Origin of the sequence: Shinella zoogloeoides, assembly GCF_003574625.1 — a bacterium.
Lineage (GTDB): Bacteria > Pseudomonadota > Alphaproteobacteria > Rhizobiales > Rhizobiaceae > Shinella > Shinella zoogloeoides_A.
This window is the reverse complement of record NZ_QNUJ01000003.1, coordinates 452,026-508,224: the sequence shown is the minus strand read 5'-3', so window position 1 is coordinate 508,224 and position 56,199 is coordinate 452,026. Positions and strand designations below refer to the sequence as shown.

The window sequence follows — 56,199 nt, the reverse complement described above, 5'->3', positions numbered from 1 at the left end:
TGAGGGTCCTCGACCTCGGTGGCGGATGCTTGCGATGCCGTGTTCTTCGGATCAACCATGGATGCATCTCCTCTTTTCGAGGTAAATGCGCGCGCGGCTCCCGAGGTTCCGGGAAGGGGTATTTAGGCGAAACAGCCGCTCGCATTTCGCGGCGGCGCAGGGATGCGCCGGAGTGGAGCCTTCACGCCCAATGCCGGATCCGGCCATTGTCCGTTGGCTTCGGTCCGGACCTATCGAATGTCGGGACGTTCACTTCTGTCCGGTGCATCGAGCGCATCGATCTTGCGCAACTGCGGGAACATCCATGCCCATAGCATCGAGACGGCCAGAGTGCCGACGCCGCCGATGACGACGGCCGGTACGACGCCGATGAAATGCGTCATGACGCCTGCGCGGAATTCGCCGAGTTCGTTCGATGCCCCGATGAAGACGGAGTTGACGGCGTTGACGCGACCGCGCACCTCGTCGGGCGTCCAGAGCGCCATCAAGGTCTCGCGCACATAGACCGAGATCATGTCGCCGGCGCCCATGAAGGCGAGCGCCACGATCGAGAGCCAGGGCGTTTGCGACAGGCCGAAAACCATCGTGGCGAGGCCGAACACGGCGACGCCGACGAACATCTTGATCCCGGAACCGTGCCGGATGGGAAACGTTGCCAGGAAGATCGCCATGGCGATTGCGCCGACGCCGGGAGCGGCGCGCAGGAGGCCAAGGCCCAGAGGCCCGAGAACCAGGATGTCGGATGCGAAGATCGGCATCAGCGCGACGGCGCCGCCGAGCAGCACCGCGAAGAGATCGAGCGAGATCGCGCCGAGCACGACCTTCTCGAAGCGGATGAACTTGAAGCCGGCAAGGATATAGGTCCAGCTTGTCGGCTCGCCCACCTTGCGCTGGGCGGGCTTGGGAATGAGGAAGACCAGCACGGTGGCCGCGGCCATGAAGGCGAGGGCGACCGAATAGGCGACCGTGGGATCGAGCCCATAGAGCAGGCCGCCCGTCATGGGGCCGACGATCGAGGCCGTCTGCCAGGATGAGGCATTCCACGCGAAGGAGTTGGCGAGGTCCTTTTCCGGCACGAGATTGGGCGAAAGCGACTGCACTGCCGGTCCCATGAAGGCGCGCTCAATGCCGAAGATCACGAGAATGACGAAGACCGGGACGGGCGCGAAAGTGCCGGTAACGGTGAGCAGCAGCAGCGCGGCGGCGCAGAAGGCGCTGATGGCAAGGCAGATCGAGACGATGGAGCGCCTGCTGTAGCGATCGGTCACGGAACCGGTGACAAGGATGAGCAGCAGCGAAGGCAGGAACTGCACCAGCCCGATCATGCCGAGCAGGAAGGCGCTTCTGGTGACTTCATACATCTGCCAGCCTACGGCGACCGAGATGATCTGGATCGCAAAGGCGGCGAGAAAGCGGGCGAAGAAGAACTGGGCGTAGGAACGATGCCGGAAGGCGGCAAAGCGGTCGCCCGCCGATGTGATTTGCATGAAAGGCTCTTGTGGGAAAAAGTAGCGGCCCGCTGATCATAGAGCACGCGCCCGACTGTCGGTCGTGGATAAGAAGCCGGGAAACGAATATTTGTCAACGGGAAACAGCCGCGCCGGGGAGGCCGGGCTTGATCGGCGCGCCGCTGCCGATCACAGGTCTCGTGCTGTCCGAGCCACCGTCGGCGCGGTATGCCGGATCACGCCTCCGGCGCCGGCGGCGTGCCGGTGCCGTGGACGAAGATGCGGATGCAGCGGCGCATGTAGTCCTTGCGCGCGTTAAGGCCGGGCCATTCGGCGCCCGTGCCGGTTTTCGTCACGACGGCGCCGAAGATCATGTCCATGAGGATGGTCGCAGCGCTTGCCGTGTCGTCCGTGAAAAGCCGCCCGGCCTGCTTCTCGCCCTCCATCCATTCGGCCAGCAGCGCATGCGCCCGCCGGCCGCCGAGCCGCATCATCATCTCGCCGACTTCCGGATAGCGCGCCGCCTCCACGACGGTGAGGTTGAGGAATGCTTCCCGCGCCCTATCCTCCTCCTCGCCGATATCGACCTGGAAGATCCGTTCGAGCGCGTCGGAAAGGCCGAGGTGCCGGTAGTCGCCGGGAAGCGCCAGCATGCTGGTGCGGTGCTGCTCGATGATCGCGCCCAGAAGGTCGGTCTTGGAGGGGAAGAGTTCGTAGAGCGTGCGCTTGGAGACATGGCAATGGGCGGCGACCTCGCTCATCGTCGTCTTGCCGTAGCCCTGCGCCAGGAAGAGCCGGCGCGTCGCCTCGATGATCCGCGCGCGCTGCTCGGCGGGCGTTGCGAGCCGCGGACGGCCGCGCGTCCTGCGCTTGGCGGGAAGGGAAGGGGCAGGCGTTTCGGGCATGGGGTTTCCGTGGAGCATTGACAATGTCGATATCGGGATATTAAGGGTACCAATGAGTTTTGTAAATATGGCAAGCGGGCAGGATGATCTGCCGCTACCGGAAAAGGGTGCATGATGCGCGAGAGACTCCTGCGGATCGGCCTTGTGGCCGCCGGCCTCCTTCTGGCTGCCTGCTCGGACCAGAGCAGCGGGAACGCCCCGCCCGGCGGCGGCGCCATGCCCGCCGCGGAGGTAGGCTTCGTGGTGCTGAAGGCGCAGTCCGTGCCGCGCCATGCCCAGCTCTCCGGCCGCGTCGTCGCGCATGCCACGGCGGAAATCCGCCCGCAGATCGACGGCATCATCCAGAGCATCGATTTCCGCGAGGGCCGCAAGGTCGATGCCGGCGACGTGCTCTTCAAGGTGCGCGACGCGAAATTCAGCGCGGCCTATGCGGCGGCCGCCGCGTCCCTGTCGCGCGCCGAGGCGAGCCAGCAATCCGCGCAGGCCGCCTTCGACCGGAACGCGCGGCTGCAATCGCAGAGCGCGGTGAGCCAGCAGGCGCTGGACGAGGCGACCGCGGCGCTGCTGCAGGCGAAGGCCGACGTGGAGGCGGCGAAGGCCAGCCTGGAGACCGCGCGCATCGACCTCGACAACACGACGATCAAGGCGCCGATCGCCGGCATCATCGGCATGGCGGGCGTCAGCGTCGGCTCGCTCGTCACCCAGAACCAGACGGATGCGCTGGCGACGATCCGCCAGATCGATCCCGTCAATGTCGACCTCGTCGACACCAGCGCCAATCTCCTGAAAATCCGCCAGGATGTCGAGGCCGGACGCCTCGGCCGCGACGGCGAGGGCGCGCCGAGCGTGCGGCTGACGCTGGAGAATGGCGCGGACTACGATGAGACCGGCACGATCTCGCTGGCGACGGTGAATGTCAGCGAAAGCACCGGCACCTTCACCCTGCGCGCCAGCTTCCCCAATACCCGGCGCGTGCTGCTGCCGGGCATGTTCGTGCGCGCCTCCGTCGATCTCGGCAGCATGCCGAACGCCTTCCTGGTGCCCCAGCGCGCCGTGCAGCGCAGCGGCACGGGCGAGCCCGTCGCCTATGTCGTCTCCGCCGACGGCAAGGCGGAGCAGCGCACGCTGACCACCCTCGGCACGTCCGGCAACGACTGGATCGTGACGGAAGGGCTGAAGGACGGCGAGCGCCTGATCGTCGACGGCTTCCAGAAGATTTCCGCGGGCGCTGCCGTGACGCCGGTGGAGGCGGTCATCGACGAGGACGGCGTGGTGAAGCAGTCGCTCGCCGGCCCGGCCACGACGGACGATGCGTCGGGAGCTTCGAAATGACGGAAGGTCTGCGGCGCAATGCCCTGGCGAGCTTCTTCATCGCTCGCCCCGTCTTCGCCATCGTGCTCGCCATCGCCACGCTTCTGTCGGGTGTGATGGGCATCTATTCGCTCTCGATCTCGCAATATCCCGATGTCGCGCCCGTCACCGTGCGCATCGGCGCGTCCTATTCCGGCGCCACCGCTGAAGCCGTGGAGAACTCGGTCACGACGAAGATCGAAAGCGCGATGACCGGCCTCGATGGCCTGCTCTACATGGAATCCTCCTCGAATACAGGCTCGGCCTCCATCTCGCTCACCTTTGCCAGCGGCACGGACGCGGAACTGGCGCAGGTCGAGGTGCAGAACAAGCTGGCGCGCGTCGAATCCCAGCTTCCCGAGGCCGTGCAGGATGCCGGCGTCAGCGTGTCCCGCTCGCCTTCCGGCATCCTGATGATCGGCAACATCATCTCGCGGGACGGCCGCTACACCTCCTCGGAGCTCTCCGACATCATGTCGAGCAGCATCGAGGAGCGCATCGAGCGGCTCGACGGCGTCGGCTCGGTGCAGTCCTTCGGCAGCGGCTATGCCATGCGCGTCTGGCTCGACCCGGACCAGATGCAGAAATACCAGCTCGTCCCCTCGGACGTCACCACGGCCATCAAGGCGCAGAACGCGCAGGTCGCCGCCGGCTCCATCGGCGCGACGCCCGTCGTGCGCGGCCAGCAGCTGAAGGCGAGCATCGTCGCGCAGACGCAGATGACCTCCGCCGAGGAGTTCCGCAAGATCATCCTCAAGACGGCGAAGGACGGCTCCGTCGTGCGCCTCGGCGACGTGGCGCGCGTCGAGATCGGGCTGGAAAGCTACGGCCAGAGCTCGACCTTCAACGGCATGCCGGCCGCCGGCTTCGGCGTGCAGCTCGCCAGCGGCGCCAATGCCATCACCACGGCCGCGGCCGTGCATGCGGAACTCGACGGTCTCGCGAACTCGCTGCCCGAGGGCGTCGAGATCGCCTATTCCTACGAGACGACGCCCTTCGTGGAGCTCTCCATCGAGAAGGTGGTCGAGACGCTGATCGAGGCCATCGTGCTCGTCTTCCTCGTGCTTCTGCTCTTCCTCCAGAACCTTCGGGCGACCCTCATCCCGATGATCGCGGTGCCCGTCGTGCTGCTCGGCACCTTCGGGGTGCTCGCGGCCTTCGGCTATTCCATCAACATGCTGACCATGTTCGCCATGGTGCTCGCCATCGGCCTCCTCGTCGACGATGCGATCGTCGTGGTGGAGAATGTCGAGCGCGTCATGTCGGAGGAGGGGCTTTCCGCCCGCGAGGCGACGGAGAAGTCTATGGGCGAGATCACCGGCGCGCTGATCGGCGTCGCGCTGGTGCTCACCGCCGTCTTCATTCCCATGGCCTTCTTCTCGGGCTCGGTCGGCGTCATCTACCGGCAGTTCTCCATCACCATCGCCAGCGCCATGCTGCTCTCCGTCCTCGTCGCGATCGTCCTGACGCCGGCACTCTGCGCCATGCTGCTGAAGCCCACCCATGGCGGCTTGGCGGCGCGCATCTTCGGCGGCTTCAACCGGGGCGTCGAGAAGACGACGCGCGGCTATGTGCGGGCGGTGGGCGGCATCGTCGCAAGGCCGTTGCGCATGCTCGTGGTGTTCGCCGCGCTGCTGGCCGGCGCCGGCTGGGTCTATACGCAGCTTCCCTCCTCCTTCCTGCCGGAGGAGGACCAGGGCGTGCTGATGACGCAGATCACCCTGCCGGCCGGCGCCAATGCCGCCCGCACGCAGGCCGTCATCGACATGGTCGAGGACTATTTCCTCAATGACGAGAAGGACGCGGTGCAGAGCGTCTTCATGACGCTCGGCTTCGGCTTCGGCGGCAGCGGCGAGAACGCGGCGATGGCCTTCGTGCGCCTCAAGGATTTCGATGCGCGCAAGGAGGCCTCGCTTTCCGCCTCCGCCATATCGCAGCGCGCCTCGGCGCATTTCCGCAAGATCCGCGACGCGGAGGTCTTCGTGCTTGCCCCGCCGGCCATTCAGGGGCTGGGGCAGAGCAACGGCTTCTCCATGTATCTGGAGGACACCGGCAACCGGGGACGCGACGCGCTGACGGCGGCCAGCAACCGGCTTGCCGACCTTGCGCAGGCGGACGACACGGTCGGCAATGTGCGCGGCAATACCCGCACGCTGGAAAGCCAGCTCAAGATCGAGGTCGACCAGGAGAAGGCCGGCGCGCTCGGCATCGACCTCAGCGGCATCAACGGGCTGATCTCCACGGCTTTTGCCGGCAGCAACGTCAACGACTTCGTCTATAACGGCGAGATCAAGCCGGTCTATGTGCAGGCCGACGCGCCCTTCCGCATGCAGCCGGAGGATGTCGAGCGCTGGTATGCCCGCAACGGCGACGGCGAAATGGTGCCGTTCTCGGCCTTCGCCACGACCAAGTGGATCCAGGGCTCGCCCTCGCTCTCCCGCTTCAACGGGACGCCGGCCATTTCCATGAACGGCGCGGCGCAGGCCGGCGCCAGCTCCGGCGATGCGATGGACCGCATGGAGGCGCTCGTCTCCGGCCTCGACGGCGGCTACAGCGCGGCCTGGTCCGGCCTTTCCTACCAGGAGCGGCTCGCCGGATCGCAGGAGGCGATGCTCTATGCCGTCTCGCTGCTCGTCGTGTTCCTCTGCCTTGCCGCGCTCTACGAAAGCTGGTCCATTCCGCTCTCCGTCCTGCTCGCCGTGCCGGTCGGCGTGCTCGGCGCGCTGGTGGCGGCCTGGGCCTTCGGCCAGTCCAACGACGTCTATTTCAAGGTGGGCCTGCTGACGACCATCGGCCTGACGGCCAAGAACGCCATCCTCATCGTCGAATTCGCCAAGGACCTGCGCGATGAGGGCCGGAGCGCCGTCGACGCCGTGCTGGAGGCCGCGCGCATGCGCCTCCGGCCGATCGTCATGACGTCGCTCGCCTTCATCCTCGGCGTCCTGCCGCTCGCCTTCGCGACGGGCGCGAGCTCGGCGGCGCAGAACGCCATCGGCATCGGCGTGATGGGCGGCATGATCGCCGCGACCGTGCTCGGCATCTTCTTCGTGCCGCTGCTCTTCGTGGTCATCGCGGGCCGGCGAAAAGCCTAGCGGCGTGCGATAGAGCGCCACCCGCAGAGAAAATCCTGCCTTTCGGACCAGACGGTGCCGTTCCGGTTGACGAGCGGAACGGCGATAGCCTTGCCGTATTCGGCTCACGAGCGGTCGTGGCCACGCCTTCGGGAATTCGGCAGGGCGACGCCGGGAAAGGTGCGCGGCTGGGCGATGGCCTGTTGAATGCAATTTTTTTGTCTTTATGGCGCATTTAATTCCGTTTGCCTTCCTGTTTCCCGCTGTCCAGACTCGCCGAAAGCAACGCATGGCGGAGGTGAGGCGGTCCGCCGGAGGAAAGGTGGAAGCGATGTCCGAGACAATCACGAACGAAGCCGAGCACCGGCCGGGCCTTGTGGTCCGCTGGCTGTTCTCCACCAATCACAAGGACATCGGCACGCTCTATCTCGTCCTTTCCATGCTGTCGGGCATTCTGGGCACCGGCCTTTCCGTGGCGCTGCGCATGGAGTTGCAGGAGCCGGGCCTGCAGTTCTTCTCCGATCCCGGCATCTTCAACGTCGTCGTCAGCGCGCACGGGCTGGTGATGATCTTCTTCGTCATCATGCCGGCGCTGATCGGCGGTTTCGGCAACTGGTTCATCCCGATCATGATCGGCGCGCCGGACATGGCCTTTCCGCGCATGAACAACGTCTCGCTCTGGCTGCTCGTCGCCTCGCTCGTCCTGTTCGTGCTGTCGCTGTTCGTGCCGGGCGCGACCGGGGTGAACGGCCATGGCGGCGGCTGGACGCTCTATCCGCCCTATTCGACCGAGGGCCAGCCGGGGCCGGCGGTCGATTTCGTCATCCTGTCGCTTCATCTGTCCGGCGCCTCGTCGATCCTCGGGGCGATCAACTTCATCACCACGATTCTCAACATGCGCGCGCCGGGCATGACTTTGCACAAGATGCCGCTCTTCGCCTGGGCGATGCTCGTCACCGCCTTCATGCTGCTCTTCTCGCTGCCGGTGCTGGCCGGCGCCGTCACCATGCTGCTCACCGACCGCAATTTCGGCACGACCTTCTTCCAGCCGGCGAGCGGCGGCGATCCGATTCTCTACCAGCACCTGTTCTGGTTCTTCGGCCATCCCGAGGTCTACATCATGATCCTGCCGGCCTTCGGCATCGTCAGCCATGTGATCTCGACCTTCTCCAGAAAGCCGATCTTCGGTTATCTCGGCATGGCCTATGCCATGGTGGCGATCAGCGCCATCGGCTTCGTCGTCTGGGCGCATCACATGTTCACGGTCGGGCTGTCGCTGGATTCGCAGCGCTACTTCGCCTTCGCCTCGATGGTCATCGCCGTGCCGACGGGCATCAAGGTCTTCTCGTGGCTGGCGACCATGTGGGGCGGGTCGATCCGCTTCGCCACGCCCATGCTCTGGGCCATGGGCTTCGTCCTGCTCTTCACCATCGGCGGCGTCACCGGCGTGGTGCTCGCCAATCCCGGTGTCGACCGGGCCTTGCACGACACCTATTACGTCATCGCGCATTTCCATTACGTGCTGTCGCTCGGCGCGGCCTTCGCCATCTTCGCCGCCTGGTACTACTGGTTCCCGAAGATGAGCGGCTACCGGATGAGCGAAACGCTGGGAAGGCTTCATTTCTGGCTGACCTTCGTCGGCGTCAACCTCGTCTTCTTTCCGCAGCATTTCCTCGGGCTTGCCGGCATGCCGCGCCGCTATGCCGACTATCCCGACGCCTTCGCCGGCTGGAACTTCGTCTCCTCGGTCGGCTCCTACATCTCCGCCGCCGGCCTTGTCGTCTTCTTCATCGCGGTGGCGGAAGCCTTTGCGAAAAAGCGCGTCGCCGGCGACAATCCCTGGGGCGAAGGGGCGACGACGCTCGAATGGACGCTCTCCTCGCCGCCGCCCTTCCATCAGTTCACGGCGCTGCCGCTGATCGAATAGGGCACCTAAGCGGGGCTACGCTTCACCGCCGTCGGCACGATGCCGAAGCGGCGGCGGAAGGCAGTGGCGAAGTTGGCGGCGCTGGTATAGCCGGCGATGCCGCTCGCCTCCTGCACGCTGGCCTCGCCGGTGGCGAGCGCGGCATAGGCCCGCTCCAGCCGGACATTGCGCACATGGTCGAAGACGCTGCGGCTCTCGGCGGCGCGGAACAGGCGCTGCAGGCCGCTGGCGCTGATGCCGGCCTCGCGCGCGATGATCTCCACGCTGAGCGGCTCGGCGGCGCGCGCGGCGATGAAATCCTTGGCGCGCTGGAGGCAGGTCATGTCGTGCCGGGTCAGCAGGCTGCCGCCCGCCTCGCGCCGGTCCGCCCGCAACGCCGCCGCCATGGTCTCTGCCACCAGCTCGACGGCGCGGCCTTCGAGATAGAGGTCGCGCAGCTCGGGAATGAGCGGGGAGGGGCTGAAGATCTGCCGCACCAGCTCCACCATGCGCGGCGTCAGCGTCCAGCGGTATTCCGCAAGATGGTCGCGCAAGAGCCGCGTGCCGCCCTTGGTGTCGGCGACGGCTTCGAGCACGTCGCGATGCAGCCATTCCGGCGTGGCCGACACCACGAGATGGCGCAGGTGCTGGCGCCCGCGCGAGGCGCGCGCGAAGCTTTCCGGGCAGGCATTCATGATCGCGACCCCGCGTGCCGCGCCCCGGTTCGCCTGGAAGGCGAAATGGCGGTCACCGATGGAAAGATCGACGCTGCCTTCGAGGAAGAAGATGCAGGAAAGCTCCTCGGGAAGCTGCGATGTGGCCGTGAAGGGCCGCTCCTCGATGGCGTCGCTGGCATGCAGCACGAGGCCCCGCCGCAGCTCGCGGTGCAGGAATGCGCCCTTCATCAAGGTGTCGTCGGGCGTCAGCCGGTCGTCCGGGCTGTCGAAGGCGATGCCGGCATGGCGCATGAAATCGCGCACGCGCAGGCGTCCGTCATTCGTCTTCAGTCCGGCTCCGCCTTCGGCTGCCATGTCCGATCCTTCGATATCCGCCGTCCCGTGTGCCGCAACGTGACCCGCGGGCCTTAGCGAACCGTCACGCCCCATGACGATTTACCGGTGCGCAAAGGCTTTTGCGTGTCGCGCAAAGGAACCGACATTGTCGGCCGTGCGATTGTTGCCCTAAGGAATACCTTAACTTGATTTAAGTGGTCAAGTTTAAGGCAAGGTATAGCTGTCAGGGCGGCAATGATGAATTCGGGATACGGAACGGAAATGGATGCGGCGGGAATGGCATGGCGGGCGGCCGGGCGAAAGCGCCTCTGGCTCGCCTCGACCGTGCTGCTTGCCGTGACCGCGGTGGGCGGCCATGCGCTGGCGCAGGATGCCGGCGCGACCACGCTGGAGACCGTCACCGTCGACGGCGGCAAGGAGACCGGCCGCGGCCCGGACAAGGGCATCGTCGCCAAGACCAGCCGCAGCGCCTCGAAAACCACCACGTCGCTGCGCGAGACGCCGCAGGCCGTGAGCGTGGTGACGCGCGACGAAATCGACGCACGCGGCGCCAATTCCGTGCGCGAGGCGCTTCGTTACACGCCGGGCGTTCTCGCGGAGGCCAATGGCGACGACGTTCGCGGCGGCTGGATGTGGATCCGCGGCTACAACGCCTATTCCAGGCTCTGGCTCGACGGCCTTGCCCAGGCGGGCGATCCCGACGGCTACGCCTCCTGGCCGATCAATTCCTACGCGCTGGAGCGCGTCGAGGTGATCAAGGGGCCGGCCTCGGTGCTCTACGGGCAGACCGTGCCCGGCGGGCTGGTCAACCAGGTCAGCAAGCGGCCGCAGACCATCGCCCATAACGAGGTCGAGGTGACGACGTCCTCGCTCGGCGGCATCCAGACCTCGGCCGACTTCACGGGACCGCTCGGCAGCGACGGCGACTGGTCTTACCGTCTCGTCGGACAGGGGCGGGATCTCGGCAGCCAGATCGACAAGGAGCGCAACCGGCAGCTCATGCTGTCGCCGAGCCTCACCTGGTCGCCCGACGAAGATACCTCGCTCACCCTTTACGGCCTCTACCAGAAGGTGAACCCGAAGAATTTCAGCGGGCGCTTCTATCCGGCATTCGGCACGCTGATCCCCAATCCCGCCGGGCAGATACCGACCGACACCCATATGGGCGACTATCTCTCCAATGCGAACGAGTTCGACGCCAACCTCTATACGGCCGGCTACGAATTCTCGCATAATTTCAACGAGAGCCTGACGTTCCGGCAGAACCTGAGATACAGCTATGCCGATCAGAACATGTTCCTGGCGGTCGTCAACCCGGCCTTCACATGGCCGTCGAACCCGCCCTCGGGCACCACGCTCGGACGGGCCGTCTCGGCATCCGACGACACGCTGTCGTCCATCGACATCGACAACCAGCTCGAGGCGCGCTTCGAGACCGGCGCGCTCGACCATACGATGCTGTTCGGCCTCGAATATTTCCACATCCGGTCCGACCGGCATTTCGGCTCGGCGGCCATCGCCGGGCAGGATTACCTCCATCCGGTCTATGGCGGCACCTATCCCTTCCCGGCATGGACGACCTCCAGGCTCTCAACGCAGGATCAGGTCGGCGTCTATGCCCAGGACCAGATCCGCTACGACAACTGGCTGGCGACGCTGGGCCTTCGCTACGATCATTCCGAGATCACGACGACCGACCGCCTGAAGAACGTGACCTACGAGAACAAGGACGGCGCGCTTTCGGGTCGCGCGGGCCTTGCCTATCTCTTCGACAACGGCCTCACGCCCTATGCGAGCTTCTCCACGGCGTTTCTGCCGACCATCGGCGCGGACGTGGACGGCGATCCCTACGAGGCGCAGCAGTCGCGGCAGTTCGAGGTGGGCGTCAAGTATGAGCCGGAAGGCGGGCGGGGCATGATCGGCGTCTCGCTCTACGACCTGAAGCTCGACAATGCGCTGACGCCCGTCTACAGCGGCACGGGCGCGACGCTCGGCAATATCCAGACCGGCGAGCAGCGCATCCGCGGCGTCGAGATCGAAGGCAAGTACGAGCTGACGCCGGAGCTGGACCTGATCGCCTCCTACGCCTATTCCGACTCCAGGGTGCTCGCGACGAATATCGCGACTCAGGTGGGCAAGGACATGCTCCGGGTGCCGACGCATCAGGGCGCTCTCTGGGTGCAGTACCGGCCGGAATGGGCCGAGGGCCTTGCGTTGAATGCCGGCGTGCGCGCCATGTCGTCCTACCATACCGACACGACCTATCTCGACTCGCTCGAAATCCCCGGCCTTGCGCTGGTGGATATCGGCGCGCAATACGATCTCGGCGCCCTGAACAAGGACTTCGCGGGAACGACCTTCCGCGTCAACGTGTCCAACCTGTTCAACAGGACCCATGTCGTCCAGTGCACCAATGCGACGGGCGGAAGCTGCAACTACGGGCCCGGCCGGACCATCACGGCGAGCCTGAAATTCGAATGGTGACGCGATTGGCGACAGCGCGACCGAACGCGGCGGGAAGGGCTGGCGGCACGCCGCCGGCCTTCCGTCTCCTGTACTGGATGCTGGCGGCGGCGGCCGTCCTCATGGCCCTCGCGCTTCCGGCCGAGGGACGGGCGGAAGTCGTCCTGTCGGATGCCGCCGGCCGTGAGGTGCGCCTTGCCGCGCCCGCGCGCCGCATCGTCACGAACGAAAGCCTCATCCTCATCTCGCTCGCCCTCGTCGATGCCGATCCCGTTTCGCGCCTTGCCGGCTGGGCGGCACCCCAGCGCATCGACCGCGGCATGTATGACGCCTATCGCCGCCGCTTCCCGGCCATCGACGCCATTCCGGCGGTCGGAAGCGTGCTGCCGGGCAAGACCTCGACGGAGGCGATCCTTTCCGTCAAGGCGGACCTCTTCGTCGTCTCGATCTGGGAGACGGGCTGGACGGAGATCGTCGCCACGCTGGAGGCGGCGGGCGTGCCCGTCATCTTCCTCGACGGGCCGGTGAACGACGGCAAGGGCCCTGCGGAGACGACGGCCTTTTCCGTTGCGCTGCTGGCGAAGGCCGTGGGACAGGAGGCGAAGGGCGAGGCTTTCGGCGATTTCCTGCGCACCCGCTACAAGCGCATCACGGATCGCACGGCGGCGCTGGAGCCGGTCTCGGTGCTTGTCGACGCCCATGCCGGCGCGACCTGCTGCTCGACGCCGGGCAAGGGCAACCGCATGACGGAATATCTGCGGCTTGCCGGCGGAAGGAGCATCGGGGCCGACGTGCCCGGCTATGACGGACAGCTCAGCCCCGAATATGTCATCGGCACGGACCCGACGGTCTATATCGCGACCGGCGGCCCGCATCTTGCCGCCCAGGGCGGCCTCGTCCTCGGCGGCGGCATTTCCGAGGCTGCCGCGCAGGCATCCTTCGCCGACATTCTCGGCAAGGGCATGCGCGAGGCGCTGACGGCCGTGCATGAGGGCAGGGCCCATGCCGTCTCGCACCAGCTTTCCATCTCGGTGCTCAACATCCTCATCTTCGAGTGCTTCGCCAAATGGATGCATCCCGACCGCTTCGCGGATGTCGATCCCGCCGGGACGCTCGCCGAGATCAATGCCCGTTTCCTGGCGGTGCCGCTCGAAGGCACGTTCTGGATCGACCACAAGCCGCAGTAAGGACAAGAACATGCAAGCCAGGCAATATACCGCACAGGCCCGGATCGCGCTCAGCAATCCCGGCCGCGTCATCGCGGACTTCTGCGAGCACATGGTCGAGCACAATGCGGTGGTGAGCGAGGGCCCGGAGGGCCCGGAACTGCGGCTCGGCGCCATTCGCGCCCGCTTTTCGCGCGACGGCGATGCGACGCTGGTCGATGTCGCCGCGCCCGATCTCGAAGGGCTCTATCTCGCGCGCATGTCCGTCGCCTCGCATATCCTGGAATTTTCCGGCGACGATCCGCCGGTCATCGCCTGGACGGGCGACGGCGGCGAGATCGCCCGCCCGCCGAACTTCCAGATCCTTAAGGTCACAGGCTGTCGCACACTCACCCCGCATATGCGCCGGCTGACGCTGGCCGGCGAGAACGTCGCGCGCTTCGCCGGCCTCGATGCGCTGCATCTCAACCTCATGATCCAGCGCCCGGAGGCAGCAAGGCCGTTATGGCCGCAGGTCGGCGCCAACGGGATGATCGAATGGGAGGAGCCGGACCTGCGCCCGCTGATGCGCAAATACACGGTCCGCTCGCTCGACCTCGCCGCCGGCACGCTCGATATCGATTTCGTGCTGCACGCGGACGCCGGGCCGGGCTCGGATTTCGCCGCGCGGGCAGCGGTCGGCGACCGGGTCGGCGTGGTCGGCCCCGGCGGCGGCGGCCTTGCTGCGGCAGACTGGTATCTCTTCGCCGGGGACGAGACGGCCCTGCCGGCCATCGCCCGCATGCTGGAAGCCCTGCCGGCGGAAGCCTGCGGCCATGCATTCCTGGAGGTCGCCGACGCGGCCGAGGTCCAGCCGCTTGCCGCCCCGCCCGGAATCGAGGTCGTATGGGTGTTGCGCGACGGCAAGGCCGCCGGCACCACGACCCTGCTCATCGACGCGGTTCGCGCCACCGCCTTTCCGGCGGAAGGCGAAAAGGTCTATCTCTGGGCCGGCTGCGAATTCGAAGCTTTCCGCGCGATCCGTGCCTTTGCCCGCCAGGAAAAGGCGCTCACCGGCGATGAGCACCTCGTCGTCTCCTACTGGCGCCGCGGAACGGTCGAGGGCGCCTAGGCTGTGCGCCGCTCGCTGCTGCAAGGATGCTGATCGATCAAGGCTCAGAAGTTGCTTTCCGTGCCTTTTCAATCTGCTTCGCCAGAATACACATCAACTCGAACATGATGGTCGCGCCGGCGATGGAGGTCATGCCGGCAAGGTCGAACGGCGGAGAAACCTCCACGACATCGGCGCCGACGAGGTTGAGGCCGTCGAGCAGCCGGACCATCTGCTGCGCTTCCCGCGTCGTGAAGCCACCGATTTCCGGTGTGCCGGTCCCGGGAGCCATCGACGGATCGATCGCGTCGATGTCGAATGTCACATAGGTCGGGTTCTGGCCGACTATCTCGCGCGCTTCGGCCATGACGTCCTCGACCCCGCGGCCGGCGAATTCTTCCATATAGATAATGCGAATTCCCTGGGCGATGGCCCAGTCATGCTCGTCCGGGGCATAAACCGATCCGCGAATTCCGATCTGGACGATACGGCGCGGATCGAGAAGTCCCTCCTCGATCGCACGTCGGAAAGGGGTGCCATGCGTGTAGGGATTGTTTCCGAAATAGGTGTCGTTCGTATCGGAATGAGCGTCGAACTGGATGAGCCCGACCTGCTTCTGTCTTGCGACTGCGCGCAGGACGGGCAGGGTGGTCAAATGATCGCCGCCGACGCACAGGGGAAGTGCCCCGGCGCTGACGATTTCGGCAACGCCTTCCTCGATCAGCCGGAGGGCGTCCAGCAGATCGATCGGGTTGACCGCAACGTCACCGATATCGGCGATGTTGGCGACGCGAAATGGTTCCGTCTTGAAGACGTGGTGGGTGCTGCGCATCAGGCTGGATTGGTTGCGGACCTCCCGAGGGCCATGGCGCGCGCCAGCGCGGTTGGTCGTTCCACCATCCCAGGGAATGCCGGCCAGAGCAATGTCGAGGCCCTTCGCAGAGGGAACCGCAGGCAGCCGCATGAATGTCGCGTGACCGGCAAACCGGGGTACCTTTGCGGCATCTACAGGTTGATGGAACGTCTCGCTCATTCAGGCTTCCTCCCCGAGATCAAGAAAAAACCCGCACGACGGGACCTGCCCGTCATGGGGAATCGATATCAGGCTACCTTTGAGACCGTACCAGTCAATCACCGAAATAGGCCTGCCTGATTCCGCAACGGTGGCCGTCTGAACCGCTCGGCGTCAGCCGGTGACGGTCGTAGACGAAACCGTATTTGCGCGCGATTTCCTCGCGCGCCTGCAGGAAGATGCGGCTGCAATGCCCATTGCTTGCAGATGAACTCATATGGAGCCGGTGTCCGGAGTTGCAGACGCCAGCAATGTCGCGGGACGTCGGCTCCTATTTCGAATGGCGGGCTGGTGTTTCCGGAATGACATACTGCTGTTACCCTCGATCCGAGCGGCGGCTCGCCGGGTGATGGAAACAGAGGACGAGGCAATGACAGCAGCAAGGTTCGTGTCGGTCTTCCTCGCTCTGATCCTGATGGCGGTCCCTGCCGGGGCCCAGGTCGTCGACTTCCTCGGCATACCGGGGCCGATCGATCTCGACGGGATGTCATACGAGCTGGCATGGAGTTCCCGGCCATCGGAAAATTACAGCAAACAGGAATATGTCCCGGCGGGCCAATCCGCCGAGCAATACCACCAGATGCTTCTGGTTGAACGTGTGACAGGTGACGTCAAGGTCATCGATGCCGTCAAAAGCCAGATCGAGATGCTGCGAGAGCGGAAGAATACCGACCCTCTCGCCAATTTCGAAATTCTGCAAAAAAATGCTCTCGGCGAAGTGGCACTCGACTTCCTGGTCAGCACCAGAGATCCGAAGGGCGAGTATATTGTCGAATGGAACCTGTACCGCTATGTGCCGACAAAGTCCGGCGTCCTGCTGTTCGCCGTGAGCCACCGGGCTTACGGAAATGACAATACAAAAGTGTTTCTCGGCCGCCTGAAGCAGTTGCGGGCCGGGCAGACACGGGCGTTGCTGGAAGCATCCCTGCCGGAACCGAAGAATTAGCCTTTCGACATCCCAGGCCGCGGATGTCCGCGCCGACCACCTGTGCGGCTGCGTCCGATCAAATGCTCGCCCGCGTCGACGGTTTCTCCGGCCACTGGAGCGGCGTCATTCCCCGTGTGGCGGCATCGTGCCTTTCTCCTCTCCGCTCCTGAAAACCGGCGGCGATGTTCCCTCCCAGCTCTTTGCGAGCGGTCCGGCGGCGAGCGCGAGGAGATCGATGGCGCGCGCCGCGAGATGGTCGACGACCTCCGCGAGGGATTGCGGCAGGTGGTAGAAGGCCGGAACGGGCGGCATGACGATCGCGCCCATCTCGGTGACGGCGCACATGTTGCGCAGGTGGCCGAGATGAAGCGGTGTCTCGCGCGCGAGCAGGATCAGGCGGCGACGTTCCTTCAATTGCACGTCGGCCGCGCGCGCAAGCAGGGTGTCGGTGCGGCCGGTGGCGACGGCGGAAAGCGTCTGCATGGAGCAGGGCGCGATCACCATGCCGCCGACCGGAAAGGAGCCGCTGGCGATCGATGCGCCGATATCGCCATTCGGGTGATGGCAGCGGACGAGGGGCAGGAGGCTTTCCATCGCATCCGGCCCGCATTCCAGATCGAGCGTGCGCCGCGCCGCGTCGGAGACGACGAGATGGATCTCGACATTCGGCAGGGCCGAAAGCCGCTCGACGATCCGCACGCCGAGCGCCGCGCCCGAAGCGCCGGAAATGCCGACCACGACGCGTTCGTTTCTCATGCGCTCGCACCATCGAGACCGAGGGAGGCCCAGAGGCCGTCGATCCGCGCGGTCACGTCCGGGGTCATGGCGAGCACCCGGCCCCATTCGCGGTCGGTCTCCGCGCCGATCTTGGTCGTGGCGTCCAGTCCGAGCTTGCTGCCGAGGCCGCTTTGCGGTGAGGCGAAGTCGAGATAGTCGATGGGTGTGTTCTCCACGACCATCAGGTCGCGGCCGGCGTCGAAGCGGGTGGACAGCGCCCAGATCACGTCCGGCCAGGATCTCACGTCGATATCGTCGTCCACGGCGACGATCAGCTTGGTGTAGCTGAACTGCGGCAGCATGGACCAGAGGCCCATCATCACCCGCCGCGCCTGGCCGGGGTAGCGCTTGTCGATGGAGACCACCATGGCGCGATACGAGCAGGCTTCGGGCGGCAGCCACAGATCGCGGATTTCCGGGAACTGACGCTTTACCAGCGGCACGAAGAGCGCGTTCATCGCCTCGCCGAGCCGGGAAGGTTCGTCCGGCGGCCGGCCGGTATAGGTGGAAAGGTAGAGCGGGTTGCGGCGCATCGTGATCGCCGAGAGCGTCATCACCGGAAAGGGCTCGACGGCATTGTAGTAGCCCGTATGGTCGCCATAGGGGCCTTCGTCGGCCGCCTCGGTGGCCGAGACGGTGCCTTCGAGCACGATCTCCGCACTGGCCGGCACGGGCAGCGGAACGGTCACGCCGCCTGCCGTCTCCTGCCTGCGGCCGCCGAGCACGCCGGCGAAGGAGAGTTCGCTCATGCCGTCCGGCAGAGGCATGACGGCCGAGAGAATGGTGGCCGGGTCCGCGCCGATCGCCACCGCCACCGGCATGTCGCGGCCGCGTTCCTTCCAGAGTCGGTGATGCCGCGCCCCGCCGCGATGCGCCAGCCAGCGCATGATCAGCCGGTTCCGTCCGAGTTTCTGCATGCGGTAGATGCCGACATTCACGTCCGCCGGATCGTCCGGCGCGCAGGTGATGACGAGCGGCCAGGTGATGAGCGGCGCGGGCTCGCCCGGCCAGCAGGTCTGGATCGGCAACCGTCCGAGATCGACATCGCCGTTCCGCCAGACGATCTCCTGGCAGGGCGGATGCCGCGTCTTGCGCGGGTTCATCGAAAGGGCCGCCTTCAGGTGCGGCAGCTTTTCCCAGGCATCGCGCAGCGAGCGGGGTGGCCTCGGATCACGCAGATCCGCGAGGAAGGCCGCAAGGCGCGGCAGGCCGCCCGTCTCCAGCCCGAAGCCCCATTCGATGCGCTCGCGCGTGCCGAAGAGATTGGCAAGGAGGGGGATGGGCTGGATATTGCCCGCGGCATCGACCGGCTGCTCGAAGAGGAGCGCTGGTCCTTCCTCGGCCAATACGCGGCGGTGGATCTCCGTGATCTCGTGGATCAGCGAGACCGGCTCGCGGATGCGCACCAGCTGCGCGCGCCGCTCGAGCAGGGCGACGAAATCCTGAAGGCCATCGAAGCGGCGAGGAATGGGGGCATCGGCTTTCATGGGATGCGATTGCCGGGAAAAAACGTTCCGGTCTTTGTGCTAGCGCAAATTCGCGCCGGGCAAGGCTTCCTAGGTTCCGGCCGTTCGTTTTTTCGCAAGGGCCGCTTTCATGACGTCGCTACCGCCGCTTCTCGCAAGACAGGTCGATCTTATGCCGGTCTGGCTGGTGGAGCGGGTGGCGCGCGGGCTCTTTTCGAGCGTGCTGAAGACGCATCCCGATCTCTTCGAGCGGCTCGGCGACTATTGCGGGACCCGCTACGGCTTTTCCCCGACCGACCTGCCGCTGCATTTCATCGTCGTGCCGGCGACGCGCACGCTGGCGGTCTCGCGCGGTGCGCCGCCCCTCGCCGATGCGCGTATCGAAGGGCCGCTGGTGCTGCTGCTCGGCCTGCTCGAAGGGCGCTGCGATGCCGACGCCCTGTTTTTCTCGCGCGATCTTGCCGTCACCGGCGACATGGAGGCGATGCTGGCGCTGCGCAACGCGCTCGATGACAGCGCCATCGATCTGCCCGACGAACTCGGCGCACTGGCGGGGCCGCTCTCGCCGCTGGTCATCGGCGCGGCGCGCTTTATCCGCAGCCGGGCGCTCGAAGGAAAGGATGCGACATGGAACTGATCTGCCCGGCTGGCACGCCCGCCGCCTTTCGCGAGGCGGTGGAGGCGGGGGCCGATGCCGTCTATTGCGGCTTCCGCGACGAGACCAATGCCCGCAACTTCCCCGGCCTCAATTTCAGCCGTGAGGAGATGCGCCAGTCGATCGCGCTTGCGCGTTCGAGGCGTGTCTCGACCTTCGTGGCGCTCAATACCTTCATGCGTGCCGGCGATGAGGCGCTTTGGTATCGCGCGGCAGACGATGCGGTGGCGGCGGGTGCGGATGCGCTGATCCTCGCCGATTTCGGCCTGATGGCCTATGTGGCGGAGAAATATCCCGAGCAGCGGCTGCACGTCTCCGTGCAAGCCTCCGCCTCCAATCCGGATGCCATCCGCTTCCTCGTCGAGGCTTTCGGCGCGAAGCGCGTGGTGCTGCCGCGCGTGCTCACCGTGCAGGATATCGCCCGACTGACACGCGGAATTGACTGCGAGGTGGAGGTCTTCGCCTTCGGCGGGCTTTGCGTGATGGCGGAAGGGCGCTGTTCGCTTTCCTCCTATGCCACCGGCAAATCGCCGAACATGAACGGGGTCTGCTCGCCGGCAAGCCACGTGCGCTACCGGCAGGACGGCGCGGACCTCGTCTCGGAACTCGGCGACTATACGATCAATCGTTTCGGTCCCGGCGAAGCCTCCGGCTATCCGACACTCTGCAAGGGCCGTTTCGAGATCGGTGCCGTCGAGGACTACGCCTTCGAGGACCCGGTTTCGCTCGACGTGATCGATGAAATCGACGCGCTGCGGAGGGCGGGCGTTACCGCGCTCAAGATCGAGGGCCGCCAGCGTGGCAAGGCCTATGTGGCGGAGGTCGTCTCCTCCATGAAGCGTGCGCTCCAGGCCGAGCCGGCAGAGCGGGCCGCGCTCGTCGCCCGGCTGCGAATGATGAGCGAGGGGCAACGGACGACCACGGGCGCCTATGACAAGCGCTGGCGATAGGAGAAGGCACATGACGACGACAGCCAAGCCGGCGCTGAGCCTCGGGCCGGTCTATTTCCTCTGGGACGGGCCGAAATGGCGGGACTTCTATTTCCGCATCGCCGACGAGGCGCCAGTGGAGCATGTGACGCTGGGCGAGACGGTCTGTTCCAAGCGCCAGCATTTCAGCGAGCCGCATGTCGCCGAGGTGGTCGAGCGGCTGGAGGCTGCCGGAAAGAGGGTGACGCTCTCGACGCTCGCCATGGTGACGCTGGAGCGGGAGAGCCGGCACGTGCGCGATCTGATCCGCGACAGCGTTCATCCTGTGGAGGCGAACGACCTTTCGGCGATCGGCCTCCTCAAGGGACGGCCGCATTCGATCGGGCCGCTGGTCAACGTCTACAATGCGGCGACAGCGCGGGTGCTCGCCGCGCGCGGGGCCGAGAACATCTGCCTGCCGCCGGAACTGCCGGCAAGTTCCATCCTGCGGATTCTGGAGGACATGCCGGGCTTCTCCTTCGAGATATTCGCCTTCGGCCGCATGCCGCTTGCGATTTCCGCGCGCTGCGCCCATGCCCGCTCCAAGGGGCTGACGAAGGACAATTGCCAGTTCATCTGCGGCGAGGAGCCGGATGGCCTTCCGCTGCGCACCCTCGACCGGCAGTCCTTCCTGGTGCTGAACGGTGTGCAGACCCTTTCGAACAGTTGCGCGATGCTGGGCGACGATCTGGCGCCGCTGGTGGAGGCCGGCCTGTCGCGCATCAGGCTCTCGCCGCAGGATTGCGACATGGTGCGGGTGGCGGAAGTGTTCCGCGCCATGCTTGATGGCGAGATGGCGGGCGAGGAAGCAATTGCTCACCTGCAGCAGGTCTATCCCGGCATTCCCTTTTCGAATGGCTTCCTGCACGCGCGGGAAGGAGCGGCCTGGGTTGCGCGGGGCCGCGCGGCATCGCTCGGACATGCGTGACGGGGCGCGGTTGAAAAGCGGACGGGCATGCGATCCAGGAAAATCGACGGCGGCGCGGATTTCCTTCCTGGGCAGGCTATAGAGAATGCCGCCGCGCAAGTTCGTGGGGGATTGAGCTAGGCTCGTTCCGTCCGTTGCTCGCCGGTCTCAACGCCGTTGACCGCATCGGCGCTTCCCCTTGAAGGGCGGTCCGGGTAGTAGACAAGGCGCAACCTCTTGTCGAACCTCGGTGGGCGGCGCCCGGCCTGTGCTCGACAGCGCCGGAATCGTAAATTATCTATAAAAAATGACCGTAAGCGCCGAAGACACCATCGCCAACCGTATCAGCCGCGTTCTCGCAGAACGCATCATCACCGGCGCACTGGAGCCGGGAAGCAAGCTCAGGCAGGACCATATCGCCGAGGAATTCGGCACCAGCCATGTGCCGGTGCGGGAGGCGTTCCGGCGGCTCGAGGCGCAGGGACTGGCCGTGAGCGAGGCGCGCCGGGGCGTTCGGGTCGCATCGTTCTCGCTTGCCGAGGTGCAGGAGGTCGCCCTGATGCGCTCCGTGCTGGAAGGGCTGGCCCTGCGCATGGCGGCGCCGCATCTGACGCCGTTCCTGCTGGATCGGGCGGAAGCGGTCGCGCAGGCCTGCGATGCCGCCACGGACATCGAGGAATGGGACGAGGCCAACCGCGCCTTCCACAAGCTGCTGCTTTCCCCCTGCAACATGCCGCGGCTGCTGGCCGAGATTGACAACCTGCATGCGGCGGGCTCGCGTTTCCTGTTTGCAACGAGCCGCGCCGGCTGGACGCCGCGGGTCGACACGGACCACCGCGCCATCCTCGATCACCTCCGGCAGGGCAAGGTCGACCAGGCCGTCATCGCGCTCGAACGGCATGTGAAAAGAATCGGCGAAAAACCGGTTCGTTATGCCTCCGGCAAAACGGGCGCCGCATTCGCGCTCGAAGGCTGATTCAATCGCCGCTTTCCGGCCTGGTGCCGGCTGAGACTGCCGCGGGCTGACGCCCGGCGGGACGATGAAGCATGCCGTTCTCCTCGCTGTTCCGGGTTTTCGATCCTTGTCGAAAAAGGGTTGCCATCGCTCGTCAGTTTCTGATTATAGATAAAATTATGATTCTATCTATTTAGAAGCGAGAAGGGCTCTCGATGATGCGGGAATTCGAACATCCGAAGGAATTTGCAGGAGCGCATCCGTCTCCCGATGCGTGCTGCACCGTCGAGGAAGCGGAATTTATCTATAATCTTCCGTTCAACGATCTTCTCTTTCGTGCCCAGCAGGTTCACCGCGAGCACTTCGATCCCAATGCGATCCAGATGAGCCGCCTTCTGTCCATAAAGACCGGCGGCTGCGCCGAGGATTGCGGCTATTGCAGCCAGTCGGCCCATTCTCCGACCGGGCTCAGGGCTTCGAAGCTGATGGAGGTCGAACGCGTGCTGGCCGAGGCGCGAAAGGCCCGTGATGGCGGCGCGACCCGCTATTGCATGGGGGCGGCCTGGCGCAGCCCGAAGGACCGCGACATGGAGACGATCGTGCGCATGGTCGAGGGGGTGAGGGCGCTCGGCATGGAAACCTGCATGACGCTCGGCATGCTGACGCCCGCGCAATCGGCAAGGCTCGCCGAAGCCGGCCTCGACTATTACAACCACAATATCGATACGTCCGAACGCTACTATTCCGAGATCATCACTACCCGCAGCTTCGCGGACAGGCTGGAGACGCTGTCGAATGTCCGCGAGGCCGGGATCAAGGTCTGCGCGGGCGGCATCCTTGGTATGGGCGAGACGGCAAGTGACCGTATCGCCATGCTGGTGACGCTGGCCAATCTGCCGGCCCCGCCGGAGAGCGTACCGATCAACATGCTGATCCCGATTCCCGGAACGAAGCTGGCGAATACCGCTCCCGTCGATCCCATCGAATTCGTGCGCACCGTCGCGCTGGCGCGGATCCTGATGCCGGCTTCCCATGTGCGCCTGTCCGCCGGCCGTACTGACATGAGTGACGAGACGCAGGCCCTCTGTTTCCTGGCGGGGGCCAATTCCATCTTCGTGGGTGACACGCTGCTGACGGCGGAAAATCCCGGCGAGGATCATGACGCGGCGCTCTTCCGCCGGCTCGGCCTGAAACCGATGGAGCGGGAGCTCGCCTCTTGAGTGCGCCGGCCTTCGCTCGCCACGAAGCCACGCTCGCCGGCCTGCGGCGCAAGGGCCGCCTGCGCGCGCTGCTGCCCCAGCAAGGCGTGGACTTCGCCTCCAACGACTATCTCGGCCTTGCCGATGCGCCGCGCCTGAAGGCGGCGATATCGACCGCGATGGAAGGGGGCGTACCGGTGGGGGCGGGCGGCTCGCGGCTGCTGCGCGGCAATCATCCCGAGCACGAGGCGCTCGAAAGGGAGGCCGCGTCCTTTTTCGGGGCCGACAAGGCGCTCTATTTCGGCAGCGGCTATGCCGCGAACACCGCGCTTTTCTCTATCCTGCCGCAACGCGGAGACCTGATCGTGCATGACGCGCTGATCCATGCGAGCGTGCATGAGGGCATCGCGGCAGGCAGGGCCGGGGCGGTCGCCGTGCGGCACAACGATGTCGAGGCTTTCGACCGGGCGATTTCGGACTGGCGAAGGGCCGGCGGAAGGGGGCAGCCGTGGATCGCTGCCGAAAGTCTCTATTCCATGGATGGGGACCGGGCGGCGCTGGGCGCGCTTGCGGAAATTGCCGAGCGGCACGAGGGGTTCCTCGTCGTCGACGAGGCGCATGCGACGGGCGTCCTCGGTCCCGGCGGACGCGGCCTTGCCGCCGGCCGCGCCAATGTCCTGACGCTGCATACTTGCGGCAAGGCGCTGGGGCTCTCCGGTGCGTTGCTCGGATTGCCGGCCGTGCTTGCCGACTATCTGGTCAACCGGGCACGCAACTTCATCTATTCGACCGCGCCCTCTCCCCTCGTCGCTGCCGGCGTGCGCGAGGCGTTGCGGATGCTGGCCGACGAGCCGGAGCGTCGCGCCCGACTGGCGAGCCTGACGGAGCTTGCCGGCGAGTGCCTGCGCTCCCGGCTCGGCATGGATGCCAGCGGCTCGCAGATCCTCCCCGTCAGGATCGGGGACAATGCCCGCGCGCTGAGGATCGCTGAACGCATGCGCGAGGACGGCTTCGACATCCGGGCGATCCGGCCGCCGACGGTGCCAGAGGGGACGGCGCGGCTTCGGATCTCCATCACGCTGAATGTCGATGAGGGACAGATATCGGACATGTTCGAACGGCTCGCCGCTGTCATGGCAAGGGAAACGTGATGGCCGCGCGCTTCGTCATATCCGGCACCGATACCGGCATCGGCAAGACCGTCTTTTCCGCGGCGCTGGCCGTCGCCCTGAACGGGTGCTACTGGAAGCCGGTGCAATCCGGCCTCGACGGCGAGACGGACAGCGAGACGGTTGCCCGGCTCGGCGTGCCGCGCGAACGGATCCTGCCGGAGGCCTATCGTCTTTCGGCGCCTGCCTCGCCGCACCTCTCGGCCCGGCTGGACGGTGTGTCGATCATGCCGTCGCGGCTCGTGCCGCCGCAAACGGACGGTCCGCTGGTGATCGAAGGCGCGGGCGGCCTGCTGGTACCACTTTCCGGACATCTGCTCTTCGCCGATATCTTTTCGCGCTGGCAGCTTCCCGTCATCCTGTGCGCCCGCACGTCCCTCGGCACGATCAACCACACGCTCCTCTCGCTCGAAGCGATGCGGAGCCGCGGCATTCCGGTCTTCGGCGTGGCCTTCATCGGCGAGGAAAATCCCGAGACGCAGCGCATCATCGTCGAGTTCGGCGGCGTCCGGTCGCTTGGCCGGCTTCCGGTGCTCGTGCGCGTCACGGCCGAAGCGCTCCGCCGGGCCTTTCTGGACAATTTCGATCCGATGGTTTTCCAGGGAGAACCCATATGAACCGCTCGCCCGTCTGGCATCCCTTCACCCAGCATGCGCTCGAGCCGTCGATGACGCGTATCGTCTCGACCGAAGGTGCCTATCTGATCGATGAAGACGGCAACCGGATCCTCGATCTCATCTCGTCCTGGTGGGTCGTTACCCATGGCCATCGGCATCCCCGGATCGTCGAGGCGATCCGCGAGGCGGCGCAATCCCTCGACCAGGTCATCTTCGCCGAGTTCTCGCACATGCCTGCCGAGCGGCTGGCGGCGGAGCTGATCGAGATCGCGCCTCCCGGCCTGCGGCATGTGTTCTACTCCGACAGCGGCTCGACCTCGGTCGAGGTGGCGCTGAAGATGGCGCTCGGCTGTTTCTACAATACCGGGCAGGCGCGCGACCGCATCGTCGTGATGGAGCATGGCTATCACGGCGATACGATCGGCACCATGGCGGCCGGTGAGCGTGGCGTCTTCAACGCCGCCTATGCGCCGCTGCTTTTCGAGGTCGACCGGCTGCCTTTTCCCGAAGCGGGCCGGCAGCAGCGGACGCTCGACATGTTCGAGGCGGTCTGCCGCACCGGCCGCGTGGCGGCCTTGCTGATCGAGCCGCTGGTGCTCGGGGCGGGCGGCATGAAAATCCACGCCGCCGAGGTGCTTGCCGGGCTGGCGGAGATCGCGCGGCGCTACGGGTGCCTGTTCATCGCCGATGAGGTGATGACGGGCTGGGGGCGGACGGGAACGCTGTTCGCCTGTGAGCAGGCCGGTATCCGCCCGGATATCCTCTGCACGTCCAAGGGCTTGACGGGCGGGGCGCTGCCGCTCGCGGCGACGCTTTGCAACGAAGCGGTCTTCGAGGCGCATTTTTCGGCCGACCGGCGCAAGACGTTCTTCCACTCCAGCTCCTACACCGCAAATCCCGTCGCCTGCGCGGCTGCGGTTGCCAATCTGGAGATCTGGCGCAGCGAAGCCGTGGAAGAGCGGATCTCCCGGCTGGCGGGACTGCACCGGCGGCACCTCGCGCGGTTCGAAGCGGACGGGCGTTTTACCGGCGTCCGGCAGATCGGGACGATCGCGGCCCTCGACCTTGCCGTGCCGGAAGGCGGTTATCTCGCCGATGCCGGGCCGAGGATGCGCAGGCTGTTTCGCGAGCGCGGGCTGCTTGTTCGCCCGCTCGGCAACGTGATCTATCTCATGCCGCCCTATTGCGTGACCGAAGGCGAGATCGACCACGCCTACGACGCCATCGACGAGGTGGCCTCCCTCGTTCTCGGAAAGCCGCGATGAGGCCCGGCCTATCTTCTCGCATGATCGGGTTCGGGCATGCGGTGCCGGCCCGCTGCGTCGGCAATGCGGAGATCGAAAGCCGACTCGGCCTCGAAGCGGGCTGGATAGAGCGCCGGACGGGCATTCGCACGCGCCATTGGGCGGGGGATGGCGAGACGCTGAGCGGGCTTGCGGAAGCGGCCGCGCGGATGGCGCTCGACGACGCGAGGGCCGCGCCGGAGGATATCGCGCTGGTCCTGCTTGCGACGTCCACGCCCGATCACCTGCTGCCGCCGTCCGCACCGCTCATCGCACACCGGCTGGGTCTTCGCGGCGCCGGCGCCATCGATCTTGCAGGCGCCTGTTCGGGCTTCCTCTATGCGCTGGCGCTGGCCGACGGGTTCGTGCGCGCGCAGGGGCGCAAGGTGCTCGTGGTCGCGGCCAATATTCTGAGCCGGCGCATCAATGTGTGCGAGAGGGCAAGCGTGGTGCTGTTCGCCGACGCCGCCGGCGCGGTGGTGCTCGCACCGTGCGGCGATCCGAAGCGGGGCGTCGTTTCGGCCGAACTTGTATCGGATGGAAGCGGATACGACCTCATCCACATCCCCGCCGGCGGCGGCAATCGTCCCTTCGCGCCGGATATCCCGGCCGAGGCGTTCCTGATGACGATGCACGACGGCCGGGAAGTATTTACCCGCGCCGTCGCGCTGATGACCGGCACCTCGCAGCGCGCATTGGCGCAGGCGGGGATAGACGCGGCGGCTGTAAGCCGCTTCGTTCCGCATCAGGCCAATGCGCGGATGTTCGATGCGGTCGCGGCCAATCTCGGCATCGCACCGGAAAAGACCGTGCGGACCATCGGCGATTTCGGCAATTCCTCTGCCGCCACCATCCCGCTCTCGCTCTCCGTCGCACACCGTCAAAAGGCGTTCTCGGAGGGAGAGGCGCTGCTTTTGACGGCCGCGGGTGCCGGGTTGGCCGGCGGAGCGGCGGTTGTCGTCGTATAGGCGTTTGCTGCCCGTAACAGGCGCGGTTGAGGAGGAATGAATCTTGCGGCTGGCAACGGCCGTCTGGAGCTTTGATCGTAGGGTATCCGCGGCAAACCGCGCGCGGTGAAGAAAACAGCCGATGCGAAACTTAATCCGCTGTCATGTCGGATTCTCCCTGCCTCGCTCGTCTTAACTGCATCGGGCAGCGGCAAGCACGTCGCCACGACAGAACGAACCGATGAAACCGAACCACAGGAGAACACCATGCCCAGCACGATCCGCCTGCACCGCGTCATTGCCACCAAGCCCGGGAAGCTCTATCGCGCGTTCCTCGAACCGGACGCGGTTGCAAGCTGGCTTCCGCCGTACGGGTTTCTCTGCACCGTCCACGAGCTGGATGCGAAGGTCGGCGGCCGTCACAGGATGTCGTTCCGGAATTTCACGACGGGCGAAAGCCACACCTTCGGCGGCACCTATCTGGAGCTCGTCCCCGGGGAGCGTCTCGTCTACACGGACGGCTTCGACGATCCCAACCTTCCGGGCGAGATGAAGGTGACGGTGAGCCTGAAGGCCGTATCGGTCGGCACGGAAGTGAACATCGAGCAGCAAGGTGTACCGGATATCATCCCCGCCGAAGCCTGCTATCTCGGCTGGCAGGATTCGCTGGACAAGCTCGCGAAACTCGTCGTGCCGGAGATCGAACAGTAGGCACGGGGTAAATGGCCGGAGAGCATGACGGTGTCCTGGACGACGCCGGAGACGAAGCCGTGCCCGCGGCGGGTGTTTTGACGATGGCCGCGAGCCCGTCGTGCCGTGTCTTCACGCTTTTGCGAAACGGTGCCGAACTGGCTTGACGGAACGATCCATCGGATTAGTAAGGCTGGCATAGGATAACATCCCGCCATCGCCCAAGCGGCCATTCCATCCGAAAGTTCCCCATGACGGAAAGAACATCTCATCGCGGCCTCGTCGTCGTTGCGATCATGGCCAGCATGGCGATGATCGCCATCGAGGCGACGATCGTTTCGACGGCAATGCCGCAGATCGCCGCGCAACTCGGCCAGATCAATCTCTATTCCTGGGTCTTCTCGGCATTTCTCCTGACGCAGACGGCGACGACCGTGGTGTTCGGAAAGCTTGCGGACATCTATGGCCGCAAGCCCATGATCCTCATCGGTATCGCGATATTCCTGCTGGCCTCGGTGCTTGCGGGCTTTGCCTGGTCGATGCCGTCGATGATCGCCTTCCGGCTGCTGCAGGGCGCCGGCGCCGGCGCCATTCAGCCCGTCGCCATGACCGTGGTCGCCGATCTGTTTCCGGGCAACCAGCGTGGCAAGGTTCAAGGTTACCTCGCCAGCGTATGGGCGCTGTCGGCCGTTGTCGGCCCCCTGCTCGGCAGCCTCATCATTCATAACCTTCCCTGGGCGTGGGTATTCTGGATCAATGTGCCCGTGGGACTTTTCGCTGCGTCGACATTCTTCCTGTTCCTGCGGGAGGAGAAGCGAACCCGTGTTGTATCGATCGACGTGCTGGGCGCGAGCCTCTTTGCCGTTTCCATCTCGGCACTGATGATTGCCCTGACCGAGATGGAAAGTGCGATCTCGGGGCAGGCCATCGGGGCGCTCGCCATATTTGCGGCCGCTCTCGGCGCCTTCATCTGGCAGGAGCGGCGCGCGGAAGCGCCGATGATCGCGCCGGATCTCTGGCTGAAGCGTCCGATCGCATTCGCCAATCTCACCGTCTTCTTCGCAAGCATGGCGATCATGGGACTGACGACCTTCCTGCCGATGTATGTCCAGACGGTGCTCAACCGCTCGCCTCTCGTTGCGGGCTTCGCACTGACCATGCTGCTTCTCGGCTGGCCTTGCGGCGCGACGATCGCCTCGCGCCAGTTCACACGCTTCGGCCTGCGGCCCCTCATGGTCGCGGGCAGCCTGCTCATCCCGCTCGGCACATTCCTTTTCATCCTGCTTCGGCCCACGAGTTCTGCTGTACTCGCCGGCGCCGGTTCGCTGATCATGGGGTTCGGGATGGGGCTGCTCAATATCAGCGCCCTGATCCTCACGCAGGAAAGCGTGGGCGCGAACGAGCGCGGCAGCGCCACCGCATCGAACGTGTTCTCGCGCAATCTCGGCAGCACGCTTGGTGCCGCCGTGCTCGGCGCGGTGCTGACCTACGGCCTCGCGCATGTCGCCAATGGCCAGGCGATCACGCCGGAACAGATTCGGGCGCTGCTGAATGGCACCGGCGCCGCAATCAGCGGCGTCGAAGAGGTCCGGCACGCCCTCCAGCATGCGCTGCATGCGACATTCATCGCCATGCTGCTGATCGCCGTCCTGATCATACCTGCGTGCCTGGCGGTGCCGTCAACGCAGCTCCACGGGCCGGCTCCGCAGGAGGCGTAGCGCCGGGCGTGTGGGTACGGCCGAAGTCTTCCAATAGAGACGAACGGCCTCCCTGCGCCCGGATCAGGCGAGGGTGCCGAGGGGAATGATTTCCTTCGCGCCATTCTCCCAGGGATGGCCTTCCCAGTCGCCGAGCCATCGTTCGGCGCGCAGGCCGGTTTCGGCCAGAAGCGCCTCCAGTTCGGCCTTGTTCGGAAAGGCGATGCGGGAGGCGGCCGAGAGGCGCCGGCCGGTGGCACGGATTTCATAGTGGGTCCCGTAGGTGACGACGCCGGTGGCGGCGTCGAAGGCGACGTCGTTCCAGGCGGCGACCTCGCCGAAGCGGGGATGGACGAGGGAGCGCATCGACTCGTCCGGCCCCCATTCCTCCCATTCCCGGCAGGCGGGATTGCGGCTGTCGAAGACGAAGTGCCCGCCGGGCGCAAGATGCGCCTCGATGGTGGCAAGCACCGCCCGGCGATCCTCCCGCGTCAGGAAGACCTGAAAGGCATGTCCCGTGAGCATGACGAGTTCGAAGCGGCGGCCGAGCCGCACGGACCGTGCGTCGCCTTCCACGAAATCGACGCCGCCGGCGCCCGGCTTCGCCCGTGCGATATCGAGCATGGCCGGGGCGGGATCCACGCCGACGACGGTCCGGCCCTCGCAAAGCGCGACGGCCAACTCACCCGTGCCGCAGCCCAGATCGAGCACGCTGCCGGCGTCCCGCGCGAGCGCCGTGCAGAAGGCAAGGTCCGGCGAGCGTTCCCAGCCGTTTTCGAGATCGTAGAAATCGGCAAGGGCAGGGTCGTGGTAGAGGCGATCGTCTTCCATGCTCCCTCCAAACAAAAAGCCGCGCGTTTCCGCGCGGCTCCTGAATAGTCGGCTCAGCCGGCGGTTACTTCCCGTCGCCGGCGGCGTCGAGGACCTTTTCGCAGTGGGTCGGGCCGCCCTTCGGATCGACGCGGTCGCCGACGGCGCGGATGCTGGTGATCCGGTAGGCCTCGTTGACGGTGAGTTCCACCGTGCAGGACTTGCCCTTGGCAAAGCCGCCGCGCCACTTGTAGAGGGTCGTGCCGCCCGTGCCGGCCGTGTCCGAGATCGGCGGGCCATAGGCCGCGAAGAAGCTGCCGGCGGTCTTGCCGTTCCAGCGCGCCTGCAGCGGATTGGTCGGGACACTGACGGTGGTGCATGCGGTGAGGGCAAGCGCAACGCCTGCCAGAATTGCAACGCGGGAGTTCATATGTGCCATTTCCTTGGACGTCTTGCGGCCGCTTTCCGGCGATTCGGAACCGGATCCTCGATTTCGCCATAGCGCAGCACGCGCAAAAGGGGAATCGCCGCCGCGCGAACTTTGCAGCCATCCCCGTCGAACGGTCGCGGGACGTGCCGATTTGCAACAGTTCGTTCAGAGGCGGGCCCGGCAGTCGGCCGCCGCCGATGGTCAGCCCTTCCTGAGATGAGCCATGGCGGGATCTGCAACCACAACGATCGGGCTTCCGTCACGCACGTTCTCAGCGAGGTGGATGACGTCCTGATTGATCATACGGATGCAGCCGGATGACACGGCGCGGCCGATGGTCTGGAATTCCGGATTTCCGTGGATGCGATAGATCGTGTCCCGGTTGCCCTCGTGAATGTAAAGCGCGCGCGCTCCGAGAGGGTTTCTCAATCCCGGGGCCATGCCGCCATTCGCGATGCTGATCGGCTCAAGCTCCGGCTGGCGGGCCACCATCTCATCGGGCGGATTCCAGCGCGGCCACTCCCGTTTGTAGGCGATATGGCGGCCACGACCGGCCCAGGAAAAGCCGTCCCTGCCCACGCCAACCCCGTATCGTGTCGCTCGTCCGTTGGGCAGGACATGATAAAGGTACCGATTGGGCGTATCGACGATCACGGTTCCGACGCTTTCACCGGTCGGGTATTCCACTTCGGTTCGCCACCATTTCCGGTCGACCTTTGAAACATCGACTGCCGGAATCGGAAACTGCTCATCCGGCATGGCGAAATACATGGGAGGTGTCGCCAGACGTGGCGTTTCCACCTGTGCGATCTCAGGCACCTGTCTCGCGGACGTGCAACCGGCCAGGGCGAACATGCCGGCTCCGGCGAGAAACGTGCGTCGTGCGATCAGGCCGGACGGCCGGCTCTGCGAATTCAAATCTATGTCCTCGTGATGCTCATTCTGTATCCGCAGAACGCGGGAGCTACCTTAAGCGCAGCTTAAGAGGAGGCCGCTCGGGCGACCCGCGCCCGAAGACCTGCAAGCCGGCTGTGGGGCGCGGCCGTCCGCGGGCTATCCTCTTGCCTTGGCGATGGCGTCCTTCAGCCCTTTTTCATCGAGGACGCCCGGAAAGAGCGCTGAGCCGATGACGAAGGCGGGCGTGCCGGCGAAGTTGAAGGCGAGCGCCTGACTGTAGTTGCGATTGAGCAGCCCGGAGATCTTGGCATCGTGCTTGTTCACGGATGCCGCCACCTCCTGCATCGACAGGCCGGCGCCCGTCAGGCGCTTTTCGACTTCCTCGTGGGTCAGCTTCCCCTTGGTTTTCATCAAGGCTTCCATCGCGACTTCATACTTGCCGATCTGCGCGGCTCCAAGCACTGCCTGAGCAGCGAAGATGGAGACATCGCCGAAGATCGGCCAGTCCTTCAGGACGAGCCGCACATTGCCGTCGGCTTTCACGACCTTCTCCACCATCGGATGCGCCTTCTTGCAGTAGGGGCACTGGTAATCGAAGAATTCGACGATGGTGACGTTTCCCTTGGGATTGCCGAGGACGGGGGCGTCCTTGTCGAAAAAGACGTCGTCCTTCGTCAGTTGCTGGGCAAGGGAGGGCTTCAGTCCGGTTGCGGCCGCTGCCGCGGTGGCAAGCGTCGTCGTCAAAATGGTTCTGCGGGTCAGCATCGGGTATCTCCTTGTTCTAATCGAGGGCACGGGAAAGGGGGGGAACGGGGCTTTCATTCGGTCGATGCCGTGGCGGAGGATGAAAGAGCGGCAAGTCTTTCGGAGAGCGTCTCGCGGGAAATCTCTCCGAGGTGGGATGCGGCAAGTGTGCCGTCCGGATTGATGAACAGGGTGGCGGGCAGGCCCACCGCGCCATAGTGGCGCGAGAGATTGGCAAAGGGATCGAGAACGACCGTTTGAAGGTCGATGCCGGCCTGACGCAGATAGGCAGCGATAGCATCCCTGCCTTCACCCTGGTTGGCGAACAGGAAGTCGACATGTGGATTGCTCCCGGCCATGTCGGCCATCATCGGCATTTCCCGCCGGCAGGGCGGACACCAGCTCGCCCAGAGTTTGAGGACGGCGGGACGACCCCGGCGCTCGGCGACGGATAAGGTTCCGCCTCTATCGAGCACCACATAGGAGGCTGCCGGTGCGCGGGGCGAAGCGTTTCCGTTGATCAGGCTGCCAAGAGCGATCCAGACGAAGAGACCGGCGACAAGCGGCAGGATTGCCCAGGAGGTTATACGTGGCGCCCTTCGCCACAGCAGCACGGTGGCGAGAAGAACGCCGATGAGGCCGCCATGCCAGGAAAAGCCACCCTGCCAGATGGCGAGGACGCGCCACGGCTCCTGCCAGAAACTCGCCGCGTGGCCGAGGACATGCACTGCCCGTGCCCCCAGAATTCCAAGGAACGCCGCCGCTGTCGTCCAGGTGCCGAGCCTGTTGTCTATGCGGGCGGCGAGAAGCGAGCCGGCAAGCATGAAGACGACCATTCCGCCGATCGCCGAGAAGCGATCGGCGGAGAACGCGAAGGGACCTATTGCGATGGCGTTCATCGCACGGTGCCTTTCGCAGTCCTGGCGGCATCCGCGAGCGAAGCCGCTGTAATCTCTCCGACAAGCCGGGTACCGGGTATCTCCTGTCTTTCGCGGTCGAAGAGGATCATCGTTGGCGGGCCGACGACCGCAAGCGAGCGCATGAGCGCGCCGGTGTCGGCATCAAGGGTACTGACGTCGAGCCTTGCAAGGCGAATCCCGTCGAGGGCTGTCGCTACATCCGGCTCGGGCAGCACCGAGCGTTCGATCGCGCGGCAGGTCACGCACCAGTCCGCCGTGACATAAAGAAGGGCCGGCCGGTGTTCGGAGGCGGCGGCGCCAAGCAGGCCGGACAGCGCGTCGATGGAGCCGATCTTCGTGAAGTCCGTCTTTTCGATAGCGGCCGTCCGCGCGCCGCCGGCCGCACCCTTGAGCGGGCCGAGCGGGGTCAGCGGATCGGTCGCGCCGAGGCCGAACCCTGCCATGAGAAGACTGCCCCACAGGAGAAAGACGAGGCTGGCCGAACGCAGGAGAACGCCATGTCCGCCCGAAGTCTGCGACCCTGCGAATGCACCCGCCTGCACGCCGAAAGTCAGCGCCAGCACGGCCCAAGGCAGCAAGATGAAACGTTCGGGAACGAGCGGGGTCGCAAGCCATATCGCCGTTGCGAGGAACAGAAAGCCGAAGGCGTACCGTACGTTTTCCATCCAGGCGCCGGCGCGTGGCAGCACCTTGCCGCCGAGCGTCGCCATGGCGATGAGCGGGAGGCCCTTGCCGAGGCCAAGCGCGAAGAGCGCGAGAGCGCCGATGACGACGTCTCCGGTCCGGGCGATATAGAGAAGGGCGCCCGCAAGCGGTGCGGTTACGCAGGGGCCGATGAGAAACGCGGAGGAAAAGCCGAGCATAGCGGCGCCGGCGGCAGATCCGCCCTTCCGTTTGCCGCCGCTCAATCGATTGCCGATTCCTGCCGGAAGCCGGATATGAAACAGGCCGAAGCTGGAGAGCGCCAGCAGGATGAAGAGGGCGGCGACCGTGCCGACTGCGGCCGGCGATTGCAGCACCATCTGCAGGTTCCGGCCCGACCACGCGGCGGCGACGCCGACAAGTCCGAAGGCGGTAGCGAGCGCCAGCACATAGGATGACGCCAGCACGAAGCCGCGTCCTGCCGTCAGTTCCTCCCTTTCGCGCGATAGCATGGCGGCGACAATCGGATACATCGGAAAGACGCAGGGTGTGAATGCCAGCAGCAGGCCGAAGCCGAGAAAGCCGGCAAGCAGCAGGAAAGGTCCGCCGCCGGTCAGAAGCCGGTCGACCGCCGTCTCTCCGCCATTGTCAATGATGGAAAATCCGGTGTTCGCCTTCTGCGCCGGGTTCGCGTCCTCGGCCGGTGCAAGCGAAAAACCGCCTTCGGCCGGCATCCCGATCGTCATCGCCGCGACATCGATCATGCGTGCCGTCGGCGGATAGCACAGTCCGCCGTCCTGACAGCCCTGATAGGTGACGCGAACGGTCGAAGGGGCGTCGAGGATCGATGCCGAAGCCGTTCGATAATAGACTTCGGTCGCGCCGAAACCCGGATCGTCCTTGACCTTGCCGGGTTCGGTGCGGAGCGTCAGCGGCCGGTCGTCCTCGTCTTTCGCGGAAAGGTAATCCCGGTACAGATAGTAGCCGTCGGCGATTTTCCAGGTGATCGTGAGAGGGCCTGCCTCTTCCCTTGCAATCGAGGGTACGAAGGCGTCTTCCATCGGCAATGGCGCTTCAAAAGCCCATGCCGGCAGAATTGCCGCAATCAAGACCCAAACCGCTGCCAGGAGGCTTGCTTTCCGCATCGTTCTCGCGTCCTCGTCATTTGTCCCGGGCGGAGCGATCCGGTCGCCAGCTTAAGGCAGGCTTAAGGTTCCCGGTTCAGGCGAAGGAAGGCAGCAACGCACGGAGGCTTGATGCGTATCCTGGTGGTCGAAGACGATGCGGTCCTGCTCGATGGTCTGAAGGTCGGCCTCGGCCTTTCCGGCTTCACCGTCGACACTGTGGCAACGCTTGCCGATGCGACGGAGGCCCTTGCGGCGGACCGCTTCGATGCCGTCGTCCTCGATCGCATGCTGCCCGACGGTTCCGGCCTTGAAGTGCTGGCGTGCCTGCGGGAAAGGGGCGACCGGACGCCCGTCCTGCTCCTGACGGCGAAGGACGAAACGGCCGATCGCATCGACGGTCTGGATGCCGGCGCCGACGACTATCTCGGCAAGCCGTTCGACCTCGACGAGGTTGCCGCCCGGCTGCGCGCCATCACGCGCCGGTCGGAAGGTCGCGCGCGGCCCGAATTGCGTTGTGGCACTATCGTTCTCGATCCGGCAGGGATGGCGGCCCGAAAGGCAGGTGAGCCCGTCCCGCTGTCGCGGCGCGAATTCTCCATCCTGCGCGCACTGATGGAGAGTCCGGGCATGATCCATTCGAAGCAGGCGCTGGAGCAACGCCTCTACGGCTGGCAGGAGGATGTGGAGAGCAATACGGTCGAGGTACATGTGCACAAGCTGCGCGCCAAGCTCGGCGCCGCCTCCATCGAGACCATCCGCGGTGTCGGCTATCGCATGGGCAAGTCCGAATGAGTTCCATCCGCCTCCGCCTCATCGTCATCCTTCTCGCCACGACCGGCGCCGTCTGGTGTTGTGCGGTTTTCTGGACCTATCTCAGCACGCAGCATCAGGTGGAACGCGTGCTCGACGCCAGGCTCACCGAGGCGGCGCGGATGGTCAGTTCGCTGATCACCGATCACCATATCGATGTCGCTGCCGCCGTGGAGGCCGCCACCGCCGGCGATGTGCCGCCGGAATTCACGGTTGCGGAGGGGGATTACAACAGGCAGCTCTCCTGCCAGATCTGGTCGCTGCAGGGGCAGCTTGTCAGCCGTTCCGCCAGCGCGCCGGCGACCTCGCTGGCGGACCACGACAAGGGTTTTCAGGAGACGACCATAAAGGGCGAACGCTGGCGGGTCTATGCGGTGATCAATCCGACGCTCGGCGTGCGCGTCCTCGTCGGCGACAGCCTCGAAATGCGCGATCGGCTAGTCGGAGATGTCGTCAAGGGGCAACTGGTTCCGGCACTCGCCATCCTGCCGGTCCTTGCAGCCTTGCTGTGGCTCAGCGTCGACCGGGGGCTCGCGCCTCTCAACAGGATCGCGAGCGCGCTCTCCGGCCGTTCCGCCGACGAGCTTCATCCGGTCGGGGAGGACGGCGCGCCGCGCGAGATCCGCCCGCTGCTGAGATCGCTCAACTCGCTTTTCGGCAGGGTCACGCAAGCGCGGGAGCGCGAAAGGACTTTCATCGCCTATGCCGCGCATGAATTGAAGACGCCGCTCGCCGGTCTCAAGACCCAGGCCCAGGTCGCGCTCAGGAGCGATGATGCTGCCGTCCGTGAAACCGCGCTCGGACATATTTCGACGAGCGTGGATCGCACCGGGCGCCTCGTCCGCCAGCTCATCGACATGGCGGCTGTCGATTCCGCAGAGGCCGATCACGCGCGGGAAGCCATCGATGTCGCGGGGGCCATGCGTGAGGTTTCTGCCGATCTGGAAAACCTCGGTATCGCACGGAACGTATCGGTCGACATCCACGCCGGCGTGACGGTTGGCCGGGCCAGTCTCAACCGCATGCTCCTGCATCTCGCGGTGAGAAACATCCTTGAAAATGCAATCCAGCATGCCCCGGCGGGCTCGCATGTCAACCTCATCGTCGAGCGCGACGGGACGAAGCTGCGGATCGAGGTCGTCGACCCGGGGGCGGGTATGACGCCGGCTCAATCGAGGCATCTCGTCGGGCGTTTCAACAGGGGCAGTCGTGGAGGCGAGGGAACCGGTCTTGGCCTCTCGATCGTTGAAATGGCAATCCAGAAGCTCGGCGGCGAACTTGCTTTCGACCAGCGTGCGAACGGCTTCGCCGTGCGGGTTTCCGTTCCGGCGGGCTGGCTGGCGGAACAGGCCCGGTGAAGCCATGGATCCCGGGATGGTGCGTGCTGCTCCAACCCGGGACCGATTATGCGGGTGTCAGTCGAGATTCACCCAGACCGATTTCGTCTGCGTGTACTGCGTCAGGGCTTCCAGGCATTTGTCGCGGCCGTTGCCGGTCTGCTTGTAGCCGCCCCAGATCGAGGTCATGTCGCCGTGGTCGAAGCAGTTGACCCAGACGACGCCGGCCTCGATGTCGCGGGCGAAGCGGTGCGCCTTGGAAATGTCGCGGGTCCAGACGGACGCGGCGAGGCCATAGATGGAATCGTTGGCGATCTCGATGGCGTCGTCGATGCCCTCCACCGGGATGATCGCGGCGACCGGGCCGAAGATCTCCTCGCGGGCGATGCGCATGCCGTTGTCGACGCCCGTGAACAGGGTCGGCTCGACGAAGGCGCCTTTCGGCGAGGTGGCGAGCGTGCCGCCGCCGAAGCGCAGCGCCGCCCCTTCCTTGCGGCCGATGTCGATGTAGCTCAACACGCGCTGCTGGTGCGAGGCGGTGACGAGCGGGCCGATGGTCGTCGAGGGATCGAGCGGATCGCCGAGCACGAAGTTTTCCCGCGTGCGGGCCGTGAAGCGCTCGACGAAGTCGTCGTGGATGCGTTTTTCCACGAGGATGCGCGAGCCCGCATTGCAGACCTCGCCCTGGTTGCCGTAGATGCCGTTGACGGCATAGGTGACGGCGGTGTCGAGGTCGTCATAGTCGCCGAGGACGATTTGGGGCGTCTTGCCGCCGCACTCGGTCGAGACGCGCTTCATGTTCGACTGGCCGGCATAGATCATCAGCAGCTTGCCGACCTCGGTGGAACCGGTGAAGCCGATCTTGTCGACGTCGTTGTGCAGCGCCAGTGCCTTGCCGGCCTCCTCGCCGAGACCGTGCACCACGTTGAAGACGCCCGCCGGACCGCCCGCCTCGATGAAGAGTTCTGCGAGCAGGTTGGCCGAGAGCGGCGATTGTTCGGCCGGCTTCAGCACGACGGAATTGCCCGTCGCCAGCGCCGGGCCCAGTTTCCAGGCGGCCATCATCAGGGGATAGTTCCACGGCACGATGAGGCCGACGACGCCGAGCGGCTGGCGCAGGATGTAGTGCAGCGCATTGGCCGCCGTCGCCGTCACCGCGCCCTCGATCTTGTCGATTGTCTCGGCGAAGAATTTCAGCGACGTGACGGAGCCGGGAATGTCGATGTTCATCATGTCCATGACCGGCTTGCCCATGTCGAGGCTGTCGAGCACGGCGAATTCCTCCGCATGCGCTTCGATGAGGGCGGAGAATGTCTCCAGCACGGCCATGCGGGCGCGCGGGTCCATGCGCGACCATGCGCCGGAGCGGTAGGCCTTGCGGGCTACGGCGACGGCGCGGTCGATCTCCGCCGCCCCGCCGCGCGCCATCTCGGCGATGGTCGCCCCGGTCGCCGGATTGATCGTCGGATAGGTCCGGCCGTCGGCGGAGGCGACATAGGCCCCGTCGATGAAGTGCTGCGTGCGGAATTTGAGGCCGCTTGCCTTGCTGCGCCAGAAATCGAGCGTGTAGGTCGAGGCATCCATGCTTGTTCTCCCTTCCATGGATCAGGATTGGTAGCGGTCGCGCAGGAGCGTGACCGAGAGGACGATGAGGACGAAGGACACGGCGACGATCACCGTACCGATGGCGTTGATTTCCGGCGTGATGCCGCGCCGGAGCGTCGAATAGATGTAGATCGGCAGCGTCACCTCGCGGCCCGTCAGGAAATAGGTGACGGGGATTTCGTCGAAGGACAGCGTGAAGCACAGGAGCGCCGAGCCGAGGATGGCGCTGCGGATGCCCGGCAGCGTGACATTGCGGAAGGTCTCGAAGGGTGTTGCGCCGAGATCGGCGGAGGCTTCGAACTGGCGGCGGTTGATCTTGGCGAGCCGCGCCATGACCTGCGAGACGACGACGCCGAGCAGCGCCGTCGCATGGCCGATCACCACCGCCGTCAGGCTCTGCGGAATGCCGATCTGCTTGTAGAAGTTCAGCATGGCGATGCCGGTGACGATGCCGGGCAGGCTGAGGGGCAGGAGGATGACGTTCTGGAACAGCCGCTTGCCGCGAAAGTCGTAGCGGTCGAGCGCGAGCGCCGCCGTCACGCCGATGACGACGGAGAGCGCCGTCGCGAAGAGCGCGACCCACAGGCTGTTGGCGAGCGCCCGCAGCATCTGGCCGTTGGCGAGGAAGGCCTCGTACCAGTGCAGCGTGAAGCCGGAAAGCGGGAAGGACGTCACCTTGCTGTCGTTGAAGGAGAACATCACGAGGATGACGATCGGCAGGTAGAGGAAGGCGAGCACGCCGAGGCTGACGCCCACCATGCCCTTCTGCCACCATCTCAAGCGCAGCATGGCACCCTCCTAGGAAAGATCGACCCGGCCGGCCCGGTCGAGGCGGCTGGAGAGTTGCAGGAGGATCAGCACCAGCGCGAGCACGAGGGTCGCGAGCGCCGATCCGAGCGGCCAGTTGAGTGCGGCGCCGAACTGCGTCTGCAGGAGGTTCGCCACCATCGTCCCGTCCGGCCCGCCGACAAGCACGGGTGCGACGAAATCGCCGAAGGACAGGCAGAAGGTCATGGTCGCGCCGGCCACGACCCCGCCGAGCGACAACGGGAAGATCACCCGCCAGAAGGTCATGAACGGGCCGACGCCAAGGTCTTCCGAGGCCTCGATCAGGCGGCGCGGAATGTTGTCGAGCACCGCGAAGAGCGGCATGACCATGAAGGGCACGAAGATATAGACCAGCGTCACCACCATGGCGGTCTGGTTGTAGAGAAAGATGTCGAGCGGCGCCGAGACGATGCCGGTGGAGACCAGCAGCGAATTCAGCGCGCCGTCCGTGCCGAGGATGATCTTCCACGTATAGGCGCGCAGCAGGTAGGACACCCAGAGCGGCACGATCACCGACATGTAGAGAAGGTTGCGCAGCGCACGCGAGCGGACGGTGAAGACGAGGAAATAGGCGAGCGGATAGCCGAGCAGCAGCGAGAAGAGCGTGACGCTGGCGGCGATCTTCAGCGTGCGCAGGATGACGGTGGTATATTGCGGGTCGGCGGCGATCTGTGCGTAGTTGCCGAACTGGAAATCCGGATAGAATAGCGGGAACTGTCGCGACCAGAAGCCCACCGAGATCATGATCGCATAGGGCACGACCATCAGCAGCAGGACCCAGAAGAGCGGCAGCGAGAACAGAGCGGCAAAGCCGGGGAAGGTGCGGCGGGTGAGGTTCATCGCCCGGCCTCCGCTTCGAAGACCAATACGTCGGCGGGGTCGATACCGATCGTCACGCGGTCGCCGGGCGCAAGCTCCGCCGGGACGGCCGTGCGAGGAAGCTCCGCGAAGATCGGTCTTGTGGTCCCTTCGGGCATGAGCTCGACCCGCAGCCGGTCGCCGTGGAACAGGCGCTCCATGATGGTGCAGGTAAGCGTATTTTCTGCCCCGGCCGCCGTGACATGCAGGTGCTCGGCGCGAAGGCCGAGGCTGGCATGGCGGCCGGCGGCAAGGCAGGCGGCTTCGCCGCGCCGGCTGTGCAGCACCTGGCCGCCCGCAAGCCGGAAAGCGCCGCCGCCGAGGGCCTCGGCATCCGCCAGGTTCGCCCCGCCGATGAAATCCGCGACATAGGGGCTGGCGGGACGGTCGTAGAGATCCGTCGGCGAGCCGACCTGCGCGATGCGGCCCTCTCTCATGACGACGATGCGGTCGGAGAGCGCCAGCGCCTCGTTCTGGTCGTGGGTGACCATGAGGAAGGTGATGCCGAGCTCGCGGTGCAGGCGCTTCAGCTCCACCTGCATGCCCTCGCGCAGCTTCACGTCGAGCGCCGAAAGCGGCTCGTCGAGCAGCAGCACGCGCGGGCGGCGCACGATGGCGCGCGCCATCGCCACGCGCTGGCGCTGGCCGCCCGAGAGGGCGCCGGGCCGCATGCCGGCCTTGCCCTCCAGCCCGACCATGGCGAGCGCGTCGGCGACGCGCCTGTCCCGCTCGGCCTTCGCCACCCGGCCGGACTTCACCGAAAGGCCGTAGCCGATATTATCCGCCACGCTCATATGCGGAAAAAGCGCATAGTCCTGGAAGACCGTGTTGACCGGCCGGCGATAGGGCGGGCTGTCCGTCACGTCCTGTCCGGCAATGGCGATGCGGCCCGCGCTCGCCTGCTCGAAGCCGCCGATCAGCCTGAGCGTCGTCGTCTTGCCGCAGCCCGATGGGCCGAGCAGGGTCACGAACTCGCCCTCGGCAATCGCAAGGTCGGTCTCCTGAAGGGCGAGGAATGCGCCATATCGTTTCGCAACGCCGTCGAGCGTTACAATCGGGTTGGAGGTCATCGGATCCCCGTGTCTGTTGAAATGTCTCGCGTGGGTGTCGGGAAGCGCCGCCTTCCGGGGCGCTTCCCGCCGGGGCCTTACGGCGCGGCCTTCACGGCGTTCCAGGTTTCCAGATACTTGTCGAGGCGGACGGGCTGCTGCCACATGACGAGGCTCTTGACGAACTCGACATTGTCGACCTGGCGCTCCTTCTTCATCTGGTCATCCATGCAGCCCTGCACGGCCTTCGGATTGACCGGGAAATAGCCGGTGGACTGGGCGATGCCGCACTGACCCTCGGGCGACTGCATGAAGCTCATGAACTTGTAGGCGCATTCCTCGTTCGGCGAGTCCTTCACCAGCATCATGGAGTCCATCCAGCCCTCGGCCTTTTCCTTCGGCGTGAACTCGACGACCTCGAAGCCCTTCTTGAGGTTGTTGACGTCCTTGCTGGTCAGGCCCGTCCAGGCGTTGGAGACATAGACCTCCTGGTTGGCCATCAGTTCGGTCAGTTCGCCCGCCGAGGCCCAGTATTTGCGGATCAGCGCCTTCTGCTCGATGAGCTTGGCCTTCACGGCTTCCAGCTGCTCGTCGGTGAGGTCGAAGATGTTGTCGTAGCCGAGATAGCGCGCCGTCCAGTAGAGCGCCGACTTGTCGTCCCAGAGCGAGACCTTGCCCTTGAGCGCGGGATCGAACAGGACGGAGATGGAATCCGGCTTGGTGGCCAGCTTGTCGGGACGGTAGATCAGTGAGACGGAGCCCCAGATCAGTGGCACGGCCCAGGTCTCGCCATCGGCCACCACGTCGCTCTGCTTGGAGAATTCCGGATAGATGCCGTCGAAGCCTTCCACCCTGGCCGTGTCGATCGGCGCGACGAAGCCGGCCTGCCGCATCATCGGCACGGTATCGAGCGAGGGGCTGATGATGTCGTAGACGCCGCCGCCTGCGGCGAGCTTGGCGGCGAAGTCGTCGTTCGAACCGACATAGGAGGCCGTCACCTTGCAGTCCGAGGCGGCCTCGAACTTGGAGATGAAGCCGTCAACCGCGTAACCCTCCCAGGTCAGGTAGTTGAGCTCGCCGGCCTTCGCGACGAGGGTCTGTGGGATGAGGCTTGCGGCGGCAAGGGCGAGAATTGCGGATCTGCGCAGTAGAGACATGTTTGTTCCCCTTCATGTCTTTGGTTGGTCATTTCGCCCGCTTTGTCTTTCGGACGAGGGTGGCGATATCGATTCCGAGCGCCTTGGCGGCGCCTCTCTTGCTTCCATGCTCTGCGATGGATTTTTCCAGGACCCAACTTTCGAAGGCCTGCATCAGGTCCCGGAAGCTCTGCGGCGATGTCTCCCCATCGCCGACCGGTTGGGCAGGGGTAGGCCGTGACGAAGCCCCCTCGGCGACGATGAAATGCTCGGCGAGCGCCATGTCCTCGGCGCTCGCCGCGGCGCGCTCGAGGATATTCGTCAGCTCCCGCACATTGCCGGGAAAGGCATAGGCGGAAAGCCGCTTGCTGAAGGCCGCGGAAAGCTGCAGCGTCGGCGTGCGGCCGGCATTGAGCCGCCGCAGCACGTTCTCGGTCAGCGCGTCGACCAGTTCCGGCTGGTCCCGCAGCGCCGGCAGCTCCAGCGTCACGACGGCGATGCGGTAATAGAGGTCGCGGCGGAAGGCGCCGCTCCCGATCAGGTCCGGCAGGTCGGCATTGGTGGCGGTGATGAGGCTGATGCGCGCCTTGCGCCGCTGCATCGAGCCGAGGCGGCTGAAGGTCTGGCTTTCGAGGAAGGCGACGAGCTTCATCTGCGAGACGGGCGAAAGGTCCGTCACCTGGTCGAGGAAGAGCGTGCCGCCGTCGGCCGCCTCCACGAAGCCGAGCTTGCCGCGCGTCGAGGTGTCGAGCGACGAGCCCGGCTCGATGCCGAACATCTCCGCGTCGAACTGCGCGTCGCTCAGCATGCCGCAATTGACGTGGACGAAGGGCGGCGCATCGGAGGCGCCGGCCTTGCCGATGAAGCGGGCAAGCTCCGTCTTGCCCGTGCCGGTCTCGCCGGTCAGGAGCACGGCGCTGCCGCGCTCGATGGCGGTCGCGGCCCGGCGCGCAATGGTGCCGAGGCGCGGCGTGAGCACGGGGCCACCGCCGCCGGCGGCCGGCAGTGGCTCGGCCTCGAAGCGGAAATGATCGCTGCGCTCGTAGCCGCGGCTGTGCCGCCCGGTCTCGCGCATCGTCAGCAGCGCGCCATAGGCGCCGCCGTCGGGCGTGCGCAGGATGCCGATGGAGGCGGTGACGTTGCGCTGCGAATTGAGCGTGCCGGAAACCTCGGTGCGCTTGAGCTGCCGCAGGGCGCTCGCGAGCTTCTGGACGAGGGGGCCGGCCGTCTTGGCATGTTTCGCCAGATCCGAGCCGACGAGGTCGCCGCGCGCGAGGTTCAGCAGCAGTTCGAGCTTGCCGTTGACCAGCTTGATGGTGCCGTCGGTCTCCAGCAGCGCCACGCCGTCGGGGAAGGCTTCGAGGAAGGCGCCGAACTGCGGCTCGTCGATGAAGGAGGGACGCAGGCGCCGCTGGCCGGATGTGGTGAGGTCGTTGGCGTAGAATTTCACGATGCGGCCTCCTGCAGAAGGCCGCGCGTCCTGCGGCGGCTCTTGCGCCGGGCGGTCAGCACGTAGCGGCGCATCTCGCCCTCGATGCGCGCGGCGCGGAAGCGCCAGACGTCACGGCTGGCATCAGCGGCGATGACGGCAAGGTCGCATTCGCCGTCGCTGTCCTCGCCGGCAAGGGCCGCCTGCCGGAGCTTGTCGAGCGCGTTGCGCGTTTCGATGAACTGCTGCAGCGGCCGGCCGAGCACCTGCTCGGCGGTCCGCCCCCAGACGCTCTCCGCCGCCGGGTTGGTCGCCAGCAGAAGGCCGTCCTCGGAGATGACGAGGATCGGGTCCGGCGCGGCGCTCAGGATGTCCTGCATCGTGTCCGCCCGGTCGGCAAGCTGCTGCTCGCGCTGGCGGTGCGCGCCGATATCGCGCGTCGTGCCCCATAGGCGCACGAGGAAACCATCCTTGATCGCGGCGCGGAAATCGTTCTCCACGAGCATTTCGCTGTCGTCATGCCGGCGGTCGACGGCGGCGGCGCGGTCGAGGCGGTAGCCGGAGCGCACGAGGTCGCGCACCATGCGGCGGTTGATCTCGGTCGCCGGGAAATAGCGCGAGACCGGCTGGATATTGAAATCGAGCCCTTCGGGCACCCGGTAGAGCCGGGCCATCGCCTCGTTGCAGGCGCGCCAGCGGCTCTGGTTGGAGAAGATGCGCTCGACGATCTCGTCCTCGGCGAGCGCCGTGTCGACCGGCTCGAGGAATTCGATGCACCAGCACGCTTCCGTCGCCGCGCCGATCATCTGCGAAAGGATTTCCACCCGCTCGGCAAGCTCCGGCCCGATGCCGAGCACGCTTTCCGGCAAGGGCTGCTTGATGACGGCGAGCCCGCGGCCCGGATCGGAGACCACGGTGGCGATCATGGGGATTTCGCTATATTGCGGCGAATTCACCCAGACGGCGAGCCCGGACACGAACGGCTGGCCGTCGCGGGCGACGCCGCGCAGCATCTGCGCTGAGGTGCTGCTGTAGATGCGCTCCAGCGGCACGCTTTCGCCCTGCTGTAACGCGATGGCGAGCTCGCGCGCCTCCATCGCGTTGACGGCGCAGATGCGGCCGTCATGGTCGATCCAGTCGACCAGCAGGGCGTCGAGATTGGCGGTGCCCGGTACGTGTACTTTCATTCCCCATTCCGATCCGAATGGCGATCCCCTTCATGGGGATCTGCACCAGAAGACATGCGCAATCCCGCCACAATCGCAGGCGGAAGCAAGCCCTATTCGGAAGGAAGGCATGAAAACGCGCCGGAACGCCGCCCGGGATGCGCAAAATCGCATCACGTGCTGCGATGATGCGCAACAAAACGATCCAGGAGAGCCGCCGCGTCGGTTTTTAACCGATCGAGCACGCACGAAGGACGACGGGCGTCCTTCGTGCCGCCGATGATTTTTCGATGGTTGGCAGTCCGCCTAGGTCCGGGCCAGCAGCGTGAACAGCACGTCGAGGAGGACGTACATCGAGGCGCGGCCGGTCGGCACGATGAGGGGGTGGCTGGCGGCGCGATAGGCGTTTAGGTTGATGTTCTCGTCGGCGAGCGAGGCGACGACGGAGCCGCCGGGCGCTATGGAAAGGATCCGCGCGCCGGCCTTCTTGGCGATTTCCATATTGGCGATGAGATAGCTCGTGCGGCCCGAGAAGGAGAGCACGAAGAGCACGTCCTGCGATGTAAGGCGCGGGGCGGATACCATCTGGAGCGTCGGGTCGGCATAGGCGACGCTCGCCATGCCGAGCGAGGCGAGCCGGTGCTGCGCCTCGCTGGCGAGAAAGCCGGACCCGCCATAGCCGTAGACATCGATGCGCCGCGCGGCGGCGAGCATGTCGACCGCGCGGCGCAAGCCGTCGAGATCGAGGTCGAGCCGGGCTTCCCGCAGGGATTCGACCGCACGGTTGAAGATGTCGTCGACGAGGCCGGTGAACGGGTCGTCGCCGTTTTCCGCCGGGCTCGCCGGCGCCTGGCGCACGGCCAGTTGCTGGGCGAGCTTCAGGCGAAAATCCGGAAAGCCGTCGCAATCGAGCCGCCGGCAGAAGCGGATGATCGAAGGCTCGCTGACCTTGGCGATCCGCGCCGCATCGGTGATCGACCATGTGATGGCCGTGCTCGGCGTATCGAGGATCGCCTCGGCGATCCTGCGTTCGGCGGGCGTGAATTGCGACAGGGATTGCCTGATCAGATCGAGCATGGACCCCTTCGTTCCGGCATCGGCTTCTCTCGCGCCAAGGTTACAACGTGCCGTCGGCAATCAGCTTCGACAGGCAGGACGATTGATAGTCAAAACCGGACTGCGCCACAACGAGCCTTTTGACGGAACCGAGCGTGTCTTCCCGCGGCTCGACGATGCGGCCTTCCGCGTCGCGGGCATGGACCTCACCGCCCACCGCCTGGACGAGCTGGATGCCGGCCGCAATGTCCCAGGCGCTGAACTTGGATTCGTAGGCGATGGCGACGCGGCCGACGGCAACATAGGCAAGGTGCAGGGCGCAGGAGCCGAGGCGGCGCACGGCCCGGAACGAATTGACGAGGTCGGCATGGGCCTCCTGCGCCGCGCGGGAGGGGCGCTCGCCCTCGTAGGGCGCGTTGGTCAGCACTTCGACCTCCCGGTCGCTGCGCCCGCGCAGGAAATGCGGGACGGCGGCCCCGTTGAGCGTCAGCCGCCCCCGGTCCGCCACGAACATTTCGTCGCGCACCGGATCGTAGACGACGCCGCAGACCGGCTCGCCCCTGTGATAGGCGGCGATGGAGACGCAGAAGAAGGGCAGGCCCGAGGCGAAGTTGCTGGTGCCGTCGATCGGGTCGATGATCCAGGTCGTGTCGCCTTCGCCCTGCCAGCCGCCTTCCTCGCCGAGGATGCGGGAGGCGGGAATGCGCGACCAGATCGCGTCGCAGGCGGCGCGCTCGGCGGCCTTGTCGGAGGCCGTCACGATATCGAAGAAACCGGCCTTCTGCTGGGTCGCGAGGCTTTCCGGGCTGGCATCGACGAAGCCCCGGTGCGCCACCGCGCCGGCGGCGCGCGCGGCCTCGCAGGCGACGGTCGCGATGAGGTCCCTGATATCGTTGGTGATCGGTTTGGAGAGGGTCATGCTGCTTTTTCCAATGCGGCTGCTTCATTTTCCGGCAGGATCCAGACCGGCCGGCTGTCGATGGAGAGTTTCAGGGTCTGGCCGACCTCGGCGACGCCGGACTTGTAATAGTCCGTGTCGAGGAAGACGCATTCCTGGCCTTCGAGATCGGTGAGATATTCGACATAGGCGCCCTGGAAGACGACGCGGCGCACCTTCGCCTCCATCGTGCCTTCGGCATCGACGCGGATGTGCTCCGGCCGCACCACGCAGCGAACCTCCTGGCCGACCTTGAAAGCACGGTTGCCGCGGGCGAGCGTGAAGGCGACCGTCGAGGCGATGCGCACGCGCACCGTCGCTTCATCGACCGCCTCGACCTTGCCGTGGAGAATGTTCGCCTTGCCCATGAACTCGGCGACGAAGCCGGTGCCGGGGCGCGAATAGACGTTGAGCGGCGAATCGTCCTGCTCGATCACGCCGTTGCGCATGACGACCACGCGGTCGGAGATCGCCATGGCCTCGCTCTGGTCGTGGGTGACGTAGAGGCTGGTGATGCCGAGGCGGAGCTGGATCGCGCGCAGCTCGTCGCGCATGCGCTCGCGAAGCTGGGCATCGAGGTTGGAGAGCGGCTCGTCGAAGAGCAGCACCTTCGGCTGGGTGACGACGGCGCGGGCGAGCGCCACGCGCTGCTGCTGGCCGCCGGAAAGCCGCGAGGGCGAGCGGTCGGCATATTGGGCGAGCGCCATGGTCTCGAGCATGGTGTCGACGCGCTCCTTCATCTCGGCCTTCGGCAGGCTGAGCAGGCGCACGCCGTATTCGACGTTCTCGCGCACCGTCATGTGCGGGAAGAGGGCGTAGCTCTGGAAGACCATGCCGACATTGCGGGCATTGACCGGTACGTTGGTGACGTCGCGGCCGCCGATGGTGATCGTGCCGTCGGACGGCGTCTCGAAGCCGGCGAGCATGCGCAGCGTCGTCGTCTTGCCGCAGCCGGAGGGGCCGAGCAGGGTGACGAGCGTGCCTTCCTCGATGGTGAGGTTCAGCTTGTCGACGGCGGTGGCGCCGGCGGCACCGGGAAAGCGCTTGGTGATATTGGAGAAGACGACTTTCGACATGGGGCTTACCTCTTCGATGCCGAATTGAGAACGAGCTGCATGACCGCCAGGATGGCGAGCACGACGAAGACGAGGATGCTGCAATAGGCCGCCGCGACGCCGAGCTTCAGCGTTTCCACCTGCGAGAGGATGGTGACGGTGATCAGCGTCCAGTTGGCCGAGACGAGGAAGATCACCGCCGACAGCGTCGTCAGCGAACGGGTGAGGGCGTAAGACAACGAGGTGAACAGCGCGGGCTTCAGCAGCGGCAGCGTGACCTGGAAGAAGGTGCGCGTGTTCGAGGCGCCGAGGATGGTGGAGGCCTCCTCGATCGACTTGTCGATCTGGCGCAGCTGGTTGGAACCGGCCTCGATGCCGACCTGCAGGTTCTTCACCACCATCGCGGCGACGACGATGAAGGCGGTGCCGGTCAGAAGCAGCGGCGCGGCGTTGAACGTGCTGACATAGCCGATGCCGAGGATGGTGCCGGGCGCGGCGAAGGAGAGCAGCGTCGCCCAGCGCAAGAGGAAGCTGCCCGGAAACGCCTTGCGGATCAGGAGATAGGCGATCAGCATGCCGGCGACGGCGGTGACCGGGGTCGCGATGCCGGCGAGCAGCAGCGAGTTGGTGAGCGTCTGGAAGCCGGCGGTGAAGACGGTGGCGTAGTGGTCCAGCGTCAGCGTGTTGTTGACGCCGGGCAGCTTGGTGAAGGAGACGTAGACCACCGTCAGGTAGAAGAGCAGGATGGCGAAGACGATGGCGTAGCAACCGAGCGCCAGCGGCACGACCACGCCGCCGGAGATGCGGATCGTCTGGGCGGAGGGCTTGCCGGTCACGGTCACATAGCTGCGCTTGCTCACCCAGTAGCGGTGGATGAGGAAGGCGGTCATGGACGGCACCAGCATAAGGCTTGCGAGCAGCGCGCCGGCCTGCAGGTTGAAATAGCCGACCATCTGCGAATAGGCCTCGACGGCGAGCGTGTTGTAGTTGCCGCCGATCAGCATCGGATTGCCGAAATCCTCGACCGACTTGACGAAGACGAGCAGCGTCGAGGAGAGAATCGCCGGGGTGACGAGCGGCAGCGTGACGCGCGAAAAGGTCGTCCAGCGCGAAGCGCCGAGCGAGGCGGAGGCATCCTCCAGCGCCGTGTCGATGGATTGCAGCATGCCGCGGATGTTGAGATAGGCGATGGGCGTGAAGGCCAGCGACTGGATCAGCACCAGGCTATGGAAGCCGTAGACATTGGCGTTGCGGATGCCGAGCAGCTCGCGGGTGATGAGGCCGGAGCGGCCGAACAGGATGACCACGGCCAGCGCCATGACGAAGGGCGGCGAGATGATCGGCAGCAGCGCCACGCCATGCACGAAGGTTTTCCCCGGCATGGTGGTGCGGGTCGCCGTGAAGGCGAGCAGGAAGCCGGCGGCGGTGGCGATGATCGCCGAGGTGGCGCCGAGCATCAGCGTGTTGGCGAAGGAGGTCCAGACGAAGGACTGGGACAGCGTGTCGACGAGCACGCCGAGATCGAACCCGCGGTCGGTGACGACGGCCTGCTTCATGACGACGAAGATCGGCAGCGCGGCGAAGACCAGCACGGAGAGCGTGACGAGGGCGAAGATGCCGAACAGCCACGGATCGACGACGATCTTGCGCAGGAATGCCGGCGACGTCCCGGCCCTTGCGGACGGGGCCGCTTGCGAAACGAGGGTCATTGGGGGCTCCTTGGGCAATTCCAGCAACGGCCTTCCGCTCGGAATCGCATGAGACAAAGGGGCGGAGCATTCCCGAGCCGGAGAAAGCCGGGAATGCTCCTGCCTGCTGTTGGGGCCTGCTGCCTTACTTGGCGTCGGCCTTGTGGCGCACGTCGTTCTCGTAGCGCTCCAGCAGGCGTGCGCGGTTCTCGCCGGCCCAGGTGAAGTCGTAGTCGATCATCTTCACGTTGGAGAGGTCGATCTTGGCTTCGGGGTTCTTGTAGCCCGGCACGATCGGACCGCGGAAAGTGGCGCCCATGGCGGCCTGGCCCTTTTCGGTCAGGATCCAGTCGAGGAAGGCGGCGGCGTCCCTGGCCTGTTCTTCCGGCGCATTGGCGATGGCGGCGGCGGCGTTCACCTCGAAGCCGGTGCCTTCCTCGGGGAAGGAGTAGCCGACCGGATAGCCCTGCGCGAGCGCCGCTTCGATGTCCTGCGTATAGGCCATGGCGAGCGCGATCTCGTTGTTGGCGACCATGCGCGAGGGGGCGACGCCCGAACGGGTATATTGCACCACGTTCTTGTCGATCTCCTTCATCAGCTCGAAAGCCGGCTCCTCGCCGTCGAGCTGGACCATGGAGGCGAGCGCGACATAGGCCGTGCCCGAGGATGCCGGGTGGGCGAGGGCGACGCTGTCCTTGAAGACCGGATCGGCGAAGGACTTCCAGCTCGTCGGCGGCTTGGCGCCGATCTCGTCGAGAACCTGCTGGCTGTAGGCGAAGACGATTGGCGACAGCGAGATCGGCGTCCAGCGGCCTTCCTTGTCTGTGTAGCGCGGGTCGACCTTGTCGATGCCGGCGGCCTTGTGCGGGGCGAGCAGGTCTTCGGACGCGGCCTGGATGAAGTTGTCGGCAGCGCCCGCGAGCCAGAGGCCCGCCTGCGGATTGGCCTTTTCCGCCCGGATGCGGGCGAGGATCTCGCCGGCGCCGATGCGCACGAACTGCGCCTCGATGCCGGTATCGTCCTTGAAGGCCTTCAGGACGGCGCCGCAATCGTCTTCCGACATCGGGCAATAGACGGTCATTCCCGCTGCCGCGGCGCCACCGGCCGTGAAGACATGCGAGCACAGGACTGCGAGCGCTGAAGCCAGCGCGAAACGGCGTTTCATTTTCGATTTCCTCCAGATGTGCGCCACGGCCCCTGCAAAAGCCATGGGGGCTTTCAGGTCTCACTCGCCGTGCGTGATCCTGGGTATAGTGAAGAAATCTACATTTATCAAAAGAAATGTAGATAAGCTACATTCCTTTTTCATCCTGTAACCCGGCCCGGAGATTCACAGCTTGTCATTCACCGGCGACGACGAGCCCCGGCACGGCGGCGGCGAGGGCCTCGAAGCCGGGCTTCTGGCGGGCCTTCGCATCCGTGATGAGATGGGCCATCTCGCCCGTCTCGCAGAACACCGAGCGGCTGACGACGCCCACCTTGGAATGGTCGGCGAGGATGATCGTCCGGCCGGAATTGCGCACCATGGCGCGGGCGATCTCGGCGCCGTGCAGGAAGTAGTTCATCGCGCCCATCGTGGCGTCGACACCCCAGGGGGCGAGCAGGGCGACATCGGCGCGGTAACGCTGGATGTCGTTGATCGTCGCCTCGCCATAGGTTTCCATCGGGTCCTGCTTCACGTTGCCGGCAAGCAGGATGACGCGGGTGCCGCGCGAAAGGTCGCCGGGCCGCTCCGTGAGCTGGCTGGCGACGTCGACCGAGTTGGTGAGGATGGTGAGATTGGTGAGCCCCGTGGGGCCGGCCAGCGCCTCGGCCATGGTGGAAGTGGTGGCGCCCGCATCCATGAAGATCGTCTGGCCGCTTTCGAGATAGCCGAGCGCCGTGGCGCAGATCGCGCGCTTCTCCTGCCGGCGCAGGGTGATGCGCACGCCGAAGGTCGTGTCCTCGCGCGCCACCATGGGAACCGCCCCGCCGCGCACGCGCTTCAGTTCGCCCGCGACCTCCATGTCCATGAGGTCGCGGCGGATCGTTTCGCGCGAGACGCCGAAATCCTCGACGATGCGGTCGATCGACACCTGGCCGTAGGCGGCGAGCAGCGAACGGATTTTCTGTTGACGCTCTTCCTGCCACATGCCGGAGCCCTCCCTTGCTGCACATATTGATAGGCGATGCCCATCTTTGCCACAAGCGCCATATCGCTTGCCGCATAAAAACTCACTTTGCCAACTAAAACACATATTGCCACATTGGCGATTTGAATGTAGGAAGATCGCAGAGGCCGAAATGGCCTGCCCCATATCCATCAATCGGTCGGAACCCCATGGCCCGGCACGTCGATCCGCGTCCCAGGCGGGAACGATGGCGGCTGTCCGACAACCGGGAAAGTGTCGAAAGAGAATGACCAGCGCCGCCCTCATCGAAGAACAGCATGTGGCCTTCGCCGTGGAGCTGGCCGACGTCGCCCGCACTGTTCTGAGGGAAAACGGCATGGCGCGCGTCGACGTCTCGGTGAAGGCGGACCGCAGCCTCGTCACCGCCATGGACATCCTCATCGAGGACCGCCTTCGCGAGATGATCTCCGCCCGCTACCCCGCCCACGGCATCATCGGCGAGGAGCGCGACTGGGTGCGTCCCGGCAGCGATTACGTGTGGGTGCTCGATCCCATCGACGGCACGACCGCTTTCATCGCGGGCCTTCCCTATTACGGCACGCTGATCGCGCTTGCCGTCGGGGGCGTGCCGCGGCTCGGCATCATCGACATTCCGGCCATCGATTCCCGCTGGGTCGGCGCCGAGGGCCGGCAGACGACGCGCAACGGCAGTCCCATCCGCGTGCGGTCCTGCCCGGAGATCGGCCGGGCGATCATGACCAACAGCAACCAGGATTATTTCGCCCCTGCCGAGCGCCCCGCGCTCGACCGGCTGCGCGCGGTGACCGGCGCGCGCGCCTATGGCGGGGCAAGCCTCAATTACGGCCTTCTGGCCGACGGTCGCACGGACCTTGCCATCGACGGCGGCCAGAAGGTCTTCGACTTCGCGCCCTTCCGGCCGATCGTGGAAGGCGCGGGCGGCATCGTCACCGACTGGGCGGGCGCGCCGCTGACGCTCGAAAGCTCCGGCCAGTTGCTGGGGGCAGGGGACGCCGGGGTGCACCGCCAGGCGCTCGAACTCATCACGGACCTGAAGGCGGCCCCGGCCGCCCTTTCCGGCGCATAGGCTCAAAGACCAAAGAGGGGAAACCATGGGCATAGCGATTTCAAATCTCTCGGTGAAATACGGCGCGGAGACCGTCATTTCCGGCCTTTCCCTCGATATTCCCGAGGGCTGCTTCTTCACGCTGCTGGGCCCGTCCGGCTGCGGCAAGACCACGCTGCTGCGCACCATTGCCGGTTTCGCACCGGCAAGCGGCGGCCAGATCCGCTTCGGCGGCCGCGACGTCACCGAGCTGCCGCCGCACAAACGCGCCATCGGCATGGTGTTCCAGGATTACGCCCTCTTCCCCGACAAGACGGTCGCCGATAATGTCGCCTACGGTCTTCGCGCCCGCGGCGAAAAGGGCCCCGGCGTCGAGCAGAAGGTGAAGGCTGCGCTGGAGCGCGTCGGTCTCGGCCATGTTCTGTCGCGCCATCCGGCCGCCCTTTCCGGCGGCCAGCGCCAGCGCGTGGCGCTGGCCCGCGCCCTCGTCATCAAGCCGGCCGTGCTGCTGATGGACGAGCCGCTTTCCAACCTCGATGCCAAGCTGCGCGTGCAGATCCGCGAGACGATCATCGAGCTGCAGCGCGAGGCCAACATCACCACGGTCTTCGTGACGCACGACCAGGAGGAAGCCCTGTCCATGTCCGATCTCATCGGCGTGATGAACAAGGGCAAGGTCGAGCAGCTCGGCTCCCCGCAGCAGATCTATGCGACGCCGCGCACCGGCTATGTCGCCGATTTCGTCGGCGCGGCCAATCGCACCGAAGTTCCGGTCCGTCCCACTGCCTCCGGCCTTGTCGAGGTCGAAGTCGCCGGCACCCGCCTCGTGGCGACCGACGCGCTGGAAGGGCCGGCGGACAAGGGCCTTCTCGTCCTGCGGCCGGAAGACCTCGCGATTTCCGCGGCGCCCGTCGCCGGCCGGCAGTCGCTGCCCGCGACCGTCCGCGGCCGGCAATATCTCGGATCGCGCACCAGCTACAGCGTCGAATGCGCCGGCGGCCTCGTGCTCAATGCCGAGATGCACGGCGCGGGGCACGATGCCTTCCAGCCGGGCGCGGCCATCCACCTGGGCTTCGATCCCGCAGCCGCACGGGTGATCCGCGCATGAACCACTCGGCTTTCCGCACCCCCTGGCCCTGGCTTTCGGCCCTCGCGCTCGCCCTTCTCGGCGTCTTCGTGCTTTATCCGCTCCTCTATATCTTCACCGCGAGCTTTGTCGGCGAGGGCCGCTCGGGCTGGCTGCAGCTTCTGGAGGACTGGCAGAGCCTTTCGGCCATCGGCAACACGCTGCTGCTCGCCACCGTCGTCACGCTGTTCTCGACGCTGATCGGCGTGCCGCTCGCCTATGTCTCGGCGCGCTATCGCTTCCGCGGCAAGCTGTTCATCACGCTGCTGCCGCTCATCACGCTCGTCATCCCGGAAGTGGTGACGGCGCAGACCTGGCTGATGATCCTCGGCAACAACGGCGTCATCACCCGCTTCCTGAAGGGCTACGGCATCTTCATCCCGAGCTTCTACGGCTGGTTCGGCCTCATCACCTCGATGAGCTTCATCTACTACACCTATGTCTATATCGGCACGGTGGCGGCCATCGGGAAGTTCGACGCGCAACTGGAGGAGGCCGCCCAGAGCCTCGGCACCGCACCGGCCCGCTCGCGCATCCATGTCATGCTGCCGGTCATCCGGCCGGCGATCCTCGCTTCCGCGCTGCTCGTCTTCACCATGGTCATCGGCAATTTCGCCATCTCCACCATCCTGGGGCACAACGTGCGGCTGCTGTCGGTGGCGATCTACCAGGCGGCCGTGGCGGAGGGCGCAAGCAACCTCACCATGCAGAGCACGCTCGCCAGCATCTCCGTGCTGATCGTCATGGCCGTGCTGTTCCTCAACCGCCGCGTCATCGCGAGGGGCCGCTACGAGATCGTCCAGGGGAGAGGGGCCAGGCCGCAGCCGCTGAGGGGCGCGCAGGGCGTCCTCGTCAGCGGCGCGGCGGGCATCGTCGTCGCGATCTCGCTACTGCCGCTCGTGACCATCGCGGTCGGCGCCTTCACGGTCTCGCGCGGTCCCGTCATGCGCTGGGGCGAATGGACGCTCGACAACATGGCGCGCGTCTTCATCACGGCGCCCGGCCCGCTGGTCAACTCGATCCTCTATGCCGGCATCGCGACCGTCATCTCCGTCGCCTTCTCGACGCTGGTCAGCTATCTCGTCGTCAAGAAGCCGAACCTGATGACGCCGCTGATCGACTATGTCTCGGCCATTCCGCTGGCGCTGTCGGGCACGGTTCTCGGCGTCGGCCTGCTCGCCTCGTTCAACGGCGGCTTCCTGGCGCTGACGGGCACGTCGACGATCATCGTGCTCGCCTATGTCATCCGCCGCATGCCCTTCGGCATGCGCAACGGCCAGGCGATCCTGCACAATATCCCCAACTCCATCGAGGAGGCATCGATCAGCCTCGGCTCGCCGCCGTTCCGCACCTTCCTGCGCGTCGTGCTGCCGATGATGCTGCCGGCCGTCGCCTCGGCCGCGATCCTGACCTGGACGACGACGGTCTCGGAGCTTTCCGCCTCGCTGCTCGTCTATTCCGGCGGCCGCGAGACCCTGCCGATCCAGATCTTCCGGCTCATCGATTCCGGCCTCATGGCCTATGCCTCGGCCTATGGCCTGGTGCTCGTCGCCGTGATCCTCGTGCCGGTCGTCGTCGCCACCACCCTGTTCAAGGTCGACCTGTTCGCCTC

General features: G+C 65.8%; 50 protein-coding genes (2 of these 50 cut by a window edge). 23 read left to right on the top strand and 27 right to left on the bottom strand.

The annotated features are described in order from the left end of the window. From DSD28_RS25825 to DSD28_RS08305, 3 genes are all read right to left on the bottom strand, one after another. Positions 1-59, bottom strand: the 5' portion of a protein-coding gene (locus DSD28_RS25825) for a hypothetical protein (protein ID WP_162911300.1). It extends 178 nt beyond the left edge of the window; only the first 59 of its 237 coding nucleotides appear in the window; the start codon lies at positions 57-59; the stop codon falls past the left edge of the window. 171 nt (positions 60-230) lie between these two features. Continuing rightward, positions 231-1,487: an MFS transporter gene (locus DSD28_RS08310; RefSeq protein ID WP_119255906.1), complete on the bottom strand. Its 1,257-nt coding sequence runs from the start codon at positions 1,485-1,487 to the stop codon at positions 231-233. 197 nt (positions 1,488-1,684) lie between these two features. Continuing rightward, positions 1,685-2,353, bottom strand: a complete 669-nt coding sequence (locus tag DSD28_RS08305) for a TetR/AcrR family transcriptional regulator (protein WP_162911299.1) — start codon at positions 2,351-2,353, stop codon at positions 1,685-1,687. A gap of 111 nt (positions 2,354-2,464) precedes the next feature. Between DSD28_RS08305 and DSD28_RS08300 the strand changes: the two genes are divergently transcribed. The 3 genes from DSD28_RS08300 to ctaD all read left to right on the top strand — a co-directional run bounded on the left by DSD28_RS08300 (position 2,465) and on the right by ctaD (position 8,701). Then, a complete protein-coding gene (locus DSD28_RS08300) occupies positions 2,465-3,685 on the top strand; it encodes an efflux RND transporter periplasmic adaptor subunit (RefSeq protein WP_119255904.1) in 1,221 nt (406 codons plus the stop codon). Positions 3,686-3,708: 23 nt separating this feature from the next. Further along, positions 3,709-6,795, top strand: coding sequence for an efflux RND transporter permease subunit (locus tag DSD28_RS08295; RefSeq protein ID WP_119255954.1), 3,087 nt, complete (start codon positions 3,709-3,711; stop codon positions 6,793-6,795). A gap of 310 nt (positions 6,796-7,105) precedes the next feature. Further along, positions 7,106-8,701, top strand: a complete 1,596-nt coding sequence (gene ctaD, locus DSD28_RS08290; protein WP_119255903.1) for a cytochrome c oxidase subunit I — start codon at positions 7,106-7,108, stop codon at positions 8,699-8,701. Positions 8,702-8,706: 5 nt separating this feature from the next. Here ctaD and DSD28_RS08285 read toward each other — a convergent pair whose 3' ends face one another. Next, on the bottom strand, positions 8,707-9,711 hold the full coding sequence (locus DSD28_RS08285) for a helix-turn-helix transcriptional regulator (protein WP_162911298.1): 1,005 nt from the start codon (positions 9,709-9,711) through the stop codon (positions 8,707-8,709). A gap of 258 nt (positions 9,712-9,969) precedes the next feature. On the opposite strand from DSD28_RS08285, the gene DSD28_RS08280 reads away from it, so the two are divergent. From DSD28_RS08280 to DSD28_RS08270, 3 genes are read left to right on the top strand one after another with little or no spacing between them, the layout of a single operon-like run. Continuing rightward, on the top strand, positions 9,970-12,177 hold the full coding sequence (locus DSD28_RS08280) for a TonB-dependent siderophore receptor (RefSeq protein ID WP_119255901.1): 2,208 nt from the start codon (positions 9,970-9,972) through the stop codon (positions 12,175-12,177). Between the two features lie 5 nt (positions 12,178-12,182). Further along, positions 12,183-13,343: an ABC transporter substrate-binding protein gene (locus DSD28_RS08275; protein ID WP_245424774.1), complete on the top strand. Its 1,161-nt coding sequence runs from the start codon at positions 12,183-12,185 to the stop codon at positions 13,341-13,343. A 10-nt stretch (positions 13,344-13,353) separates the two neighbouring features. Further along, on the top strand, positions 13,354-14,433 hold the full coding sequence (locus tag DSD28_RS08270; RefSeq protein ID WP_119255900.1) for a siderophore-interacting protein: 1,080 nt from the start codon (positions 13,354-13,356) through the stop codon (positions 14,431-14,433). Between the two features lie 37 nt (positions 14,434-14,470). On the opposite strand, the gene speB is transcribed toward DSD28_RS08270, so the two are convergent. Together speB and DSD28_RS25820 are read right to left on the bottom strand one after the other, a co-directional pair. After that, entirely contained in the window at positions 14,471-15,445 is a 975-nt protein-coding gene (speB, locus tag DSD28_RS08265; RefSeq protein WP_119255899.1) for an agmatinase, read from the bottom strand. A 94-nt stretch (positions 15,446-15,539) separates the two neighbouring features. Beyond that, positions 15,540-15,701 carry a hypothetical protein gene (locus DSD28_RS25820; RefSeq protein WP_162911297.1) on the bottom strand — a complete coding sequence of 54 codons (162 nt, stop codon included), beginning with the start codon at positions 15,699-15,701 and terminating at the stop codon, positions 15,540-15,542. 153 nt (positions 15,702-15,854) lie between these two features. On the opposite strand from DSD28_RS25820, the gene DSD28_RS08260 reads away from it, so the two are divergent. Beyond that, entirely contained in the window at positions 15,855-16,430 is a 576-nt protein-coding gene (locus DSD28_RS08260) for a hypothetical protein (protein ID WP_119255952.1), read from the top strand. Positions 16,431-16,535: 105 nt separating this feature from the next. On the opposite strand, the gene DSD28_RS08255 is transcribed toward DSD28_RS08260, so the two are convergent. Further along, positions 16,536-17,168, bottom strand: coding sequence for a UbiX family flavin prenyltransferase (locus tag DSD28_RS08255; RefSeq protein WP_119255898.1), 633 nt, complete (start codon positions 17,166-17,168; stop codon positions 16,536-16,538). Then, entirely contained in the window at positions 17,165-18,676 is a 1,512-nt protein-coding gene (locus tag DSD28_RS08250; protein WP_119255897.1) for a UbiD family decarboxylase, read from the bottom strand. The genes DSD28_RS08255 and DSD28_RS08250 overlap by 4 nt, the downstream gene beginning before the upstream one ends. Positions 18,677-18,785: 109 nt before the next feature. Between DSD28_RS08250 and ubiT the strand changes: the two genes are divergently transcribed. From ubiT to DSD28_RS08195, 11 genes are all read left to right on the top strand, one after another. Then, positions 18,786-19,292 carry a ubiquinone anaerobic biosynthesis accessory factor UbiT gene (gene ubiT, locus DSD28_RS08245; protein WP_119255896.1) on the top strand — a complete coding sequence of 169 codons (507 nt, stop codon included), beginning with the start codon at positions 18,786-18,788 and terminating at the stop codon, positions 19,290-19,292. Then, complete coding sequence (gene ubiU / locus DSD28_RS08240) at positions 19,283-20,260, top strand: ubiquinone anaerobic biosynthesis protein UbiU (RefSeq protein ID WP_119255895.1); 978 nt, start codon at positions 19,283-19,285, stop codon at positions 20,258-20,260. Before ubiT ends, ubiU begins: the two co-directional genes overlap by 10 nt. A 10-nt stretch (positions 20,261-20,270) precedes the next feature. After that, a complete protein-coding gene (gene ubiV / locus DSD28_RS08235; RefSeq protein ID WP_119255894.1) occupies positions 20,271-21,206 on the top strand; it encodes a ubiquinone anaerobic biosynthesis protein UbiV in 936 nt (311 codons plus the stop codon). A gap of 286 nt (positions 21,207-21,492) precedes the next feature. Next, positions 21,493-22,161 carry a GntR family transcriptional regulator gene (locus DSD28_RS08230; protein ID WP_119255893.1) on the top strand — a complete coding sequence of 223 codons (669 nt, stop codon included), beginning with the start codon at positions 21,493-21,495 and terminating at the stop codon, positions 22,159-22,161. 197 nt (positions 22,162-22,358) lie between these two features. Further along, the gene (gene bioB / locus DSD28_RS08225; RefSeq protein WP_432430846.1) at positions 22,359-23,360 is read left to right on the top strand and encodes a biotin synthase BioB; all 1,002 of its coding nucleotides are present in this window, start codon (positions 22,359-22,361) and stop codon (positions 23,358-23,360) included. Next, positions 23,357-24,490, top strand: coding sequence for an 8-amino-7-oxononanoate synthase (locus tag DSD28_RS08220; RefSeq protein WP_119255891.1), 1,134 nt, complete (start codon positions 23,357-23,359; stop codon positions 24,488-24,490). The genes bioB and DSD28_RS08220 overlap by 4 nt, the downstream gene beginning before the upstream one ends. Continuing rightward, entirely contained in the window at positions 24,490-25,125 is a 636-nt protein-coding gene (bioD, locus tag DSD28_RS08215; protein ID WP_119255890.1) for a dethiobiotin synthase, read from the top strand. Before DSD28_RS08220 ends, bioD begins: the two co-directional genes overlap by 1 nt. Beyond that, positions 25,122-26,390, top strand: coding sequence for an adenosylmethionine--8-amino-7-oxononanoate transaminase (locus tag DSD28_RS08210; protein WP_119255889.1), 1,269 nt, complete (start codon positions 25,122-25,124; stop codon positions 26,388-26,390). The genes bioD and DSD28_RS08210 overlap by 4 nt, the downstream gene beginning before the upstream one ends. Positions 26,391-26,410: 20 nt before the next feature. Then, complete coding sequence (locus DSD28_RS08205) at positions 26,411-27,376, top strand: beta-ketoacyl-ACP synthase III (protein ID WP_119255888.1); 966 nt, start codon at positions 26,411-26,413, stop codon at positions 27,374-27,376. A gap of 246 nt (positions 27,377-27,622) precedes the next feature. Next, complete coding sequence (locus DSD28_RS08200; protein ID WP_119255887.1) at positions 27,623-28,066, top strand: SRPBCC family protein; 444 nt, start codon at positions 27,623-27,625, stop codon at positions 28,064-28,066. Between the two features lie 230 nt (positions 28,067-28,296). After that, positions 28,297-29,763 carry an MDR family MFS transporter gene (locus DSD28_RS08195; RefSeq protein WP_119255886.1) on the top strand — a complete coding sequence of 489 codons (1,467 nt, stop codon included), beginning with the start codon at positions 28,297-28,299 and terminating at the stop codon, positions 29,761-29,763. A gap of 63 nt (positions 29,764-29,826) precedes the next feature. On the opposite strand, the gene DSD28_RS08190 is transcribed toward DSD28_RS08195, so the two are convergent. The 6 genes from DSD28_RS08190 to dsbD all read right to left on the bottom strand — a co-directional run bounded on the left by DSD28_RS08190 (position 29,827) and on the right by dsbD (position 35,252). Beyond that, on the bottom strand, positions 29,827-30,573 hold the full coding sequence (locus DSD28_RS08190; RefSeq protein WP_119255885.1) for a class I SAM-dependent methyltransferase: 747 nt from the start codon (positions 30,571-30,573) through the stop codon (positions 29,827-29,829). Positions 30,574-30,637: 64 nt separating this feature from the next. Then, the gene (locus DSD28_RS08185; RefSeq protein ID WP_119255884.1) at positions 30,638-30,982 is read right to left on the bottom strand and encodes a hypothetical protein; all 345 of its coding nucleotides are present in this window, start codon (positions 30,980-30,982) and stop codon (positions 30,638-30,640) included. A gap of 201 nt (positions 30,983-31,183) precedes the next feature. After that, positions 31,184-31,837, bottom strand: a complete 654-nt coding sequence (locus tag DSD28_RS08180; protein ID WP_119255883.1) for a L,D-transpeptidase — start codon at positions 31,835-31,837, stop codon at positions 31,184-31,186. Between the two features lie 198 nt (positions 31,838-32,035). Beyond that, complete coding sequence (locus tag DSD28_RS08175; protein WP_119255882.1) at positions 32,036-32,644, bottom strand: DsbA family protein; 609 nt, start codon at positions 32,642-32,644, stop codon at positions 32,036-32,038. A gap of 53 nt (positions 32,645-32,697) precedes the next feature. Next, positions 32,698-33,522, bottom strand: a complete 825-nt coding sequence (locus DSD28_RS08170; RefSeq protein ID WP_119255881.1) for a TlpA disulfide reductase family protein — start codon at positions 33,520-33,522, stop codon at positions 32,698-32,700. Beyond that, positions 33,519-35,252, bottom strand: a complete 1,734-nt coding sequence (gene dsbD, locus DSD28_RS08165) for a protein-disulfide reductase DsbD (RefSeq protein WP_281048096.1) — start codon at positions 35,250-35,252, stop codon at positions 33,519-33,521. The genes DSD28_RS08170 and dsbD overlap by 4 nt, the downstream gene beginning before the upstream one ends. 189 nt (positions 35,253-35,441) lie before the next feature. On the opposite strand from dsbD, the gene DSD28_RS08160 reads away from it, so the two are divergent. Continuing rightward, positions 35,442-36,104 (top strand): response regulator transcription factor, encoded by a 663-nt coding sequence (locus DSD28_RS08160; RefSeq protein ID WP_119255879.1) that lies wholly within the window; start codon positions 35,442-35,444, stop codon positions 36,102-36,104. Beyond that, complete coding sequence (locus DSD28_RS08155) at positions 36,101-37,480, top strand: ATP-binding protein (protein ID WP_119255878.1); 1,380 nt, start codon at positions 36,101-36,103, stop codon at positions 37,478-37,480. The genes DSD28_RS08160 and DSD28_RS08155 overlap by 4 nt, the downstream gene beginning before the upstream one ends. Positions 37,481-37,537: 57 nt before the next feature. Here the strand turns inward: DSD28_RS08155 and DSD28_RS08150 are convergent, their stop codons facing one another. From DSD28_RS08150 to DSD28_RS08090, 13 genes are all read right to left on the bottom strand, one after another. Then, on the bottom strand, positions 37,538-39,043 hold the full coding sequence (locus DSD28_RS08150) for an aldehyde dehydrogenase (protein WP_119255877.1): 1,506 nt from the start codon (positions 39,041-39,043) through the stop codon (positions 37,538-37,540). A gap of 21 nt (positions 39,044-39,064) precedes the next feature. Then, entirely contained in the window at positions 39,065-39,853 is a 789-nt protein-coding gene (locus tag DSD28_RS08145; protein WP_119255876.1) for an ABC transporter permease, read from the bottom strand. 9 nt (positions 39,854-39,862) lie between these two features. Then, on the bottom strand, positions 39,863-40,732 hold the full coding sequence (locus tag DSD28_RS08140) for an ABC transporter permease (protein WP_119255875.1): 870 nt from the start codon (positions 40,730-40,732) through the stop codon (positions 39,863-39,865). Beyond that, positions 40,729-41,820 carry an ABC transporter ATP-binding protein gene (locus DSD28_RS08135; RefSeq protein WP_119255874.1) on the bottom strand — a complete coding sequence of 364 codons (1,092 nt, stop codon included), beginning with the start codon at positions 41,818-41,820 and terminating at the stop codon, positions 40,729-40,731. Before DSD28_RS08135 ends, DSD28_RS08140 begins: the two co-directional genes overlap by 4 nt. Positions 41,821-41,897: 77 nt before the next feature. Beyond that, the gene (locus tag DSD28_RS08130) at positions 41,898-42,956 is read right to left on the bottom strand and encodes an ABC transporter substrate-binding protein (RefSeq protein WP_119255873.1); all 1,059 of its coding nucleotides are present in this window, start codon (positions 42,954-42,956) and stop codon (positions 41,898-41,900) included. Positions 42,957-42,984: 28 nt separating this feature from the next. Beyond that, on the bottom strand, positions 42,985-44,385 hold the full coding sequence (locus DSD28_RS08125) for a sigma 54-interacting transcriptional regulator (protein WP_119255872.1): 1,401 nt from the start codon (positions 44,383-44,385) through the stop codon (positions 42,985-42,987). After that, entirely contained in the window at positions 44,382-45,551 is a 1,170-nt protein-coding gene (locus DSD28_RS08120; protein WP_119255871.1) for a PAS domain-containing protein, read from the bottom strand. Before DSD28_RS08120 ends, DSD28_RS08125 begins: the two co-directional genes overlap by 4 nt. A gap of 285 nt (positions 45,552-45,836) precedes the next feature. Continuing rightward, positions 45,837-46,607, bottom strand: a complete 771-nt coding sequence (locus DSD28_RS08115) for a MurR/RpiR family transcriptional regulator (protein ID WP_119255870.1) — start codon at positions 46,605-46,607, stop codon at positions 45,837-45,839. 40 nt (positions 46,608-46,647) lie between these two features. Further along, positions 46,648-47,505, bottom strand: coding sequence for an inositol monophosphatase family protein (locus tag DSD28_RS08110; RefSeq protein WP_119255869.1), 858 nt, complete (start codon positions 47,503-47,505; stop codon positions 46,648-46,650). Continuing rightward, positions 47,502-48,599, bottom strand: coding sequence for an ABC transporter ATP-binding protein (locus DSD28_RS08105; RefSeq protein WP_119255868.1), 1,098 nt, complete (start codon positions 48,597-48,599; stop codon positions 47,502-47,504). The genes DSD28_RS08110 and DSD28_RS08105 overlap by 4 nt, the downstream gene beginning before the upstream one ends. A gap of 5 nt (positions 48,600-48,604) precedes the next feature. Continuing rightward, positions 48,605-50,287 carry an ABC transporter permease gene (locus DSD28_RS08100; RefSeq protein WP_119255867.1) on the bottom strand — a complete coding sequence of 561 codons (1,683 nt, stop codon included), beginning with the start codon at positions 50,285-50,287 and terminating at the stop codon, positions 48,605-48,607. Between the two features lie 124 nt (positions 50,288-50,411). Next, on the bottom strand, positions 50,412-51,431 hold the full coding sequence (locus tag DSD28_RS08095) for an ABC transporter substrate-binding protein (protein WP_119255866.1): 1,020 nt from the start codon (positions 51,429-51,431) through the stop codon (positions 50,412-50,414). A gap of 175 nt (positions 51,432-51,606) precedes the next feature. After that, on the bottom strand, positions 51,607-52,398 hold the full coding sequence (locus tag DSD28_RS08090; RefSeq protein ID WP_119255865.1) for a DeoR/GlpR family DNA-binding transcription regulator: 792 nt from the start codon (positions 52,396-52,398) through the stop codon (positions 51,607-51,609). A gap of 265 nt (positions 52,399-52,663) precedes the next feature. Between DSD28_RS08090 and DSD28_RS08085 the strand changes: the two genes are divergently transcribed. The 3 genes in view from DSD28_RS08085 to DSD28_RS08075 are tightly spaced (at most 25 nt apart) and all read left to right on the top strand, a layout consistent with a single transcriptional unit that may run on beyond the window. After that, positions 52,664-53,482 (top strand): inositol monophosphatase family protein, encoded by an 819-nt coding sequence (locus DSD28_RS08085; RefSeq protein ID WP_119255864.1) that lies wholly within the window; start codon positions 52,664-52,666, stop codon positions 53,480-53,482. A gap of 25 nt (positions 53,483-53,507) precedes the next feature. Continuing rightward, the gene (locus DSD28_RS08080) at positions 53,508-54,569 is read left to right on the top strand and encodes an ABC transporter ATP-binding protein (protein WP_119255863.1); all 1,062 of its coding nucleotides are present in this window, start codon (positions 53,508-53,510) and stop codon (positions 54,567-54,569) included. Further along, on the top strand, positions 54,566-56,199 hold the 5' portion of the coding sequence (locus DSD28_RS08075; protein ID WP_119255862.1) for an ABC transporter permease. Its footprint extends 7 nt past the window's final position; the window shows 1,634 of its 1,641 coding nt (coding positions 1-1,634); its start codon is at positions 54,566-54,568; its stop codon lies beyond the right edge, outside the window. Before DSD28_RS08080 ends, DSD28_RS08075 begins: the two co-directional genes overlap by 4 nt.

Bases quoted from the DNA above. Each gene is read 5' to 3' on its own strand.
- DSD28_RS08310 (WP_119255906.1), bottom strand. From the start codon at position 1,487: ATGCAAATCACATCGGCGGGCGACCGCTTTGCCGCCTTCCGGCATCGT.
- DSD28_RS08305 (WP_162911299.1), bottom strand. From the start codon at position 2,353: ATGCCCGAAACGCCTGCCCCTTCCCTTCCCGCCAAGCGCAGGACGCGC.
- DSD28_RS08300 (WP_119255904.1), top strand. From the start codon at position 2,465: ATGATGCGCGAGAGACTCCTGCGGATCGGCCTTGTGGCCGCCGGCCTC.
- ctaD (WP_119255903.1), top strand. From the start codon at position 7,106: ATGTCCGAGACAATCACGAACGAAGCCGAGCACCGGCCGGGCCTTGTG.
- DSD28_RS08285 (WP_162911298.1), bottom strand. From the start codon at position 9,711: ATGGCAGCCGAAGGCGGAGCCGGACTGAAGACGAATGACGGACGCCTG.
- DSD28_RS08280 (WP_119255901.1), top strand. From the start codon at position 9,970: ATGGCATGGCGGGCGGCCGGGCGAAAGCGCCTCTGGCTCGCCTCGACC.
- DSD28_RS08270 (WP_119255900.1), top strand. From the start codon at position 13,354: ATGCAAGCCAGGCAATATACCGCACAGGCCCGGATCGCGCTCAGCAAT.
- speB (WP_119255899.1), bottom strand. From the start codon at position 15,445: ATGAGCGAGACGTTCCATCAACCTGTAGATGCCGCAAAGGTACCCCGG.
- DSD28_RS25820 (WP_162911297.1), bottom strand. From the start codon at position 15,701: ATGAGTTCATCTGCAAGCAATGGGCATTGCAGCCGCATCTTCCTGCAG.
- DSD28_RS08260 (WP_119255952.1), top strand. From the start codon at position 15,855: ATGACAGCAGCAAGGTTCGTGTCGGTCTTCCTCGCTCTGATCCTGATG.
- DSD28_RS08255 (WP_119255898.1), bottom strand. From the start codon at position 17,168: ATGAGAAACGAACGCGTCGTGGTCGGCATTTCCGGCGCTTCGGGCGCG.
- DSD28_RS08250 (WP_119255897.1), bottom strand. From the start codon at position 18,676: ATGAAAGCCGATGCCCCCATTCCTCGCCGCTTCGATGGCCTTCAGGAT.
- ubiT (WP_119255896.1), top strand. From the start codon at position 18,786: ATGACGTCGCTACCGCCGCTTCTCGCAAGACAGGTCGATCTTATGCCG.
- ubiU (WP_119255895.1), top strand. From the start codon at position 19,283: ATGGAACTGATCTGCCCGGCTGGCACGCCCGCCGCCTTTCGCGAGGCG.
- ubiV (WP_119255894.1), top strand. From the start codon at position 20,271: ATGACGACGACAGCCAAGCCGGCGCTGAGCCTCGGGCCGGTCTATTTC.
- DSD28_RS08230 (WP_119255893.1), top strand. From the start codon at position 21,493: ATGACCGTAAGCGCCGAAGACACCATCGCCAACCGTATCAGCCGCGTT.
- bioB (WP_432430846.1), top strand. From the start codon at position 22,359: ATGCGGGAATTCGAACATCCGAAGGAATTTGCAGGAGCGCATCCGTCT.
- bioD (WP_119255890.1), top strand. From the start codon at position 24,490: ATGGCCGCGCGCTTCGTCATATCCGGCACCGATACCGGCATCGGCAAG.
- DSD28_RS08210 (WP_119255889.1), top strand. From the start codon at position 25,122: ATGAACCGCTCGCCCGTCTGGCATCCCTTCACCCAGCATGCGCTCGAG.
- DSD28_RS08205 (WP_119255888.1), top strand. From the start codon at position 26,411: ATGATCGGGTTCGGGCATGCGGTGCCGGCCCGCTGCGTCGGCAATGCG.
- DSD28_RS08200 (WP_119255887.1), top strand. From the start codon at position 27,623: ATGCCCAGCACGATCCGCCTGCACCGCGTCATTGCCACCAAGCCCGGG.
- DSD28_RS08195 (WP_119255886.1), top strand. From the start codon at position 28,297: ATGACGGAAAGAACATCTCATCGCGGCCTCGTCGTCGTTGCGATCATG.
- DSD28_RS08190 (WP_119255885.1), bottom strand. From the start codon at position 30,573: ATGGAAGACGATCGCCTCTACCACGACCCTGCCCTTGCCGATTTCTAC.
- DSD28_RS08185 (WP_119255884.1), bottom strand. From the start codon at position 30,982: ATGAACTCCCGCGTTGCAATTCTGGCAGGCGTTGCGCTTGCCCTCACC.
- DSD28_RS08180 (WP_119255883.1), bottom strand. From the start codon at position 31,837: ATGTTCGCCCTGGCCGGTTGCACGTCCGCGAGACAGGTGCCTGAGATC.
- DSD28_RS08175 (WP_119255882.1), bottom strand. From the start codon at position 32,644: ATGCTGACCCGCAGAACCATTTTGACGACGACGCTTGCCACCGCGGCA.
- DSD28_RS08170 (WP_119255881.1), bottom strand. From the start codon at position 33,522: ATGAACGCCATCGCAATAGGTCCCTTCGCGTTCTCCGCCGATCGCTTC.
- DSD28_RS08160 (WP_119255879.1), top strand. From the start codon at position 35,442: ATGCGTATCCTGGTGGTCGAAGACGATGCGGTCCTGCTCGATGGTCTG.
- DSD28_RS08155 (WP_119255878.1), top strand. From the start codon at position 36,101: ATGAGTTCCATCCGCCTCCGCCTCATCGTCATCCTTCTCGCCACGACC.
- DSD28_RS08150 (WP_119255877.1), bottom strand. From the start codon at position 39,043: ATGGATGCCTCGACCTACACGCTCGATTTCTGGCGCAGCAAGGCAAGC.
- DSD28_RS08145 (WP_119255876.1), bottom strand. From the start codon at position 39,853: ATGCTGCGCTTGAGATGGTGGCAGAAGGGCATGGTGGGCGTCAGCCTC.
- DSD28_RS08140 (WP_119255875.1), bottom strand. From the start codon at position 40,732: ATGAACCTCACCCGCCGCACCTTCCCCGGCTTTGCCGCTCTGTTCTCG.
- DSD28_RS08135 (WP_119255874.1), bottom strand. From the start codon at position 41,820: ATGACCTCCAACCCGATTGTAACGCTCGACGGCGTTGCGAAACGATAT.
- DSD28_RS08130 (WP_119255873.1), bottom strand. From the start codon at position 42,956: ATGTCTCTACTGCGCAGATCCGCAATTCTCGCCCTTGCCGCCGCAAGC.
- DSD28_RS08120 (WP_119255871.1), bottom strand. From the start codon at position 45,551: ATGAAAGTACACGTACCGGGCACCGCCAATCTCGACGCCCTGCTGGTC.
- DSD28_RS08115 (WP_119255870.1), bottom strand. From the start codon at position 46,607: ATGCTCGATCTGATCAGGCAATCCCTGTCGCAATTCACGCCCGCCGAA.
- DSD28_RS08110 (WP_119255869.1), bottom strand. From the start codon at position 47,505: ATGACCCTCTCCAAACCGATCACCAACGATATCAGGGACCTCATCGCG.
- DSD28_RS08105 (WP_119255868.1), bottom strand. From the start codon at position 48,599: ATGTCGAAAGTCGTCTTCTCCAATATCACCAAGCGCTTTCCCGGTGCC.
- DSD28_RS08100 (WP_119255867.1), bottom strand. From the start codon at position 50,287: ATGACCCTCGTTTCGCAAGCGGCCCCGTCCGCAAGGGCCGGGACGTCG.
- DSD28_RS08095 (WP_119255866.1), bottom strand. From the start codon at position 51,431: ATGAAACGCCGTTTCGCGCTGGCTTCAGCGCTCGCAGTCCTGTGCTCG.
- DSD28_RS08090 (WP_119255865.1), bottom strand. From the start codon at position 52,398: ATGTGGCAGGAAGAGCGTCAACAGAAAATCCGTTCGCTGCTCGCCGCC.
- DSD28_RS08085 (WP_119255864.1), top strand. From the start codon at position 52,664: ATGACCAGCGCCGCCCTCATCGAAGAACAGCATGTGGCCTTCGCCGTG.
- DSD28_RS08080 (WP_119255863.1), top strand. From the start codon at position 53,508: ATGGGCATAGCGATTTCAAATCTCTCGGTGAAATACGGCGCGGAGACC.